Origin of the sequence: Usitatibacter rugosus (assembly GCF_013003965.1) — a bacterium.
GTDB lineage: Bacteria > Pseudomonadota > Gammaproteobacteria > Burkholderiales > Usitatibacteraceae > Usitatibacter > Usitatibacter rugosus.
The window spans coordinates 1,565,760-1,622,893 of sequence record NZ_CP053069.1 but is presented as its reverse complement, the minus strand read 5'-3'; the positions used below and the strand labels follow the sequence as shown (position 1 = coordinate 1,622,893).

Below are 57,134 nucleotides of genomic sequence, written 5' to 3'. Positions count from 1 at the left end.
GGGTAGCTCGCTAGCAGCAGCGTTTGCGACAGCGGGATCATCGGGCCCGCGACGGCGCCCTGGACGATGCGGAAGAAGATCAGCAGCTCGATCGAGGGTGCCAAGCCGCAGGCGATGGACGCCAGCACGAAGAGCAGCACCGATGCGGTGAAGAGCCGAACCTGCCCATAGCGCTGCGTGAGCCACCCGGTGAGCGGCAGCGAAATGGCGTTGGCGACGGCGAACGACGTGATGACCCACGTGCCCTGCTCCGGCGAAACGCCCAGGTCCCCCGCGATCGCGCTCAGGGACACGTTGGCGATCGACGTGTCCAGCACGTTCATGAACGTGGCGAGCGAGAGCGCGATCGTCCCGAGGACGAGCGACTTGCCCTTCAGCGGCGCGGGGGTGTCCATCGCTTGGTAGTGACGCTTGGCGTGAGTGGGGCTTGGCGGCTAGTGGGGCTTGGCGGCTAGTGGGGCTTGGCGTTAGCGCAGCTTGGCGGCCGCGACGCGGGTCGTGGTGACGGTTGCGACGCCCGGAGCAGCGACCGACGCGGTGGCCGGCGCCGAACGCCCGTCGTTCGCGATGATCGCCTTCACGAGATCGTCGGCGACGGTATCGGGAGCGGCGAAGCCGTGCGTCACGTTCGAATTCCGGGCGACGGCCGGAAGGCGCTCGCCACCCTGGTCATGCGTATCGACCTTCGCTTCCATGGACAGGCCGACTTGCAAGGGATGCTTCGCGAGCTCGTTGCGATCGAGCGCGATGCGAACCGGCACGCGCTGCACGATCTTGATCCAGTTGCCGCTCGCGTTCTGCGCGGGCAGCAGCGCGAAGGCGCCACCCGTGCCGGCACCGAAGCCCATCACCTTGCCGTGGTACTCGAGCTTGTTGCCGTAGAGGTCGGCGGAGAGCGTGACGGGCTGGCCCACGCGCATGCTCTTCAGCTGGCCTTCCTTGAAGTTCGCGTCGACCCACACATCATCCAGCGGGACCACGGCCATCAGCGGAGCGCCGGGAGCGACACGCTGGCCGAGCTGCACGCCGCGCTTGGCGACGTAGCCCGACACGGGCGCAGCAAGCGCCGTACGCGAATACGCTAGATACGCCTCACGCACCTTCGCAGCGGCATTGCGTACGTCCGGGTGATTCTCGATCGTGGTGTTGTCGACCAGCGCCCGGTGCGCGGCCAGTTGTTGCTTCGCTGCCGTAGCCGCGGCATCGGCCGCCTGCAGCGTGGTGCGCTCGTGCTGCAGCGCTTCCTTCGAGATGAAGCCGGAGGCAGCGAGATCTTCGCGGCGCTTGAGGTCGTCCTGGGCGCGCGAGAGCTCGGCCGTGCGCTGCGAGACGTTGGCGGAGAGCTGCCCCGACGTGGCGTAGAGGTTGCGCACCTGGCGCACCGTCATCGCGAGCTGGCTCTCGGCTTCGTCCAGCGCGACTTTCGAATCCGCCGTGTCGAGCTGCACGAGGGTGGTGCCGGCCTTCACGAAGTCCGTGTCGTCGGCCGCGATCGAGACCACGGTGCCGGGGACCTGCGACGTGATCTGCACCACGTTGCCGTTCACGTAGGCGTTGTCGGTGGTTTCGGTGTTCCGCAGGTGGGTGGACCAGTAGGCGCCATACGCGCCGGCCCCGATGACGAACGCACCGATCACTGCGAGGAGGAGTTTCTTGCGGTTCATGGTGACTTCCCTTCTACCGTTGCCGGCACTTCGGAGTTCTCGTGGATGCGCTTCAGCATGCTTTCGAGCGTCTTCACCTCGGCCTTGCTGAAGCCCCGCAGGAAATCGTTGGCGACGCCCACGCCGATGGCGAGCGCCTTGGGATAGAGCTTCTTGCCTTCGGACGTGAGCTCGAGCTTGATGGCGCGGCGGTCCTGGTCGCTGCGCACGCGGCGAACGAGACCGCGGCTTTCGAGGACGTCGATCTTCCGCGTCATGGCGCCCGGGTCGTGGGCGAGGAAGGAGCACACCGTCGAGGCCGTGGCCGAGCCGCCGTTGGCGAGGATCGCCAGCACGATGTAGTCGGCCGTCTTCAGGTCCAGCGGGGCCAGGCGTTCATCCAGCGCATCGAGCATGGCCGTGCGGACACGCCCCAACATCGGGGGGACGGCGGTGCTGAAGTCGTAAGTTGCGGGGTCGTAGATGGACATGGCGGCTCCTTGATTGCCTCAACAATACTTGCTTTGGCAATCATTGTCAAGGCTGATTTAGCCTTGGCAGGGAAGTCGCGAAGAATCAGGAACTTGGCGAGAATCGGGGCATGAGCTCCCGCCCCCTGCCCCCTCGCGACAAGCTGACCCTGTGCTTTGCCCACGCCGCTTATCGCATCGGGGAGCGCTTCGCCCTTCGCGAAACTGGCATCAACTGGTTCGAGGTGCGTTCGCTCGCCGAGCTCGAGGCGCGGATCGCGGAGGCGGATGTCCTCCTGGTTTCCGGCCTGTGGAGAAACGAGCTGATCGCCCGTGCGCCGCGGCTCGCGTTCATCCAGTCGGTCAGCGCCGGGACGGATCAGTACTCACGCGATGCACTCCGCGCGGCGGGCATTCGGGGTGCCAGCGCCCAAGGTGCCAACGAGCGGGCCGTCGCCGAGCACGCGATCGCCCTGATCCTGGCGTTGGCCCGGAAGATCCCGGAGGCGCGCGACAACCAGGCCGCGAAGAAATGGCGCGGGATGATCGGCGACTTCACCCAGCGCGAGGATGAGCTCGGTGGGAAGACGCTGGCGATCGTGGGACTCGGGCGCATTGGCGCTCGGCTGGCGACACTCGCGAAAGCCTTCGACCTGCGCGTGATCGGCGTGCGGCAGGATCCTTCGCGGGGCGCTGGCGCCGCCGATACCGTGGTGGGTATCGAGGGTTTGCATGAAGCGATGGCGCAGGCCGATTTCGTCGCCCTCACCTGCCCGCTCACGCCCGCGACGACGAACCTCATCGACGCGAAGGCGCTCGCGGCGATGAAGCCTTCTTCCTATCTCGTGAACGTCGCCCGCGGGAAGGTGGTGAATGAGCCGGCGCTTGTCGAGGCACTCGCGCAAGGACGCATTGCAGGCGCGGCACTCGATTGCACGTGGGAGGAGCCGCTTCCCGCGACATCACCGCTGTGGGCCATGCCCAACGTGCTGATCACGCCGCACACCGCCGGTGAGACGCGCCGCTACGAGGACAACGTGATCGACCTGCTGATGGAGAACCTGGAACGCATCGGGCGGGGTGAAGACGCGTTGAAGAACCAGTTCGTGTGACGGCTGGATTCCCGCCTTCGCGGGAATGACGTCCTATTCAGCCGGCATCAATAACCCCGCGGGCCGCAGCAACGCGGCCACACTCCACAACATCGGGGCCTGCCCGTGGAAATCACCGACGATGCGCGGACGATCCAGGTAGTGCTGGACGTCGTTCTTCGTAGCGGTGCCCGCGCAAACCTCCCGTACGTCGCCGTCCTCATTGATGTAGTCGACAAGCGCCAGCCACGCCTTGCGCGCGACGGGGCCGTAAGACTCATCCAGCCAGCCATTCTTGACGCCCGTGATCATCGCGAAGGTGAACATCGCGGTGGATGAGGTCTCCGCCCACGACTCCGGACGATCGATCAACTGCAGCCACATGCCGGAATCGCTCTGGTAGCGCTTCAGGCTCGCCATCATCGAGCGATAGCCCTGCAGGATCTTCGGCCGCTCGGGATGGTTCGCAGGCAACGCGCGTAGCAGCTCCGTCATGCCGGCCGCCATCCAGCCGTTACCGCGTCCCCAATAGAAGGGAACGTCCGGCGCGTGGAAGAACAGTCCATTGGGTTGTTGGAGCCGCGCGAGGTACTTCACCATCTGCTTCGCGGTTCGATCGAGGTATTTTCGATCACCCGTCGCGCGCCACGCCTGCACCTGCAGCGCCGTGATCATGTACATGTCGTCGATCCAGTAGCGCGCCTGGTTGCTCAGGCCCTCCGAATCGGGGCGATCCCACTGGCCGTCCGCGAAGGCCAGTCCCATCACCCGGTACTTCACCTGGCCAGTCTGCCGATAGAGCTCGAGGGGCACCACGCCGAACACCGAGTGATCGACGTGCGTCACCGGCGGAATGAACTTCTCCTCGGCGCCGAAGAAGGGCTCGAAGCGATCGACCAGCTGCTGCTTGAGCTTGGCGTCCTTGGTGAGAGCGGCGAAATTCAGCGCGCCGTACCAGGTGGCGACTTCGGCATAGTGCAGCGTGCCGAACTCGGTCCAGAACATGTGCGGTGAAGCGACGAACCTCGCCGACAGCTTTCGGCCGACGACCTCGGGGGACGCCTTCTCCGGCAGCGCCTCGAAGTGATCCTTGGCCGGGCAGAGCGGACTCAGGAAAAGAAGTGCGAGCGCGGTAGTCGCCATGATTCGTTGCATGCCGCGATTGTAGCGGCACCCCTTCCCTCACCAGATCCGCACGCGCTCCGCAGGCGGAAGGTAAAGGCGATCACCGGGCTGCACGTCGAAGGCTTCGTACCACGCGTCGATGTTGCGGACGGTGGCGATGCGCTGCGTCTCCGGTGCGTGGCCGTCACCCGCGAGGTACGCCCGCAATCCGGCCTCGGTCATCTTCGCGCGCCAGCTTCGAGCGAAGCCGATGAAGAACTCGCGGTCCTGCGCCTTCACGTACTCCTTGTCGGCGGCTTTGCCTCCGAGCGTGCTTCGGTATGCATCGAAAGCGGCCGCAAGCCCACCGAGATCCGCGACGTTCTCGGTCGACGTGCGCTTGCCATCGATCACCGCGTCCGGGAGCGGGCGGTACGCAGCGACCTGCTTCATCAGTGACGAGGCGGCCGCGTCGTATCCCGCCTGGTCCGCAGCCGTCCACCAGCGGCGGTTGCGGCCATCGGCTTCGTACTCGGCACCGAGCGTGTCGACCATGTGGCTCACCTCGTGGCCGACGATGGCGCCGATCGCGCCGTAGTTCATGGCGTCCGAAGCGTTCGCATCGAACTTGGGCGCCTGCAGCAGCGCAGCCGGGAAGTTGTACGCGTTCTGCTGGAACACGAGGATGGCTCCGACCGTCTGCGGCGCGATCGACCATTGGGTCCGGTCCACGGGCTGGCCGAGACGGGCCACGGCCTGGCGGTAGTTCCTCACCTCGATGCGGCGCACATTCCCCGCGGCATCTGTGGGATCAACATTCAGCGAGGAATAGTCCTGCCAGTTCTCCGGATAGCCAACGCCGAAGTACAGCGTCTTCAGCTTCGCCAGCGCCACCTGCTTGCTTTCGGGCGTCATCCACGCAACGGCCTCGACACGTTTGCTGAATGCGGCGACGACGTTGTCCACGATGCCGCGCACGCGAGCCTTGTACGCAGGCGGGAAATACCGCTCGGAGTAGATGCGTCCCAACCCCTCGCTCATCGCGCGTTGCGTTGCGTCGAGCGCACGCGCCGCACGATCGCGGGGCTGCGGTGAGCCGGCTATGTTGTCCTTGAGGAGCAGCGCCTGTTCGGCAAACGCGCGAGGCAGCACGTCCGCATTCCGGTGGAGCGCGTGGAAGCGGAGATAGTCCTGCCACGCCTCGAGCGGACGCGACGCGACCAGTGCCGCCGCACCCGTCACCGCGCCGGGTTGCCACGCGACGATCGTCTTCTGCTTGCCCAAGCCGGCAGCCGCGAAGAATGCGGTCCAGTCGATGCCCGGCGCCTTGTTCGCGAAGTCCGTCCGCGTCCAAAGGTTGTCGGCATTGCGGTCATTCCCCGAGATCTCGGGCGTGGCGTGGCTTTGCGCGATGGCGGTCTCGAGCTCCATCACCGCTTGGGCACGTTGGGCGGAGCGGTCGAAACCCGCAAGCGCCATCAGACGCGCGATGTACTCCTGGTATTGGACGCGTAGCGCCTGCATCTTCGGATCAGCGCTCACATAGTTCTCGCGATCGGGAAGACCCAGCCCGCCCTGCAGCAGGAAGGCGACGTTCGTCGTCTCGCCGTTGTTGCCCTCAGTGACGGACAAGCCGAGCAGGTGCGACGAGTCGTAGGTGCCGGCATTCAGGGGATCGACATCGGCGAGCAGCATGCTCCCGAGCAATCGAGTAAGCGCCGCCTTGTCGCGCAGGCGGTCAATGCGGGCCAGCAGCGGTTTGACCGGTGTGATGCCCTTCGCCTCGATCGCTGCCTCATTCAGGTACGCGGCGCGGAAATCGGACACCTTGCGCGCGGTCGTGCCCTTGGGCGCCGTGGCCGCGTCCTCGAGCACCTTCGACACCTGCTGACGGGTGATCGCATCGATCTCGTTGCGGGCGCCCCACCGTTGCCGGCCCACGGGGATCGCCGTGGCGGCGAGCCACTCACCGTTGGCGTACGCGAAGAAGTCGTCGCCGGGTTTGACGGTGGCATCCACGCCGCTCGCCATCGCCGGTGTGAGAAGCGCCGCCGCCCAAACAGCCAGCAGGGTGTTCATGAACATGGGAGTGCCTTGCGGATTGCGGGGATCGCCCACGTTAGGCATTCCGCCCTCGCGCGTCGCGCCGCGCATCGACAGGATTCGATCAATTCCAGACATCGGCGTAGGCTTTGTGTCACTGAACCTGCCATGTCCGAAAATGATCGCCCGCGTCCAGCCGATTGACCTGCTGTTCATCGTCGCGCCGAACTCGCTACTGCTCGACGTCGCGGGGCCGGCGGAGGCCTTCCGGCTCGCCAACGTCCACCGCGAGGCGCGCGGCCTGCCGCCCCGCTTTCGCCTGCGCTTCGCCGGGCCAACAGCGGGTGTCTCCACGTCCGTCGGTCTCTCGTTGTCCGGCCTCGAGGTGTTGCCATCGCGACTGAACACGCCGACCTGGGTGGTGGTTGCGGGTCAGCCCAGCACGCACTCCGGAAAGGTCACACCCGCAATCACTGCCATCACGCAATGGCTGGACCGGATGTTGGCGAAGCCCCTGGCCTCCGAAGACACGGCGCATCGACTACTCACGATCTGCTCCGGCGCACTGCTCGCCGCACGCGCGGGCCTCCTCACCGATCGCCGCTGCACCACCCATCACGAGCTGCTGCATGCCCTGCGCAAGTTGGCACCCGACGCACAGGTGATCGACAACCGCGTGTTCGTGGTCGACGGATCGGTGGCCTCCAGCGCCGGCATCACGGCGGGCATCGATTTGGCACTCCACCTGGTGGCCGAGGAATGCGGCGAGGCGCTGGCCGCGAGCGTCGCCCACGACATGGTGGTGTACCTGCGTCGCTCGCAACGCGACCCCGAGCTCTCGCCCTTCCTGGTGAACCGCGGCCACCTGCATGCCGCCGTGCACCGCGTGCAGGACGCCATCGGCGCCGAGCCGGACCGCGACTGGGACATGGCCGCCCTCGCTACGATCGCCCACGTGACGGAGCGCCACCTGCTGCGCCTCTTCGTCGAGCACGCGGGGGTTTCGCCGCTGCGCTACCTGCAGTCCTTCCGCCTGGAACGGGCGCGGCAGTCCCTCGAACGGGGTGCCAGTGTCACGCAGGCGGCAGAGGTGGCGGGGTTTCGATCGGGGTTGCAGCTGCGACGGGCGTGGAGTCGGCAGTGGGGTGGGTCGCCGAGGGACGCGGCGCGCGCCGTGTAATCAGCCCGCGGCCGTTTAGTCAGCCCGCGATGGTCCAGCGGCCATTCGCATCGCGCTGGAGGGTGGTCGTGACGAAGCCGAGCGGCTCGTTCAGGGCGTTCGGCACCCAGAGCTCGAGGCAGTCGACATCCACTTCGAGGAAGACGGCCTCGGCGCGCTTCTCGCCGGGGAAGAACGGATCGTATTCCTCACGCCAGCGCGCATCGACCTCGGCGGGATCGAAGATGAGGTTGGCGACGCCAGCCGCGGCCACGAACGCCCCGCCGCGCGGGTGGCAGAGGAGGCTCACGCGCTGGTCGCGCCAGATCTCGTCGACCTTGCGCGTGCGTGCGTCGGTGACAAGCCGTAGCAGCCACCCTTCGGATGGATCGGTCGGCAGCAGGCTCATGGGGCGGCTGCGCGGCACGCCCTTCTCCGACCGCGTGACCAGCCAGCACGCACGCGAGCGCGCGAGCGTTTCGGCAGCTTCGGACAGCAGTTGCGATAGCTGGGTCATCGCGGAATCCCGGTCGAAGCATCGATAGGCGCCGGTTCCTTGTCCCCCGGCCCGAGCTGCGTGAGCTTCGACCACGACCAGTACGCACCATCCGGCGCAGGGATGCTCCCCGCCGAGGTGTCGCCCCACGTGAAGATCGCGCCCCGGCGCCCGGTGGAGAGATTCTTGACCCCCACCGCGAGGGAGCCGTCCTCCAGCCGCGCGAGCTTGAAGCTGCGCATCGCGGTCTTGCTGCCGTACTCCTCCGGATTCGTCGCCGGCCGCGCGGCGAACTCGAGCATGTTCGCCTTGCAGCTCACTTCGTTCTTCTGAAAGATCCTGAACGACCATTCGCGCGTGAGGGTCGTGCGGTAGTTCGGATCGCGGTTGATCGAGCGCGAGCGGATCTCGACCTCGCCGCCCTTCTCGAGAACCCAGATCTGCATCTCGCCGCCATAGATGGGAACCGGGATGCCATCTTCCCCGGGGACCTTGTTGGTCGGCCCGCGGCCTGCCCACGTGCCCGCAACCGGCGGCCACGCGTAGACGCCCTGCATCTCCGGGCATCCAAAGGTCTTCGTGCTCACCTTGCCGAACGCGGGATCCGGCAGCGGCGATCCGGCTTCGACGACCTCTTTCTTGCCGCAGGAGGCTGCGAGCGTGAGGAGCGCTGCGAGCAGGAGTCGCAGCGCTGCCGAGGGAAGCGTCAAGTGCGGCGGACGTCCACGAAGTGACCGGCGATCGCGGCCGCGGCGGCCATCGCGGGGCTGACCAGGTGCGTACGACCGCCCGCCCCTTGCCGCCCTTCGAAGTTGCGGTTCGACGTGGACGCGCAGCGTTCACCGGCCTCCAGCTTGTCGTCGTTCATCGCGAGGCACATGGAGCAGCCCGGTTCGCGCCACTCGAAGCCGGAATCGCGGAAGATGCGGTCCAGCCCTTCCTTCTCGGCCTGTGCCTTCACGAGACCGGAGCCGGGAACGACCATCGCCAGCTTCACGTTGCCGGCCACGCGCTTGCCGCGAACCACCGAGGCGGCCGCGCGAAGGTCTTCGATCCGCGAGTTGGTGCACGAGCCGATGAAGACCTTGTCGATGGCGATGTCGGTCATCGCCTTGTTGGGTTCGAGGCCCATGTAGATGAGCGCGCGTTCCATCGCCTCGCGGCGAACCGGGTCCTTCTCCTTCTCCGGATCCGGCACGCGGTCCTCGATGGAGACGACCATCTCGGGCGATGTACCCCAGGTCACCTGCGGCTTCAACGACGCGACGTCGATATCCACCGTGCGGTCGAACACCGCACCTGGATCGGAGACGAGCGTGCGCCAGTAGACCGCGGCTTTCTCGAACGCCTCACCCTTCGGCGCGAACGGACGCCCGCGAAGGTAGTTGATGGTGGTGTCGTCCACGGCAACCATGCCGGCGCGCGCGCCGCCCTCGATGGCCATGTTGCAGACCGTCATGCGGCCTTCCATGGAGAGCGACCGGATGGCCGAGCCCGCGAACTCGATCGCGTAACCCGTGCCACCCGCGGTGCCGATCTTGCCGATGACGGCGAGCACGATGTCCTTGGCCGTGACGCCGCGCGGCAGGTCGCCTTCGCAGCGCACCAGCATGGCCTTGGACTTCTTCTGGACCAGGCACTGAGTGGCCATCACATGCTCCACCTCGGAGGTGCCGATGCCGTGGGCCAGCGCCGCGAAGGCGCCGTTGGTGCTGGTGTGCGAATCTCCGCAGACCACCGTCATGCCGGGCAGCACGCCACCCTGCTCGGGCGCGATCACGTGGACGATGCCCTGGCGATGGTCCTTCATGCCGAAGTACGTCTTGACCTTGAACTTCTCGATGTTCTGGTCGAGCGTTTCCACCTGAAGGCGGGAAATCGGATCGGCGATCGGACGGTCATTCCGCCCGACGGTGGTGGAGACGTTGTGGTCCGCGGTCGCGACGATCGAGCCCTCGCGCCAGAGCGGCCGGTGCGCCACCTCCAGGCCCTCGAAGGCCTGCGGGCTGGTCACCTCATGGACGACGTGGCGGTCGATGTAGAGGAGGCCCGTGCCGTCCGCATCTTCGCGGACGAGGTGGGAATCCCAGAGTTTTTGGTAGAGGGTGCGAGCGGTCATGGTGAAATTATACGACCGCCACGGGTCAGCTACCATTTACGCCATGTGCAAGACACTCAAACTCAAGGTCCGATTCAACGCCCCGCCCGCGACCATCTACGGCCTGCTCGCGGATTCGAAGAAACGCACGGCCTTCACCGGCCGCAAAGCCAATCTCAGCAGCAAGGTTGGCGGTGCGTTCTCGGCCGACGCCGGCAAGGTGAGCGGCATCAACGTGGAGCTCGTGCCCGGCAAGCGCATCGTCCAGGCGTGGCGGCGCGACGACTTCCCGGAGGGCGTCTACTCGATGGCCGCGTTCGTTCTCACGCCCACGCCCACTGGTGGCACGGAGCTGGTCCTCACGCATCGAGGAGTGCCCAAGGCCCTCCTCGACAGCACCGAGGCCAACTGGCGCAACGACTACTGGGCCGGCATCAAGGCGTACTTGTCGCGGCACCCAGACTGACGAGAAGGTCGTCCAGCTGGTCGAACTGCTCGGGCATGATTCCGCCGCCATTCGCTTCGAGGGCTTCCTTCGAGGGATAGAGCTCGGAGAGGACCACCCGCGTCTTGCCCGCCTTCTCCTCGAAGGTCACCGTGGTGACGGCGCCGTCGGGGCTCTCGTCGTTGGACCACACGAGGCGCGAGTTCGGTACCACTTCGAGGTACTTGCCGAAGAACGCCATGGGCTCCGAGGCCCCGTGGCGCAGCATCAACCGGTAGCCGCCCCCGACGCGGACGTCCATCTCGCAGGAGACGATGGTCACGCCCATCGACTTCGGGATCCACCAGCGCTGGAAGAGCTCCGGCTTCGTCCACGCCTCGAACACCATGCGTGCCGGGCCGTTGACTGTGCGAGTCACGACCACTTCGCGCTCGGACTTCCGCTGCACCTCAAATTCGTTTCTTGCGCCCACTCGCCTTCTCCTTTCGTTTCAATTCGTCGACAACCGTGTCCAGCTCGTCGAAGCGTGCGGCCCAGAGCTGGTGGTAGCGCTCGATCCACGCGGCCTCTTCCTCCAGCCGGCAGCTGCCGAGCTTGCAGGTCCGTACTCGCCCGACCTTCTCCGTGGTGACGAGCCCCGCCTCCTCCAGGATGCCGACGTGCTTCTTCATGCCCGTGAGGGTCATGCCGAACTTGTCGGCCAGGTCCGTGATCGAGGCATCCGCACGTGCGAGCTGCTCCAGCACGCCACGGCGGGTGACGTCCGAGAGCGCGGCGAACGAGGCACTGAAGTGGGCAGGTGAATACTGAACCATATGGTTCAGTATTCCACAAGGCTTGGCCGAAAAGCAAGGGGTCAGAGTCGTTTATTCGTAGCGGTCTGACCGGACTGCTGTCCGGGTACGCTACGAATAAACGACTCTGACCCCTCGATTTTCAATTCTCACTTCACCCTCTTGAACTCCATGACCCAGTTCGTCTCCCACGGCCCCGAATCCGTAGACAACGCCTGCTCCCAGCGCGCCGTAGTCGCCGTGATCTTCGACCAGATGAACCTCGTACGAACGCTCTTCCCGCCAACGATGCTCTCGGAATAGAACGTCCCCACCCCATCGACGAAGCGCCCCTTCACCGGCGGATCGAGCACGCCATGCGGATCGCGCCCATCCACCCACCAGATCGCCCACAGATCCGTCTTCGCATCGTAGGTGCGCATCGCCATGCCGCGGGCGATGCCGCCGGGCTTGTCGAAGACGTTCTCCTCGATGCACGCCATTCCGCCCATGGCCGGGCGCGTGACGGACGTGCCGCTGAACTCCAGCCAAGTACCGTCGGCGCGCAGGGTGCGGTGCTGCACCGTCCACTCGCCGAACTCGAAATCGAAATCACGCATGCTGGCTCCCACGGAAGACACGATGAAAAGGCAAAGGGCGCAGATCAGTCGGGCCGTCATTTCACGCGACGGTGTTCGTTGACCCAGTTGGTCTCCCAGGTCTTGCCGTCGTCATACGAGAACGCCTGCTCCCAGCGTGCGCCGTCGGGGCCGACCTTCGTCCACTTGTAGACCACCTTCACGGGCCGGCCGCCGTCGGTGTCGTCGCCGTAGAAGAGACCGACGTCGCCCTCGAAGCCACCGACCTGGCCGGGGACGTCCATCTTCCCGTCGCGGCTGTTCACCCAGTAGATCGACCACTGCTTCTTCTCGAGGTTGAAGTGGCGAAAGGTGACGCCGTTCCAGCCCTTGGTCGGGAAGAGCACCTCGTCCACGTTGGCCACGCAGTTCATCAGCACGTGCGCGGTGACGGTGGCGGGGAAGACGTCCCAGTCCTTCGGGTCGGTACTGCCCAGGCCGCGCTTCATGAGGCGGCGGTTCACCATCGTCCACTTGCCGTCGAGGAAGTCGAAGTCGTGCACGTCCCCCGTGCCCTCGAGCGTGTACTTGAACGGCGTGCCCCAGCGCTGCAGCGAGTACGCGGTGGGGATGAGCTCCATCGTCTGCGCGGGGGACGCGAGGTATTTCGCAAGCTCTGCTTCCGTATCACTCCATCCTCTCAACCCCGCAATCGTTTTCTTCTGCAGCTCGTATTCATCCCGGCTGCCATACGCCGCGAACCACACGAACGCATGCTCGCCCGCCTTCGTGACCGGGATGCGCGGGAAGTTGTCGGGCGCGTATTCGGTGGAGAGCTGCGCCACCGACGGCGCACCAGCCGCCGCCATCGTAGGCGCCAGCCGTTCCTTCCAGAAGGCGTTGAAGCCGTTCTCGGCCGGCGCGTTCAGCAGGTAGATCGTGGCGACCATGAAGGCCGTCATCTTCTTCGCGAGCGTGAAGCCGGCGCTGTCCACGGGCTTCAGCAGGCGCACGTCGCCGATGTCCACGAGCGTCGCGTTCACGGGCCCGGCGCTTTCCTTCCACACCGGGGCGTTGTAGAAGGCCGGCAGTGCCTTGCCGCGCGTCTCCATGCTGTCGTAGCCGCGCAGCCAGAGGAATTTGTTGGGGTCCTTCGCGTCCCGGAACTGGCCGAGGATGCGCTGGCCCCTGGACTCGAGCTCCGGGATCAGCTTCTCGAACAGGCCGTTGAACTCGTCGCGCTTGCCGGGCTGGGTGATGTAGGGCCGGAACTCGAGGACTCTCGTGTCTTGCTGGATATCTGCCATGGGGCCTCCCTGTGTTGTGCCCCCATGCTGCGGCCCGATACATGACAGCCCATGTCATGTATTTTCGATATCCTGTACGAATGCGTGCCGGCCGACTGCTCCAGGTGTTGATGCTCCTCCAGGGCGAGGGGCGGATGAGCGCCACCCGCCTGGCGGAGAAGATGGGCGTTTCGGTACGGACGATCCACCGCGACATCGAGGAGCTCTCCGCCTCCGGCGTGCCGGTGGTGGCCGACCGCGGCGCCACCGGCGGTTTCTCGCTCATGGAGGGCTGGCGTACGCGGCTCACGGGCCTCACGCCCGTGGAGGCCACCGTGATGTCGTCGCTGCCCGATTCCTGGCAGGCGGATTCGCGGCGCGTGGCTTCGCGGTTTCACCTGGATCCTGTCGGTTGGTATCGCGCTCCCGCTCGTGCGGATCACTTGGCGGCTGTCGCCGATGCCGTGTGGAAAGAGCGGCGGCTGAAGATCCGCTATGACAGCTGGAAGGGTGTTTCAGAGCGGACGATCGAGCCCCTGGGCCTCGTGCTCAAGGGCGGCGAGTGGTACGTGGTGGCGCAGACGGGAAAGGGCCACGCGACGTACAAGGTCGCGAACATCCAGGCGGTGGAACGATTGGGCGCGACGTTCAGGAGGCCCGCGAAGTTCGACCTTGGCAGCTATTGGACCGAGTCGCTCGAGCGGTTCTCGGCGGGGCTTTATCGCGGGACTGCGGTGGTTCGTGCTTCTGCGCTGGGGCTGAAGAGGTTGAAGCTACTGAGTGATGCCGTGGCGAAGGCGGTGGAGCGGGCGCCGGAGAAGGTGGATGCACGCGGATGGCTTGAAGTGGAGATACCGATCGAGTCGGTGGAGCATGCGGCGATGGAGTTGATCAAGGTGGGTGCGGAGTGCGAGGTGGTGGCGCCGCGGGAGCTGAGGGCGATGATGGCTAGCGTAGCGTCGGAGCTTGCCGGGTTGTACGGGCCGCAAAAGCCAGCGAGAAACACTGCTTAGTGTGCCTCCTACCCCTCACGAGGCGCTCAAGTCGCTATTCCACCCAATTGGATTGAGCCAACTCCTGTGCAACGCCTAAAATCAGGCGACTTTCGTTGACCAACGACACATTCGCCGATACGATTTTAGTCACGCACTCACGCACGCTCCCAGCGCAAATGTCCAAGAAAACATCCTCCCTAGAATGCGTTGAATTATTTGCTGGTGCTGGAGGACTTGCTCTGGGATTTTCAGCATCGCGCGTCAAGCATTGCGCGATTCTTGAATGGAATAAGTACGCCTGCGACACAATCCGGGCCAATCGTCGCGCCCATGTTGCCGCCTTGGCGGGCTGGCCCGAACCGCTAGAAATCGACGTGCGCGACGTCGACTTTTCGAAGTACTCGGACGCTTCGATTGTAAGCGGTGGGGTTCCGTGCCAACCATTTAGCATGGGGGGACTTCACAGAGCTAATCTTGATCCGCGCGACATGTTTCCCAGCGCGATCCGCGCTGTGAGGGAAGTATCCCCGAAGGCGTTCGTCTTCGAGAACGTTCGGGGGCTCACGAGACCGTCGTTCGCTAACTACTTTGAGTACATCCGCCTATGCCTTGAGTTTCCTAACCTCGTACCCAAGCGAAACGAGGAATGGGAGGAGCATCTGGCTAGACTCGAGCGACACAAAACGAAGGGGGGAATGCCGGAATACCGCGTCGTAGCCCGGGTACTAGATGCGGCGGACTACGGCGTACCTCAACGGCGCCATCGAGTGTTCATAGTCGGCGTAAAAGCGTCACTAGAGAAGGAATTTACGTTCCCTGATGCAACGCATTCCCAGACCAGCTTGCTATTTGATCAGTACGTATCCGGTGAGTATTGGGAGCGACACAAGATTGCGAAGAAGCGCCGTCGCGCGCCAGGGGCCACGCTTGAACAAAAGATCAATTCGATTAGGGACGTTCTTCACGAAACAATGTTGCTTCCGTGGAGGACGGTTCGGGATGCGATTTCGGATCTTCCCGACCCAACAAAAGGAGGGGACGGTGTCCAGGCGCACGTCTATCAACCGGGCGCCAGATCGTACGCAGGACACACCGGAAGCCCATTCGACGAGCCAGCAAAGGCGCTAAAGTCGGGGGTTCACGGCGTTCCCGGTGGCGAGAACGCCCTACGAGATCTTGACGGTAATGTTCGCTACTTCACAGTAAGGGAAAGCGCACGTCTTCAGTGTTTCCCTGACGAGTTTTCGTTTTCAGGCTCGTGGAGTGAAGCGATGCGCCAGCTTGGCAATGCCGTACCCGTACGTCTCGCATCCGCCGTCTCGAGCCGAGTGGTCGCTACGATTGGCTAGAGAGTTTTGCCGAATTTGTACCGGTGAGTTTCGTTGTACAGGATCATGTGGCTTGGGAATACCGTCGCCTGCCACTTGAGCTGATCAGCAACAAGCTTGAGCAAATCGCGTGCAGACATGGCATCGCCCGAGACTTCGACAAAGACGTCGCGGTACGCAGTGTGCCCCTTGCGATAGCTGCCCTTTTTCCCGTCTGCCTCTTCAACCTCATAGCGAAGAAGGTAAGGCAGACTCTGCTTAAGCAAGACTAAGAGATCCAGCGCCGAATACCTTCCAGCTTTGACTTCGGCGACCGCCCACTCATCGACAATCGGATATTGCATGTCGAAGCCATCTGGTCTCTTGTCTGTCAGCTCGCGATGTCTACCGGGATCATGCGGCCCGAAACCATTGCCGTTCCATTCGCAGAGACCCGCGCGTCGGAAGTGGCGGATCAAACTGGTTTCTGGGGCTAGTGCGGTCCAGTTCGCGGACACATACAGGGCAGAAAACGTCATCTCGTCGAGGTGAATGTTCTTGCGCCCGCTAATCTTGCATCGGTGGTCGTCCAAGCGCGTACGCAGATTGTCCGCCTTCCCCACGTACACGAGGCTACCCGACCGGTACAGGCCGTATACGCCCTGCTCCGTTCCAAGCTGCGGCACGAATGGCGAACGCAGAGGTGCTGGAGTCAGGTTCGAAAGCGCTTGCTCCAGTTGCTCCGCGAGTGCCTTTACAAGGTCAAGGTCAAACTGCCTGTGAAATTCCCCCACAGTCGCGCGTTTCGCAACTGCGGCATGATCGTGGGGTTTGGTTTCTCTCGCTGGCATCGTTTCAGCTCTGGTCAACTCCAGATTCGCACGCATGACTACCAAGCTACGAACAACTGCCGCACGGTCCGCACAGATGGCCAAGGTCCGCAGCAGAGGCAACGCGTCGACGGAGTTACGCCTTGCTCGTATCCTTCGCGCAGCGGACGTTACTGGATGGCGTCGGCATATGCAACTCGCCGGCCGGGGCCGACCAGACTTTGTTTTCCGAGAATCTCGCTTGGCTATATTTGTGGACGGTTGCTTTTGGCATGGTTGCCCAATTTGCGCCAGACCCCTTCCTAGAAGCAACCGCAAGTTTTGGCAAGAGAAGATCTCCGGCAACCGAGCCCGAGACCGTAGGCAGTCTAAGCAACTGCGCGATCAGGGTTGGAAGGTACTACGAATCTGGGAGCACTCTTTTCGACGCCCAGAAGCTGTGGTGCTGCGCATACGCAACCAGCTGAGGGTGCCCTAGAAAAAAAGGAGAGGTCGATGCGCCACAAAGACATTCGCGTGCGTACCGTAAGTGACATCCTCAGCGCACTAAAGAAACAATCGGCCAGAGGCGCCAACACATGGTTCCGCGGACACGCGGTTGAAAAGTGGCCACTTGTGCCCTCCCTGGCGCGAAAGAAAAGCCATTTGCTCGCAGAATCGGCGCTAATCAAGCGGTTCATGCAAAACGCTGTGCCCCACATAGATCGCCCCCCCACTCAGGAGTGGGAGTGGATGTTTCTGATGCAGCATCACCGCGCACCAACCCGGCTCTTAGATTGGAGTGAAAGTCCGCTCGCATCCCTATACTTCGTGGTGAGCGACCCGAGGCACAGTCGCCGGGACGGAGCGGTGTGGTGTCTTGACCCCACCGCACTGAACAGCGAAGCGCGAATAAGTGGATTCAAGTTCGAGAGCGAAATCCCAGCCTTTGGAATCGACGACGTTCTTGATAGTTACTTACCCAGTCGGGTGGACAAGACGACGTCAACGATGCTTCCGGTGGCAATCATGGGACCGAGGAACACCCCACGAATGGCAGCGCAACTGGGCGTGTTCACTATCAATCATCGAGATCACCGGCCGCTCGAAGGAATTGGCAAGGGCGATCATGTTTGGCGATGGATTGTCCCTGCCGCATCGAAATCCGCTTTGAGGAACGAGCTCGCCTTCCTAGGGTTCACAGCGCTGACGCTGTTCCCCGAGCTTGACCGAGTCGCGGACCTCGCGAAGGAGCTACTGCAATGAGTTTCGGAATCACTGATCTGCGAAATAGCACCGTCTGGCAACTCTATCGGATGCGCGAACAGATCCAAATCGACCCTGAGTACCAACGCCTTGGGGACATCTGGGCACCAGATAATCGACAACTGCTAGTTGACACTATATTGAATGGGTTCGACGTCCCAAAGATCTATCTTCACAAATTCCCAAAGCCGATCTTGAAAGGTGGAAAGACGTACGAGTTCGCAATTGTCGACGGGCGGCAGCGGCTCGAAACCATGTGGGCGTTCATAGAAGGGAGAATTACTCTCGACGATGAGTTCAAGTACTTCAAAGAACCGAAAGTGCTCGCCGGCGGAATGACTTATGAGGAGCTCGGGCAGTCATATCCAGATCTAAAGTCTGACTACGATGGATTTGTACTCTCTGTTGTGTTGATCGAGACTGACGACCTCGAAATGATCGAGGAGATGTTCTCCCGCTTGAACGAGGCGGCGCCTCTGACGGCCGCCGAAAAGAGAAACGCACTCGGCGGCCCGATGCCCATCGCAATTAAGAAACTCTCGAAGACCTCGCTCTTCACGAAGAAGCTTCCGTTTCCGAACAAGCGATATCGCCACTTTGATCTTGCAGCCAAGTTTCTGCTCACAGAAAGAGAGAGAAAAGTCGTCGACACGAAGAAGACACAACTTGATGAATTCGTAGAGGAGTACAAGGCAAAGCCTCGAAACAAGCTGCCCACCTTCGTAAAGACAGCCTCTGAAACCGCGGCCGGGATGTCGAAGGTGTTTGGAGACAACGATCCGCTATTGCGGCAGCTTGGAATGGTGATGGTCTACTACCACCTCTTCCGAGTAGCGCGAGACAACAAGTGGAGCGCATCCGTAACAAGGAAGAAGCTCGTAGATTTCAATCGAATGCGAGACGAAAACAGGGCTGCGGTGGAACAAGGCAATAAGAAGGTGGATCTTGATCTCGTCCAATTCGAGCGGTACGCGCAATCGCCAAACGACAGCGCAGCAATCAAGTTTAGATTGCAGTTGCTAGCCAAACGCGCATTCGGTCGCACGCTCAAGCTCGGTGAACTATAGACCCACGCGAATGGACACCTGAAACGTCGACGGCGCTAGGTCAAAGTTTTTTGAAAGAGGGCCTCGCACAACGAACAGGCGTGGCGAGATCCTGAATTGAAATAGGCGATAGAGGTAATAGCGATCCACGTTGCTCTCGGACACCTCGACTTCGTTATGAGAAGCGAAGAAGGGTGTTTCCTCGCCGTACTTGGTGGTCTTGACTTCAATCAGTCGCTCTCGCCCGTCATCTTCAAACGACAGAATGTCGAAACCAATTGAATCGCCACGAGACAATGAGCAGTGCTCAACCCTTTCCGCCAAATGCCCCCTGCCCATCCGGGCCAGTCGCGCCCTCTCGAACTCAATAACAAACTTTTCTCCCGCCAAACCTAGCGACCTATTTCGAGCTTCCAGCTCGAGATAGTTCACCGAGAGGCGTGGTCTACATATCGGCTTCTCGAGAACTTGCCTGGACTGGCGAGCTCTTGGAGCGTCAGTGAGAACAGCGAGAACGTCATTGATCTCCGGCGCGATCCCGGCGAGATTCGCGTCCTCGCGGGCCGTCGCACATAGGCGCGAACTACCGAAGAGCTTATCCGCGACTACTTCCGCAAGTAGCGTTTGGTAGTTCCCTCTTGGCTTGTAGCCCACAATGTATGGAAACCCAAGCTCAATAAGAATCGCGCTAATGTTCGCGTGCTTAAACTCAACCGAACCCTCCGAACGATTTCGGAGACGCTCCACGAGCTTGCGGCGATGTTCCGTCTTGCTGTACGGGAGGCCCGAAAGCTCTGTGCCGAGCATTTCGAAGTAGTCGGCGACAATGGCTTCCACCTCTTGCTGAGACCACGGTTCGATCTCAGGGGCGCTTCCATGAGCGGAAATGAGTGTCTCGTTGCCCACGGATCCTCACCGCACTGTCGCACCTGCGAGCGTAAGAGCCCGATGTCGCAAAGCGTGGTCCATCAGCACTAGGGATAAAAATGCCTCTCCAATAGGAGTTGCTCGGATACCGACGCAGGGGTCGTGTCGGCCATGCGTTTCAATTGTTGTCGCATTTCCTTCGACGTCGATCGTCTTCCTCGGCAATCTGATTGACGATGTCGGCTTAATCGCAATTGATACCAGGATATCCTGCCCCGTCGAAATCCCGCCCAGGATCCCGCCCGCGTTGTTCGACAGAAATCCCTCCGGAGTCATCTCATCGCCATGCTCCGTCCCCATCTGCTCTATGGAATGGAATCCGGCACCGATCTCCACGCCCTTCACTGCGTTGATGCCCATCATCACCTTCGCGATGTCGGCATCGAGCCGGTCGTAGAGCGGTTCACCCCAGCCAACAGGGACACCTGAAGCCACGACATTGATCCGCGCCCCGCACGAATCGCCGGACTTGCGCAGCTTGTCCATGTACGTCTCGAGCTCGGGCACGCGCGCGAGGTCGGGTGCGAAGAATGGGTTGCCCTCGGCCTCCACGTCCTCCCAATTCTTGAACTCGATCTTGTTCGGGCCGATCTGTGAGAGGTAGCCCCGCACGACCACACCGTACTTCTCCTTCAGCCACTTCTTCGCGACCGCACCGGCAGCAACCGCAGGAGCCGTCAGGCGCGCCGAAGACCGCCCTCCCCCGCGAGGATCGCGAATCCCGTATTTCTTCAGGTAGGTGTAGTCCGCGTGCCCAGGTCGGAAGGAGTTCGCGATCTTCGCGTAGTCCTTGCTCCTCTGGTCCTCGTTGCGAATTAGCAGCGCGATCGGCGTGCCAGTCGTCTTGCCCTCATACACGCCGGAAAGGATCTCGACCTTGTCTTCCTCGCGCCGCTGCGTGACGTGGCGGGAGGTACCTGGCTTGCGGCGGTCCAGGTCGGGCTGGATGTCCGCTTCGGAGAGAAGCATTCCCGGCGGGCAGCCGTCGATAACGCTGCCGATCGCCGGGCCGTGAGACTCGCCGAAGGTGGTGACGGTAAAGAGAGTACCGAGAGTGCTGCCGGACATATGCGCTAGCTCGAGTGAGTTGAGCTAGGAGTTTAGCAGCGGCGACTACAGGTCCGAATTCTTGCGCAAATCGTCGAGCTCGTACGCCTGGCTCGCAACCGCCGGGCGATAGGCGTGCAGGTAAGTCAGGATCCACACGTCAATGGCGATGAAAACCAGCTGGAGCACCACATTGCCGACGCTAAAGCGGTCTCCCGGAAGGATGGGAAACATGGCGAGGAAGCTCAAGATGATCCCAAGGGCGTATACCCACGTAGTCAGGGGTGCACCCCACGGCTGCATCGTCCAGAGACCATAGGTCGCCGTAGCCATGAAGACGGAGTTGCAGAGCAACACGATGCCGCCGATTCCCGCTATGACGCCCGCGATTGGCATGGCGATCATCATGATCACACTGGCCAACGCGCCCAAGAGCGCGTTTAGAACCGAATAGATGCAAATTGCCACAACACCTGGGGGACGGCTCATTGGCCCTCTCTGCAATCAGACTCCAACGTGCCCCGCCCGGTCATAGCGAAAGGGCGATACAAGGCCATCGTACCTTCGCGTGTAGGTCACACGAAACGATCTGCTCACTCAGTACCAAATCTCCATGGGCAGGTTTCTTGAATCCCGAGCGCCGCCACCCAGTGGGCTCGCGGCGCTCTTCGCAACCCTTCGTGCCGTCCATAGCGCGGCAATGGCGTCGTTTAGGTCATCGCGTGCGTACGGACCACCCCGCACGACCAGCCCCGAACGAAATCCGGGCCAGCTTGAGTCAACAATCGCCTCCCTCTCAGCAGCACCCGCAGACAAAGACTTGCGGAGCTGCATGGGTGTCCCGCCGTTCCACGCTGCGAAGCAGACCTCGGGGTGTACTTCCCGGACGACGTCTAAACAATCCGGATGCGCGCGCAGATAGACGTCGACTTCCCGCATCTTGGGAAGAATCGCCACGGACTGTTGACTCAAGCCCCTACCGTCTACGCGGCGGTGCTCCTCGCAAAGTGCTCGGTAGTCGTTCACATTCATTTCAACGACGGATCGAACTGCGGGGGAAAAGACGCTGCTTCCACGCGGCCGCCCCAACATTTGCCTCGCGGCTCGATCACAATCTCGTTGTCCCTCGTTAGAAAAGCCAATCGGGATGTCGACGCAGACGACTTTGCAGCCGCTCAGTTGTCGCATCAGGGCCTCGAGATCCCCCTCCACCCCAGCGCTGACACCCGACGGCCCTTCGAGAACGTAAATCCATCCACCTTTGCACCCGTCGACGCCAGCCAATTTCATGGACTCTCCCTTAGCGACTCTACGGTGCCCCGTGGCCCTCTACCTCGTAAAGATGCTCCGCAGCCACTCCACAGTAGGAATCTCGCGGACATGAACGCGCACCAACGGTACCCGGGCGCTCCGAAGGATGGAGTCCCTCTTGGCATCTTTGTCCACCCTATGCGTCCCGTCGTCCAGTTCGATCACCGCGACGATGGTGAAGTCCGGCAGGCATACCAAAAAGTCAGCGGACTTCTGCCCAATGCGATTGAAGAGCGCCCTCCGTGCCCCAGGGTTGGCTGCTTGCGGCTCGAGGAAACGCGAGAAACCGACCTGAGACAGGACGACGCACTCGGGCATTGCTTCACGCAGGCGCCAATACAGGGTTTGCTCGGGCTCGGAGAGTGGTTTGATCCCGCGATAGGCATCGGGGGCTCCGGATACGGGCGACTTGGTGTTGAGCCACGCCGCGAGGACCACGACGATCACCAGCACGACAACAAGAATCATCCAAAGCATCGCGGCCTCCCCAGCTCGCTAGATGCAAACCCCCAACCCCTCCACCAACCTCCCCATCCCCTCCGCCACCGTCTCCTTCTTCAGCGCCCCATACGCAATCCTGAGGTAGCACCCCTCCACTCCAAAGGTGGAACCAGGCAGCACGGCGACCTTGAACTCCCGGATCAACCTCTCCGCGATCTCCATCGGGTCCTTGCCTGAATCGATCTTCACGAAGCAGTAGAACGCGCCTTCAGCCGGAGGCACGTTCACCTTAGGCGCCAGCCGTCCCAACCTCTCCAGCACCAGCTCGCGTACCTCCGCCAGGTCCTTAACAAACGGCTCCGCATACCCCCGCCCCGCCTCCAAACAAGCAGCGGCAGCGATCTGCGTGACGACAGGAGGACATATCAGCATCGTGTCCTGGATCTTCAGCATCGCGCCCTCGAGATGCTCCGGGTAGGCCATGTAGCCCGTCCTCCACCCGGCGAATCCGAACGCCTTCGAGAGGGAAAAGATCGAGAGGGTGTGCTTCTCCGCACCCGCGATCGACCCGCCCGAGAAGTGCCGGGCGCCGCCGTAGGTGAAGTACTCGTAGGGCTCGTCGCACACGTGGTAAATGCCACGCTCGCCGCACAGGGCATTAATAGCCCGCAGCGTCGCCTCCGGATACACCGCCCCCGTCGGGTTGTTCGGCGTCACGGTCACGATGGCGCGAGTCCTGTCCGTGATCGCCGCGCGCAGCGCATCGACACGAGGCTGGTAGCGCTCGTCGGTCGGCACGCACACCGGCACGCAGCCGGCGATGCGGATCGCCATCTCGTGGTTGAAGTAGTACGGCGTGTTGACGATGATCTCGTCGCCCGGCTGCGTGATCGCGTCCAGCGCGTGGCAGAACGCCATGTTCCCGCCGGCCGTGACCATCACCCGCACGTCCCGGCCAACATGGATGCCGTTCTCCGCGGCGAGCTTGGCGGTGATGCGCTCCAGCAGCCTGGGGATCCCCGCCGCGGGCTGGTACTGGCTGGTCGTGGGCTCCGTGACCGCGGCCGCAGCGGCCTCGAGCGCGGCACGAGGCGGCGGATAGTGCACCACGCCCTGGCCCAGCGAGATGCAGCCGGGCGTTGCGCGCACCATCGCGCCGATCGTCGGGATGATCGGGGTTTGCACCGCGTCCATCCGGGTGCCGAGAGTCTTGCGGTCCATGCCTAGCCCACCTGTTTGTTCAGCTTCCAAGCCATGAAGCCTAGCAGCACGACGGCGCCGATCAACACCGCCCAGAGCAACACCTTTTTCCCGCCATCGGCCGTCACCAGCCGCGAGAAGGAGAAGCCCTTGGGGATGTCATGCATGCCGATGGCCCCCACCTTCGCCGCGGGCAGCTTGTACTCCGCATCCCGCTCGTAGCCCGGGATCAGCGTCGTGAGCGGCAGGTCCGCCCGCTTCGCCAGGTCGTTGCCGAACGCGAGCAGGTACGGCCCGTCCCCGCGCGAGGCGAACACCACCTCCCGCGCCTGGTAGCCGGCCTCGAAGCGCGGCGCGTCCTTCGGAGCACCCGCCTTGGGATCGATCCGCACGCGCCAGTAGCGGCCGGTCACGGGCGCGATGGCCACCGGCTGCGAGCGCACCTCCGCCCCGCCCTTCGAAAGGCGATAGAACGTGGCGCCGACAACTGGGCGCCAGTCCTTCGAGCCCTCGCCGCGCACCGAGATCTCCACCGGGGCGACGGCGTTGGTCTCCGACAGCAGCACGTTCACGCGCGTCACGGGCAGTGCCGCCTGCAGGTCGTACGTGTATTCGCCGGGGAGGTCGCCGCGCAGGCCGCCCACCACGACCGAGAGGAGTTGCTGCTGGCCCGGGACGACTTTCACATGCTCCACGCGCAGGCCCGTCAGGACGAAGCCCGACGTCGAAGAGCTCACGCGCAGGTACTTCACCTTTCGTCCCGCCAGCTCGATGCGCGGCTGCAAGAGCTTGCGGCCGTCCTGCTCGAGGGCCAGCACCGACCCCGTCGCGGCGAACTGCCAGGTCTTGAGGTCCTCGCTCACTTCGATGGTCACGCTCGCCAGGTCGGTGCCGGGTCCCGGTGTCCACTCGATGATCGCGGCCGACACGGGCTCCGTCGTGGCGCTCGCGTCAGCAACCCAAGCCGAGGGACGCTCCAGTTTCGGTGCGGGTCCCTTGGCCGTCGAGGCGCTCCGTACCGAGATCAGCGTTCCCCTGGAATCGGCGCGCACGTCGAGGCTCACGTCGTTCGTGCCGGTAGCCTTGGTCGGGGCACGGATGGGGAAAAGTGGCAGTGCGACCGACTCCTTCACGGGCGGGGTCGCCGGCGGCGCCCCGGAGAACGCGAACGGCAGTGCCTCGCCCTTGGCGTTGAACATTCGCACGTCGGCGAGATCGGGGCGTGCAGCGCGATGCACCTCGAAGGGGACCTCCACGCGGTGCAGGCCTTCGCCACTCGTGACGGTGATGGTGGCTGACGCAGGGAAGTCCGCGAGGGATTCGGCGAATGCAGAACCGGCGAGGGCGACGAGAACAACAGCAGCAACAACCTTCATGCGGATTCCTTGGCTGGATCCCCGCCTTCGCGGGGATGACGAGGTGCGGGCGCGGGAGCCGTGGGTGCCAGGTGCTTCGGCGGGACCGGCGAGAAGTAGCCCACGACGAGCATCAGGATCCCCACGCCGATGAACGACACGATCCGCGCGAGGCCACCCAAGCCGGCGAAGTCCACGAGGGCGAGCTTCGCGACCACCACGGCCATCAGCGCCGCGCCGATCATCCACACCTCGCGCTTGGCCTTGCGCGTCGCCCACACCATGAGCCCGAGCGCCAGCACCGACCAGAAGATGGAGAACGCCGCCTGCGTCACGAACGAGCGCATCCAGGCATCGAGCTGGTACGGCACGTCCGCCCAGTGGTGCAGCGAGCGAAGCAGCACGCCGTTGGCCCAGATGAATGCCGCGATGCCGACCAGCACCTTGCCGCCGGTGCCCTGCAACGACTCGAGTTGCTCCGGACCTTCGCGAGCAAGACCGCGCCACCACGTGACGACGGCGATCGCGATGAGGCCGTGCCCCAGGTCGATGGCGTTCAGCAGCGGCAGGTACGGCAGCGGATCGCTCGGCCCGGGGCGCGTGAAGTTCGCGGCGATGATCCAGGCCAGCAGGCCCGCGAGGATCGGCAGGCCTCCCTGGAGCCGATAGGCGTGCAGGTGATCAACCCCAGGCCAGCGCCGAGCGAAGCCCGCGGAGCTCACGAGCATCACCAGCACCGAAGGCACTACGATCACCGCCGCCGCCGACCAGGCAGTGTGCGACAGCGCGGATACACGCGTGAAGTAGCGCAGCTCGATCGCGCCGATCAAAGCGGCCAGCACGAGCACCACGGCGTGGTTGAGCTCGTAGTACGTGCGAGCCGGTGCTTCGGTCTCGACCAAACGGCGCGCCCAGAGATGCGCCGCGAGCGCGAACGGCCACGCCGCCCATCCCCACCCTGCGAACAAGTGGCTGCGGTCGAAGAGGGCCAGAGCGAACGCCAGCACCATCACGACCAGGAATGCATTGGAGGGCCACGCCGCCTCCCGCCACGTGCCGCGGCGATATCGCGACGCGAACGCCAGTGCAGTAGCCGCGAGGATCGCGAGCACGCCGTTCTCTGCCTGCGCATCCGACAGGAAGTGCGAGAGGTCGTCGATGAGCCCCACGGTCCACCACGCCAACGCCCAGACGAGGTACGTCGGCCGCAACAAACTCATCCCCTTCGGCGTCTCGGCCGCCGTGCGCAGCGCGTAGTGCGAGAAGAGTCCCGCCCCCGCGATGAGCACGAACCCGAGGAATACCCCGTTCACGAAGATCGTGCCTTGCGGGATGGTTCCCGCCAGTATCGCGAGCGCGAACGAGCCGCCCCCCGCGAGCTGCACGAGGGTCCCGAACGCTTGCGGTACCCATCGCCCCTGCCGCGCACCCATCCACAGCACCGCCGCACCTTCGACAGCCCACGCGGCCGACGTCCAGCGCGGATCGAGCGCGAGCGGAATCGCCACGGTGATGAAGACCACGCCCAGCGCCAGGAACGCCCGCACGAGCAGCTTGTACGGTTCGCCGCCGCGCTTGTTGAGCACGGTCGCGAGCAGGAGGTAGAACGCCGCCAGCACCACGGCGGAGATCGCGAGCCCGTACTGCGTGTCGGCCACCAGCGCCGATTGCATGCCGAAGCCCACGAGTGGCACGCCGAAGACGAGGCTGCCGTCGACTCTGCGGCCTGTGGGCGTGGCCTCGCGCCGCGCGAAGAGGATCGCCACCGCCACGTACATCAGGCAGAAGAGGATCAGGAACGGCTCGACCGTCGCGAAGTGCTCGGGCCGGTACGCACGAGCGCCCCACAGCAGGCCGATCACGAACGTGAACGCGAAGCCCAGCAGGTTCAGCGACCGCCAGCTCTTGAACCACGCCGTTGCCAGGATGGCCACGTTCAGCACCGCGAAGTAGCTGAAGAGCGCCACGTGGCTGCCGCTGCCCGTCGACGCCAGCACCGGCGCGATGAAGCCGCCCGCCGCCCCGAAGCCCGCGAGCACCTCGGAGTCCTGCCGCACCGCGAGCCACGTCGCCAGCGCCGCGATCACCACCAGCAGCGGGAACGCCAGCTCGGGCGGAATCAGGTGATAGAGCCGCAGCGCCCCGAACACGGTGAGGTACAGCACGCCCACGCCCGCGCCCTGCAGGCTCAGCGCGTAGCCGGGCTTCTTCGCCTTCAATCGCCAGCCGAGGCCCAGCAGCACGATGCCCACGAGCCCGATGCCTGCGATCCGCAGTTCGGGCGGCACGAGGCCCGCTTCCACCGCGTACCGCAGCAGGAACGCGATGCCGATGAACAGCACCACGATGCCCACGCGCGCGATCGCATTGCCGCCCGTGAACCACGCGACGATGGGATTCGGTTTCGGAGGTTCGCGGGGCGGGGGCGGAGGACGCTTGATGGAGGCCGGTGCTGCGGTGGCGGCGGCGGCGGTGGACACAACGGGGGCTTCGACTGAGGCCGACCCAACGGGCTCTCCGACGGAAACCGGCGACGGAACACCAACAGCCGGAATGGGTGGCGGCATCTCGAACGGCTGTCCGACCGGCGTAGCAACCGGGACATCGTCCAGCGTGAACGAAGGCACCGTCTCGCCCGCCATCTTCGCGATGCGTGCCTCGAGCACGGCGACGCGGTTCTCCAAGGCTGCAATGCGTGCGTCCGAAACGCGTGGCGAACCTGGCGTACCAGCCGCGCCGCCTGACGACCCAGCGCCCACGACCGGTTTGGCGTCAGCCGCCTTCGATCCGCTTTTCGCCACGGTCACGATCAGCCCGATGAGCCAGCCCACGAAGCCGAAGACGGTGCCCACGCCAAACCCCATCGCGATGCCGTCCCCCAGCGCTCCGAGCACGAAGCCCACGCCGAAGCCGATCGCCAGTCCCTTCCACATGGTCGCCGTTCTCCTCTTGTTGTCAGCCGGCGCGGTGGATCCGCGTTGTGCGTTGCATGAACAACGTCCGCACATATTGGCAGGACCTCCTCGAGGTCCGGCAGAAACTCAATCTCACGCAACGCCAGTTCGCCGCGTACTTCGGCTTCCCGGTGGCCACGCTCCGGCACTGGGAGCGGGGCAACCGGCGTCCCACGGGGACCGCGCTCGCCCTGCTGTTCGTGATCCGCGAGCATCCGCACGCCGTCATGAAAGCCGTGAAGAAAGCTCGTCTCAACTGGCCGGGCTGCCTGCCACCCATTGAGCCGCTGCGTTCGTACCGTGCGCCGCCTGGAACCGGCGCACGTCGTGAGCGCGGCCTTGCGGCCAAGTCGATTCGCGATCGCCGGGAACGCTCCCACATGCCCCCAAAGTGGCCAAGTGCACTCGATTGATCCACTGGATCGATAAAGTGATCCCGTGGATCAGGGATCCCGATCCGGTAGGCGCGGAGCTGACCCCATGGACCACACCGCTGCGCCACTGGACCACACCGCTGCGCCACTGGATCACTTTGTCGATCCAGGGGATCAGTCGAATGCACTTCGCAGGTTTTAGGTACCACGCGCGCGCTCCGTCAGCGCCAATCGCCACGCATGGCCAACACCTTCTCCTGCAGCCCCTCGGGCGTCACGGCCTCAGGCTGGATGATCGGCGCCACGACGAGCCCGATCTTCTTGAACGGCCACGCGCGCTGCGGCTTCGACATGGCAGGACCGTCCTTGCGGCTGAAGAAGCTCCCCCACAAGCCCTGCAGCGCCATCGGCACCACCGGCACCCGCGAGCGTTCGAGGATGCGCGTGATCCCGCCGCGGAAGGGATAGAGATCGCCCGTGTCGGTGATGCGCCCCTCGGGGAAGATGGCGACCAGCTCACCTTCGGCGAGCGCCTTGGCGATGCGCTCGTACGCCTCATCCAGCAACGCCTGGTTCTCCTTGGCCGGCGCGATCGGAATCGCCTTGCTGGTGCGGAAGACGAACGAGAGCACCGGCGTCTTGAAGATCCGGTGGTCCATCACGAAGGTGATCGGCCGCGGGCTCGCCGCCATCAGCACCAGCGGGTCGACGAAGCTCACATGGTTGCAGATGATCACGGCCGGCCCCTTGGCCGGAATGTTCTCGAGACCGGTGGTGCGCAACCGGTAGACCGTATGCACGAGGATCCAGCACAGGAACCGCATCAGGAATTCCGGCACCAGGAAGTAGATGTACGCCGCCACCGCCGCGTTCATCAGGCCGACCACGCCGAAGAGCTGCGGGATCGTGAGGCCCTTGGAGAGCAGCGCGCCGGCCATCAGCGACGCCACGATCATGAAGAGCGCATTGAGGATGTTGTTCGCCGCGATGATTCGCGCGCGGTGCGACGGCTCCGCATGGCTCTGGATCAGCGCGTACAGCGGCACGGAATAGAAACCGCTGAACATCGCGACCAGGAACAGGTCGACCATGATCCGCCACGAGCCCTGCTGCGCGAGGAACAGGTAAATACCCATAGGCACGCGCTCCACTGCCACCGTCACCGTCGCCGAGGCGCCCGGGGTATAGCCACGCGACGCGAGCCACAGGTCCACCGCGAACACCGTCATGCCGATCGATCCGAACGGCACGAGGCCGATCTCCACCTTGTGGCCCGACAGGCGCTCGCACAGCAGCGAACCGATACCGATACCCACGGAGAAGACGGCGAGCAGCAAGGTCACCACGTTCTCGTCGCCGCCCAGCACCGTGCGCGAGAACGGCGTGAACGACGTCAGGAAAATGGACCCCACGAACCACAGCCACGAGATCCCCATCAGCGACAGGAAGACCGTGCGGTGGCGGGCGGCCACGCGCAGGTTGTCCCACGTCTCGGTGAACGGGTTCCAGTTGATCTTGAGGGTCGGATCCGGCGCCGGCGAGATCGGGATGAAGCCCGCGGAGACTCGGCCGAGCGCCGCGATCGCGAGGCAGCCGAACGCCACGTACTTCGCGCCCTCGCTGCCGGTGGAGAGCAGCACGCCGCCGGAGATCGTCCCGAGCAGGATCGCCACGAAGGTGCCCATCTCGACCAAGCCGTTGCCGCCGGTGAGCTCCTCCTCGAGCAGGTGCTGCGGCAGGTACGCGTACTTCACGGGACCGAAGAGCGTGGAGTGCAGGCCCATCAGGAAGACGCACGCGTAGAGCGCCATCGCATGCCGCCCCATGAAGCCGTAGGCCGCGACCACCATGATCCCGATCTCGAGGTTCTTCACGAAGCGGATGAGGGCCCCGTGCTCGTAACGGTCCGCGAGCTGGCCCGCCGTGGCCGAGAAGAAGAGATACGGCGCGATGAAGATGGCGCCGATCACGAAGCCCGCCGTGCCCGGATCAACGCCGCCCCACTCCGCCGCGTGGTACGTGGCCAGCAGCGTGAAGGCGAACTTGAACAGGTTGTCGTTCGCCGCGCCGAGGAACTGCGTCCAGAAGAGCGGCGCGAAGCGGCGCTCGCGCAGGAGCTGGAACTGGCTATGCCCGGCCATGGTCCGCCTCGAAGAAGGGTCGCGTCTCGAAGACGCTTGCGGGGAATGCCGCGCCATCGTAGCGGAGGTTTCGCTTCAGCACGAAGTCGAAGAGGAGCGCATTCACGTCTCGCAGCGACCGGATGGTGGCCACCTTCGATTCGTCCAGCAGCCCCGCCTTCACGAAGCCCGACACGGAGAAGAGCGGCATGATCCCCGGCAGCGGATAGTCGGTGCCGTTCAGCAGGCGGCTGTGCCACTCCCGGGTGGCGAGAATCGTCGGCAGCACGTCGGCGCGATTGGCCTGCGTCACGGCGGAGATGTCACCGAACAGGAACCCCTCGTAGCGCTTGTCGGCCATCAGGCGCTGGAAGAGCGAGAAGTTCGTCACCTCGGGCGCCTTGCGCGCATTCCGGTCGACGTCGAGGTCGGGGCTGGTGCCGAGGGATGCACAATGCGCGGCAATCACGCGGACGCCACGGTCCAGGGCGTGCCGGATGTGCAGCGGGTTCGCGTATTCGTGGCGCTCGGCGCCAGGCACGGCCTGCTCTTCGCCGAGGTGCACGAGAAGCGGCATCCTGTTCTTGCGGAGCTCGTCGTAGAAGGCCCGGGTCTTCGCGTGCGAGAGGTCGATGCCCATGGAAGGCGGCAGCCACTTCACGGCGCGGGCTCCATTCGCCTTCGCCTGGGCCAGCGCTTCGGCTGCGTCGTCTCGATAGGGATGCACGGAAGCGATCCATTCGAAGCGCGACGGGTCCGACTTCGCCACGCGCTCCGCATAGATGTTGGAAATCGAGAAGGTCGTGAGGTCGCGGCGCTGCTTGCCGGACTCGTCGTACGTGAAGTCGAACGCCAGCAGCATCACCTTCACGCCCGGCGGCATCTGCGCCATGAGGCTCTTCAGGCGCTCGATCATCACGAGGTCCATGCGCGCCTCGTCGGTACCCGCGCAGCCGCCGTTCGCGAACATCATGCGTCGCAACCGCGCACCGGGCATCTTGGGCTCGTCGAACTCGGGGCTCACCCAGATTCCCGTCTTCGTTCGTCCGTTGCCGAAGAGATGCGCGTGGCTATCCCATACGCGATCGGTGCGGACGCCCTCCCACGCGGCCTTCACGATCGGATCGTCGAGGAGCGCCGGGTTGGCAGGGAGACAGGAGTTGAAGAGACCCTGCTCCGCCGTGAAAGGAACCTTGCAGCCGGCGAGCGGCGCGAGCGCCGCGGCCAACCCCGCCTGCAACAAGCGGCGCCGCTTCGGATCAGGCGCGTTCACGGATATACCCCAGCACGGCGGTGATCGACTCTTCGAGGAACGCCTTGTTGACCCAAAAGTGGACCTCCTTGCCGACCTTCTCGCTCTCCAGCACGCCCGCTTCACGAAGCAGCTTCAAGTGATGCGAGACGGCGGAGCGCGAAAGCGTGGATACCTCGACGATCTGCCCGACGTTCAAGCGCTCGCCCGGCTCGAACGTGAGCAGGATGCGCTGGCGGTGCTCGTCGCCCAGCGCCGTGAAGGCCCGGGAAATCGTGCGCCATTCACGCGGGATGGCCTTGAGGTAGTTGCGGTTCATAACCACATTCTTAGTTATTTAGTTATGAACTGTCAACCGTGATAAATTAATGCTCATGCACGAAGACATTCGCAAGGCAGCCCTGGAGTACCACCGCAGCCCGGTGGCGGGAAAAATCGAGGTCGCGCCGACCAAGCCGCTGGCAACGCAAAGAGACCTCGCGCTCGCGTACACGCCCGGCGTGGCCGCCGTCTGCGAGGCCATCGCCGCCGACCCGACCCTCGCCCGCAGCTACACCGCGCGCGGCAACCTGGTCGCCGTCATCACCAACGGCACCGCCGTACTGGGCCTCGGCAACATCGGTCCCCTCGCCGCCAAGCCCGTGATGGAGGGCAAGGGCGTGCTCTTCAAGAAATTCGCCGGCATCGATGTGTTCGACATCGAGGTGAACGAGCTCGACCCGGACAAGCTGGTCGACGTCGTCGCCGCGCTCGAGCCCACGTTCGGCGGCATCAACCTCGAGGACATCAAGGCGCCCGAGTGCTTCTACGTCGAGAAGAAGCTGCGCGAGCGCATGAAGATCCCCGTCTTCCACGACGACCAGCACGGCACGGCGATCATCGTCGGCGCCGCGGTCGTGAACGGCCTTCGCGTCGTCGGCAAGGATATCGGCAAGGTGAAGCTCGTGTGCTCCGGTGCGGGTGCCGCGGCCCTCGCCTGCCTGGACATGCTGGTGGCCCTGGGCCTGAGTCCCAAGAACATCTGGGTCGCGGACATCGAAGGCGTCGTCTACCACGGCCGCAAGGAGTTGATGGACGACAACAAGGTCCGCTACGCGCAGGACACGAAGCACCGGAAGCTGGGCGACGTCATCGACGGCGCGGACGTCTTCATCGGCCTTTCCGCCGGCGGAGTTCTCAAGCCTGAGATGGTGCAGAAGATGGCGGCCAAGCCGCTCATCCTCGCCCTCGCCAATCCGGAGCCGGAGATCCTCCCCGAGCAGGTGAAGGCCGTCCGCGATGACGCGGTCATGGCGACGGGAAGGTCCGACTACCCGAACCAGGTCAACAACGTCCTCTGCTTCCCGTTCATCTTCCGCGGCGCACTGGATGTCGGCGCTACGACGATCAACGAGCCGATGAAGCTCGCGGCCGTGCGCGCCATCGCCGACCTCGCGATGGCCGAGCAGTCGGACATCGTCGCCGCGGCGTACGGCATCGAGCAGATGCGCTTCGGCCCGGACTACCTCATTCCGAAGCCGTTCGATCCGCGCCTCATCGTGAAGATCGCGCCGGCCGTCGCCAAGGCCGCGATGGAAAGCGGTGTCGCGACCACGCCGATCAAGGATTTCACGGCGTACGTCCAGAAGCTGAACGAATTCGTCTACCACTCCGGCCTCATCATGAAGCCGGTGTTCTCCGCCGCGAAGGCCGCGCCCACCAAGCGCATCGTCTACGCCGAAGGCGAGGACGAGCGCGTGCTGCGTGCCGTGCAGGTCATCGTGGACGAAGCGATCGCCCGCCCGATCCTCGTGGGCCGCCCCGCCATCCTCGAGCGCCGCATCGAGCGCTTCGGCTTGCGACTCCAGGCCGGCCGCGACTTCGACATCGTGAACCCCGAGCACGACGATCGTTACCGCGACTACTGGCAGGGCTACCACCGCCTGACGGAGCGCCGCGGTGTGTCGATCGCGTACGCCAAGATCGAGATGCGCCGCCGCCACACGCTGATCGGCGCGATGATGATCGACAAGGGCCACGCCGACGGCATGCTCTGCGGCACGTTCGGCACGCACGAGCTGCACCTGCACTACGTGGACCAGGTGATCGGCAAGCGCCCCGGCGTCGGCAGCTACTACGCGATGAACCTGCTGATGCTTCCGCAGCGCACCGTGTTCATCTGCGACACGTACGTAAACCACGATCCGTCGCCCGAGCAACTCACCGAAATGATGGGCCTCGCGTGCGAGGAGATCCGCCGCTTCGGCCTCGTGCCCAAGGTCGCGCTGGTCTCGCACTCCAGCTTCGGGACGAGCGACTATCCCACCGCCAAGAAGATGCGCGAAGCGCTCCAGCTCATGTGGAAGCGCTTCCCCGACATCGAGGTGGATGGCGAGATGCATGGCGACGCGGCATTGAACGCGGAGATCCGCCACGGCTCGATCGGCAGCTCCAAGCTGAAGGGCGACGCGAACCTCCTCATCATGCCGACGCTGGATGCGGCCAACATCTCCTTCAACCTGCTGAAGACGGTCGCGGGCGACGGCATCACCATCGGCCCGATCCTCCTCGGTGCGTCGAAGGCGGTCCACATCCTCACGCCCACGGCCACCGTGCGTCGCATCGTCAACATGACGGCCCTCGCGGTCGTGGACGCGCTGGAACGCAAATGAGCGACCGGTCCCGTCCGAGCGTCGACCGCTTCGACCACCTCTTCATCGCGGCGACGGACTACGAGAAGTCCCTTGCGTTCTATCGCGACGTGCTGAGCTGGGGCGTGCTCACGACGTGGGGCGACGAGAAGACGGGCCGCGGTGCCGTGCTCTCCGGCGGCGGCATCAAGGTCGTGATCGCCGAGAAGCACCGCGTCGAGGGCGACGGCAAGCCGCATCCCAACCTGCACCTCGACATCCACAGCGTGGATCTCCGCTACAAGCTCATGCCCAAGGGCGACCACGTCGTCGTGGCGCCCGAGCCCACGCACTGGGGCACCAAGTGGTTCGTGGTGCGCGACCCCGATGGCAACCTCATCGCGTTCGAAGAGCACCCGCGGGGTGGCTGAGAGGGTCCTGCGGCTGCCGCGGCGTCTGCCCGAGCCCGCGACGATCGGCGTCTTTGCTCTCTCCGGGCGGGTCGATCCCGCGCAGCTCGCGCGCGGCGTGGCTCACATGCGCGACTTGGGCCACCGAGTCATCGTCGCCCCCGAGACCGGCCTGGAATGGCGCTACTTCGCGGGCACGGATGAAGAGCGCGTCGAGGGGTTCCATCGCCTGCTGGACGATCCCGGCATCGACCTCATGATCTGCGCCCGCGGCGGCTACGGCATCTCGCGCGTGCTGAACCGCATCGACTGGAACCGTGTGGCGGAAAGCGCCAAGGCCTTCATAGGCTTCAGCGACTTCACGGCCTTCAACATGGCCGCCTACGCCAACGCGAATCTCCTCACGTACCACGGGCCGATGATCGGCATCGACTTCGGCGACGGCGCGCCCGACTCGTTCATGGAGCAGCACTTCTGGCTCACCTTGTCGCGCGACACGCACCTCGTCGAAGACATGGCGAGCGATCACGGCTACGACCCGCGCAGGATCGAGGGCCGCATCTGGGGCGGCAACCTTTCGCTCATCGCGCACCTGGTGGGCACGCCGTACTTCCCGGTGATCGACGACGGCATCCTCTTCGTGGAAGAGATCGGCGAGGAGCCGTATGCCGTAGAGCGCATGTTCCTGCAGCTCCACCATGCCGGCGTGCTGCAGCGCCAGCGCGCCGTCATCCTCGCGGACTTCGCCGACTGCGAGCCCAAGAACACCGCGCGCTATCCCTACGCGATGGACGAGGTGGTGGAGACACTGCGGCGCCTCCTCCCCATCCCCGTGCTGACGGGCCTTCCCTTCGGCCACGTCGCCCGCAAGCTCACCATCCCCTTCGGTGCGCCCACCACGCTGCTCGTCAACGAAGGCAGCTACTCCCTCCGCTTCACCGGCTACTCAAATTAATCGGGGTCAATAAAGGGGTCAGACCACTTTATTCGCGAGAATAAAGTGGTCTGACCCCTTTATTGACCCCAACTAATTCTTACGTGACCTAGAACCCCAGCCGCGAAATCGCCTTCGTCTGCGTCAGGCCGTCGACCGTGTACGTCATCGTTCCGGCACCCGTCCCACTGAACGTGAGGACGAGGTTCCCGACCTCCGTGAGTCCGAACGCCGCCTGGTTGTAGTTGGCACCGAACACCTGCGAGCCGCGGGTCCGGTAGAGCTTGCCCGTGTACGTTGTCGGGCTCGTCCACACGCCATCCGACATGATGAACCAGGTGTTCTGGCCAGCGTTGTCGTACGTGTACCAGGCCGCGAAGATGTTGCGGTACTGCTGGCTCAGCACCAGCCCCCAGCCGTCCTCCTGCGTGCCGGCCCACCAGGCGTCCGAGTAGTCGGTGACCGGCGTGGCGTCCACGACACCGAACGGCAGGCGCTCGATGGCTTTGGTGCCGGAGACGCCGTTCAACGTGTACGTGATCGTCGCGCTGTTCAAGCTGTTGAAGCGGAACGCCGCGGTACCGGCCGGAGCGCCGACCACGAAGCGGGCCTTGTCGTACGCACCGAACCACGAGCCGGCCGGGATGTAGAGGGCACCCGTGTACGTGGTGTGCGCGCTATCCCAGGTGCCCGAAGTCAACACGACCCAGAGCGGCTTGCCGGTGGCATCGTAGACGAACATCGCGATGAACAGCGCCTCGCCGTGCTGCGTGATCGTGAGGCCCCAGCCGTTCTGGCCCGGCGACCACCAGAGGTCCTGGTAGTTGGCACCGGGGCCGCCGGTCGTCGTACCCGTGGTCCGCGCCGTGGCCGACGGCGACATCGGCGAGCAATTGCCGGACACGTCGCACGCCTGGACGTTGAAGGTGTACGTGGTCGAACCCGCGAGGCCCGTCACCGATGCGTTGGCCGTGATGCCCTGCGAGACGAACGCGCCGTCGCGATAGAGGCGGTACGTGACGTTGCCCGGACCGTTGTCGACGGACCCCAGCCACGTGAGGACCACCGTGCTGGAATTCACGGCCGTCGCGACGAGGTTGGTGGGCACCGTGGGCGGCTCCGTGTCGCCCGTGCCCCCGGTTGCCGCGAGGGTCGTCGCGGACGACGCGGTCGATTGCCCCGAGCAGTTACCCGCCGCATCGCACGCCTGGACCGTGAAGCTGTACAGCGACGACGGCAGGAGGCCCGAGGCCGTGGTGTTCGTTGCCGAAGAGCTTCCGATCAGCGAGCCGTTGCGCAAGACGCGATAGCTCGTGACGCCTACGTTATCCGACGAAGCGGACCACGACAGGTTGATCGACGACGAGCTCACCGCCATCGCGAAGAGGCCCGTGGGGATGGTGGGCGCCTGCGTGTCGGAAGACGCCGTGAATGTCGATGCGGAGGCTTGTGTCGATTGCGCCGAGCAGTTGCCCGCCGCGTCGCACGCCGACACCGTGAAGCTGTAGCCCGTGCCCGGCTGCAGGCCTGTCGCCGTCATCGAGGTCGACGCGGGCGTCCCGATCTGCGTGCCGCCCCGGAACACCTTGTAGCTCGTCACCCCGACGTTGTCGGAGGACGCGCCCCAGGAGAGGCTGATCTGGGTCGTGCCCGCCCCCGCCGCATTGAGGCCCGTGGGTACCGAGGGCGCCTGCGTGTCGGCAACCGCACCCTGCGTCGTTGCGGAGGCCACAGCCGTTTGCGCAGAGCAATTGCCCGCCGCATCGCACGCGGAGACGGTGAAGCCGTACGTCGTCCCCGGCGTGAGGTTGGTGACGTTCGCACCCGGGCTCGTGACGGTGCCCAGTTGCGAGCCATTGCTGGCGCGGAAGATCTTGTAGTTGGCGACACCGACGGCGTCCGACGAGGCGTTCCAGGTCAGGCTCATCGTGGTCTGGCCCGTGGCCGTCGCGGCGAGTCCCGTCGGCACCGTGGGCGCCGTCGTGTCGGGCCCGGGAGCGGGGCCACCTGGCGCGCCGTAGAGGAATACGCATCCGGCAACGTCGTCCGCACCCAGCGAGGACATGCCGTTGTACGACGTGAGCGGCGGGCCGGACATGACCGCGCCGTTCACATCGGAGTGTTGCAAGCCGAGCGCGTGGCCGACTTCGTGCACGAGCGTGGAGTCGAAGCCCGGCGTGTAGTTGGCGTTCAGGCGGATCTCGGAGTCGGTCATCAGACCCGTGCCGGGGTTCCAGGCAACGTAGGTGATGCCGGTCGTGGGCGCGACGATCGTCGTGTCCCAGCCGACGACGTTGTTGCCATCGCTCGTGTTGAAACCAACGGCGGTCTCGCCGTCGTAGACGAACGAGATCTTGCACACGGCCGTCCATTTCGCCATGGCCGCCTGGGTCTTGGTAATGGCGTCGTTCTTCGTAACCGAGACGGGACGGTTCGCGTCGTTGTAGCGCCAGTGCATTACGCCGCCAGGATGCTTGATGCCGGTCGGCGGACTGAAGAGCTGGTACTTCTCGTTCGAATCGGGGTGATAGTGATAGACACTGCCGCCATCGTTGAGCGGCGACACGACGGGCTCTCCCGCGGCCCGAGCATTGCCCGAGCTGAAGAGCGCGATCGCGGAGAAAACCACCGCGGTAGCGATGAAGGAAACGGGCTTGGCCAAGAGCTTGGTCATTGATTGCACCTGCAGGGTCGAAGACGGGGAAGGATTTGCAAGAACTATGCCCCGGAACCCCCGGATTTAATGTGGGTTCCCGCACATTCCTGAGGGTGGAAATTGCGGCTCTACGGGCCGTCACAAGGCCCGCCCAAGCTGCAAATGAAAGGGGAATCAAGGACCTCCGTCGCCCGAGGGCGACGGAGTTGACGCAATTGGGCGCTTAGGCCGCGACCTTGATGGGGATCGTCACCGGACGCTCCTTGAGCGCGCCCGGGTTGCGGAACTGGGCCAGGTATTCCGCTTCGCGCGCCTTGGCATCCTTCAGGTGGCGCTCCTTCACCGGCCCGTAGCCGCGGATGTGCTCGGGAATCGTGGCCAGGTGGACGCCCATTCCGAGGTTCGTGGCGTCGAGCTTCTCGATCACTTCCGACATCACGCTTTCGTAGTCGGCGATGAGCTGCCGCTCCGTTTTGCGCTCGTGCGTGTAGCCGAAGATATCGAGCGCCGTGCCACGCAGGCCCTTCAGCTTCGCCAGCACGCGGAAGGCGCTCATCATCCACGGCCCGAACGTGCGCTTGGCAGGCTCGCCTGTGGCGGGGTCGATCTTCGAGAGCATCGGCGGGGCCAGGTGCACGTTCACCTTGAAGTCGCCTTCGAACGTCTCCGACACGCGCTTCAGGAAATCCGTGTCGGTGTAGAGGCGCGCCACTTCGTATTCGTCCTTGTACGCCATCAGCTTGAAGAGATAGCGCGCCACGGCCTCGCCCAGCGCCGTGGAGCCCGGGACCTTCTCGTTCTCCAGCGTGCGGATGCGCTCGACGAAATCCACGTAGCGCTTGGCGTACGCCTCGTTCTGGTAGCCCACGAGGAACGTGCGGCGGCGCTGGATCATCTCGTCCAGGGACTCCGACAGGCGCTGCGATTCCGGCGTCGCTTCCGGCGGCGTGGCGATCAGCTTCACCGATGCGAGGTCGTGCGCGGCGCGGCGTCCCCAATCGAAGGCCTTCAGGTTGGATTCGACCGCGGCGCCGTTCAGCTCCACGGCCTGGCGAATCGCCGTGCTGGTGAGCGGAATGAGGCCCTTCTGGAACGCGTAGCCCACCATGAACAGGTTGGTGGCGATGGAGTCACCGAGCAGTGCCGTGGCGATGGTGCTGGCATCGACGAAATCGGCCGCGCCCTCACCCGTTGCTTCACGAATGGATTCCGCCATCTCGCGCGCTGGCACCTGCAGGTCCGGGTTCGTGGTGAACCCTCCCGTGGGCGCCACGTCGCCGTTGATCACGGCGCGCGTGTGGCCGCGCTGCATCTTGGCGATGGCTTCGTCCGAGGCCGACACGATCATGTCCGCGCCGATCACGAGGTTCGCTTCGCCCGCGGCGATGCGCACGGCGTGGATGTCTTCCGGCTTCGCGGCGAGGCGGATGTGCGTGTAGACCGATCCGCCCTTCTGTGCGAGGCCGGCCATGTCGAGCACCGCGGCGCCCTTGCCTTCGATGTGCGCGGCCATGCCGAGCAGCGCTCCGATAGTCACGACGCCCGTGCCGCCGACGCCGGTGACGAGGATGCCGTACGGGCTCTCGAGCGACGGCTGCGTGGGCTCCGGCAGCATCTGCTCCACGGATTGCGCCACGCCCTTCTTCTTGCGCAGCGTCCCGCCTTCGATGGTCACGAAGCTCGGGCAGAAGCCCTTCACGCACGAGTAGTCCTTGTTGCAGGACGACTGGTCGATGGCGCGCTTGCGGCCGAACTCGGTTTCCACCGGCACGACCGAGAGGCAGTTGGATTTCTTGGAGCAATCGCCGCAGCCTTCGCAGACGAGCTCGTTGATCATCACGCGCTTCTGCGGATCCGGGAACGTGCCGCGTTTACGACGACGGCGCTTCTCGGCCGCACACGTCTGGTCGTACACGATGACGGTGGTGCCCTTCACCTCGCGCATCTCGCGCTGCACGGCGTCGAGATCGTCGCGGTGGTGGATGGTGACGCCGGGCGAGAACTCCGCATTGGCCGGGTACTTCTCGGGCTCGTCGGAAACGACGATGACCTTCTTCACTCCCTCGGCATGAACCTGCTCGGTGATCATCGGCACGGTGAGCGGGCCGTCGTGCGTCTGGCCGCCGGTCATCGCGACCGCGTCGTTGTAGAGGATCTTGTAGGTGATGTTCGAGTTGGCCGCGACCGACTGGCGGATCGCGAGCAGGCCCGAGTGGTAGTACGTGCCATCGCCCAGGTTCGCGAACACGTGCTTGGTCTCGGTGAACGGCTGGATGCCGACCCACGGCACCCCTTCGCCGCCCATCTGGGTGAAGGTCATGGTCTGCTCGGGGCGGATCCAGATCGCCATGTAGTGGCAGCCGATGCCCGCGAGCGCCTTGCTGCCCTCGGGGACCTTCGTCGACGTGTTGTGCGGGCAGCCCGAGCAGAAGTACGGGATGCGCGCGATCTTGTTCCTCGGGCGCGCGAGCTCCGCTTCCTTCGACTCGATGAACTTGAGGCGCGCCTCGACGATCTTCGACGTATAGAACTTGCCGATGCGCTGCGCGATCACGCGCGCGATCATCGCCGGGGTCAGCTCACCCGCGGCCGGCAGCAGCCATTCGGAACGATGCACTTCCCACTCGCCGTGCTCGTCGTACTTGCCGACGACGCGCGGACGGACATCGTCGCGCCAGTTGTAGAGCTGTTCCTTCATCTGGTACTCGATGACCTGGCGCTTTTCTTCCACCACCAGCACTTCATCCAGGCCTTCGGCGAACTCGCGCACGCCGTTGGATTCGAGCGGCCAGGGCATGCCGACCTTGTAGAGGCGGATGCCGATCTCGGCGGCGTGCTTCTCGTCGATGCCCAGGTCCTCGAGGGCCTGCAGGACATCCAGGTAGCTCTTGCCCGACGCGATGATGCCCAGGCGTGGGTTCGGCGAATCGATGGTGATGCGGTTCAGCTTGTTCGCGCGCGCATAGGCGAGAGCCGCGTAGATCTTGTCGTGCTGGAGGCGAAGCTCCTGGTCCATCGGAGCGTCGGGCCAGCGGATGTTGAGGCCGCCGGCGGGGAGATCCGTGAGCTCGGGCAGGATGATCCTCGGGTTCTCGGGATCGAGCGTGATGGACGCCGAGGAATCCACGGTCTCCGAGATCACCTTGAACGCCACGTAGCAGCCCGAGTAGCGCGACATCGCGATGCCGTGCAGGCCCATCTCGATGATCTCCTGCACGCCCGTCGGATAGAGCACCGGAATCATCGCTGCGTCGAACGCGTGCTCGCTCTGGTGCGGGAGTGTCGAGGACTTGCACGCGTGGTCGTCGCCCGCGAGGAGCAGCACGCCGCCGTGCTTGGAGGAGCCGGCCGCGTTGGCGTGCTTGAACACGTCCCCGCTACGGTCCACGCCGGGACCCTTGCCGTACCAGATCGCGAAGACGCCGTCGTATTTGGGACCGGGGAAGAGGCCGACCTGCTGCGAGCCCCACACGGCCGTGGCCGCGAGCTCCTCGTTCACGCCGGGCGTGAAGTGGATGTGGTGGTCCTTGAGGTGCTTCTTCGCCTTCCAGAGCGCCTGGTCGAAGCCGCCGAGGGGGGAGCCGCGATAGCCCGAGATGAAGCCACCGGTGTTGAGGCCGGCCAGCACATCGCGCTCGCGCTGGATCATCGCGAGGCGGACGAGGGCCTGGGTTCCGGTGAGGTAAATGCGTCCCGAGGGCTGGGTGTACTTGTCCTCGAGCGTGACGGTCAGGGCTTGCGGCATATCGGTCCTCAAAAGTTGTGCTTTGGGGTCGTACGCTTCGCGGCTGAAGGATTGTGTCCCGCGCCGGAAAAAGCATCAAATTATACTGGGGTTGGACCCCGCGAAGCCAGCCTCGTTGCACCCCAAAACCGGGGTCAGAGTCGATTTTCCGGTAACGTGCCGCGATGCCAACGACCCGTACCGCAAGCCTCGAAGCCGCCGTTGACGCGATCCTCGCCGTGACCGGCGGGCAGGTCGCCTGCGGGACGCCCCTGGGCCTCGGCAAGCCCGTGACGCTCCTGAACGCCCTCTACGGACGCGTGAAGGCCAACGGCATTCTGCGGCTCGACATCCTCACCGCCCTCTCGCTCGACATCCCGAGATCGAAGGGCGGGCTCGAGGGGCGTTTCCTCGATCCTTTCGTGCGCCGCGTCTTCGAAGGCGTGCCGCGGCTCGACTACATCCGTGATCTCGCCGCCGGCCGGATGCCGCCCAACGTCGGCCTCTACGAGTTCTATTTCCGGCCCGGCTCGATGCTCGCGTTTCCGGCCGCCCAGCAGAACTACCTCTCGAGCAACTACACCCACGCGGGGCGCGACATGGTGGCCCGCGGCGCCAACGTGGTCGCGGCGATGATCGCCGAGCGCGACGGCCGCTTCAGCCTTTCGTGCAATCCCGATCTCACCGCGGATGTCGCGCAGGGAATGCGCGCCTCGGGCCGGCCCTGCATCGTGGTGGGCGTGGTGAACCGCAAGCTTCCCTTCATGCTGGGCGACGCCGAGGTGCCCGAGTCGTTCTTCGACGTGATCGTGGATTCGCCCGAGCACGAGCACGCGCTCTTCGGCGTGCCCAATCCTTCCCTCGACACGGCGGACCATGCCATCGGCCTCTACGCCTCGTCGCTGGTGAAGGACGGCGGCACGCTCCAACTCGGCATCGGCTCCATCGGCGACGGCGTGGCGCACTGGCTGCGCGAGCGCCACGTGCAACCCGATACGTATCGCGAGATGGCCTTGGCGCTGGGCATAGACCGCTATGAGGCCCTCGTGGCGGCGGAAGGCGGGTTCGGGCCGTTCGCCGAGGGCCTGTTTGCGTCCAGCGAGATGTTCACGTGGGGAATGATGTGCCTCATGCAGGCGGGCGTGATCCGCCGCCGCGCCGAAGGGGATTCGGGCCCCGCGCTGCAGGCCGGGTTCTTCATGGGGCCGCGGGAGTTCTACCGCGTGCTGCGCGAGCTCCCTGAAGCCGAGCGCGAGAAGATCCTCATGACGTCGGTCACGCGCGTGAACGACCTCTTCGGCGAGGAGGCGACGGCCCGGCGCCAGCGCCACGACGCGCGCTTCATCAACGTGTGCATGATGATGACGCTCTTCGGCGCGGCGGTTTCCGATGCCCTCGCCGACGGACGCGTGGTGAGCGGCGTGGGTGGCCAGTACAACTTCGTCGCAATGGCGCACGCACTCGAGCGCGCTCGCTCGGTGCTGCTGCTCCGTTCCACTCGCGAGGCTGCTGGGCGCGTCGAGTCGAACATCGTCTTCAACTACGGGCACACGACGATCCCGCGGCACCTGCGCGACATCGCCGTCACCGAGTACGGCATCGCGGATTTGCGCGGGCGTACCGATGGAGAAGTTGCTGCGGCCCTGATCGGGATTGCCGACGCTCGCTTCCAGGATGGGCTCGCGAATGCTGCGAAGGCCGCGGGCAAGCTTCCGGCCGACTGGAAGGTACCTTTCGCCACACGGTCGAATACACCGGAGCAGCTTGCGGCGAAGCTGGCCCCGCTGGTGGCACGTGGTGCGCTCCCGTCCTTCCCGCTCGGTACCGACTTCGACGAGGTCGAGCAGCGGCTGCTTCCTGCGCTCGCCTGGCTCAAGGCCAACGCGCATCGCAAGGTGGCGCTCGCGATGCAGGCGCTGTCGGCAACCGCGACGGCCGGCGACGCCCCGGCACTGGAACGAATGGCGCTCGTTCATCCGGAAAGCTTCGGCGAGCACTTCCAGCGAAAGCTGCTTCTCCTGGCATTGCGCCGGACCGCGCCTGCCGCACCGTAGAATTCAGGTCATGACAACGAAACCGCTTCCCTTCGAATCCATCGCGTACACCGGCCTCGAGCCCGGCGTGCGCCTCATCGTCACCGGCGCCGTCCACGGCAATGAGACTTGCGGCACACAGGGCATTCGCCGCGTCGTCTCGGAGATCCAGTCCGGCGCGCTGCCCATCGTGCGCGGCCACGTGACGTTCGTGCCCGTCTGCAATCCGCTCGCCTACGCGAAGCGCGACCGCATGGGCGACCGGAACCTGAACCGCAACCTGTCGCCCACGAAGACGCCGAAAGACTTCGAGGACCACGTCGCCAACTGGCTCTGCCCACTCATGGCGAGCCACGAGGCGCTGCTGGACCTGCACTCCACCCGCGGCCAGACCGAGGCGTTCTGCCTGGTCGGCCCGAACGACAACGACGGCATCATCGAGCCCTTCAAGCACTCGAAGGCCGAGCGCGATCTCGCACGACGCCTCGGCGTGCGGCGCTTCGTGGAAGGCTGGCTCGATACCTATGCGCGCGGCGTCGCCCGCCGGCGTGCGAACGTGGCTGCCAATCCGCTGGCTGCCGATGCGATCTACGGCGTGGGCACCACGGAGTACATGCGCTCGCAGGGTGGCTACTCGATGACGCTCGAGTGCGGGCAGCACGACGATCCCACGTCGCCCGAGGTGGCCTATCGCGCCATCCGCAATACGCTCGCCTTCCTCGGCCACACGGGGGAACCTGCACCGCCGCCTGTCGAGAAATACGAGTCGCTCCGCCTGCACGAAGTGGTGGACAAGGATCACGCCGACGACAAGTTCAGCCGCGCGTGGGCGAGCTTCGATCCGCTCGAGCCCGGCGACGTGATCGCCACGCGCCACGACGGCACGGTGATCAAGGCCACGAAGCGCGGCCGCATCGTCTTCCCCGACGTCAGCGCCCAGCCCGGCCACGAGTGGTTCTACCTCGCGGAAACCACCGACTCGATTTAAGAATCAAGGCAAAAGGCGCCCTCCGCAGATAAACACAGATAAACGCCGATGAAGTCAAAACCTTGCCGGGCTAAAGCTCGAAGGTTTTATCTGCGTTTATCTGTGTTTATCTGCGGAGGACGCCTTTCGCCTTAGTGAAAGAACAAATAGGCCACGCCAATGGCAGCGGCGACAGCCGCAAAGTCCGCCAGGAGGCCATACGTCACCGCATATCGGGTCTTCGTGATCCCCACCGACCCGAAGTACAGCGCGATGATGTAGAACGTGGTGTCCGATGAGCCCTGCAGGATGCACACCAGGCGCCCGACGAAAGAATCCGGCCCGTAGACCTTCATCGCCTCGATCATCATCGCGCGCGCCCCGCTGCCGGAGACCGATTTCATCAGCGCCGTGGGCAGCGCAGGGATGAAGTCCGTGTTGAAGCCCATCGCCGAGATGCACCACGCGATCAGGCCGACCACGAAGTCCAGCACGCCGGAATTGCGCAGCACGCCGATCGCCACGAGCATCCCGACCAGGAACGGGATGATCATGATCGAGGTCTGGATCCCCTCCTTCGCGCCCTCGATGAAGACGTCGTAGACGTTTACCTTCCGCCGCATCGCGCCCAGCAGGAAGCCCACGATCACGACCAGGATCACGAGGTTGCCCGCGATCTTCGAGACCAGCTGCACCTGCTCGCGCGTGAGCTGCGTGCTGAAGAACCAGACGATGCCGCCGACGAACGAGGTAAGGCCGATGAGCCACGACAGCACGACCGGATCGAGCAGCCGGATGCGCTGCTTGAGCGCCACCGCGAGGAAAGCGACGAGCGTCCCGGCGTAGGTCGCGATCAGGGTGGGAATGAAGATGTCCGTCGGATCCTTCGCGCCGAGGATCGCGCGCTGCGCCATCACCGTGACCGGAATCAGCGTCAGCCCCGCCGTCAGCAGCACGAGGTACATGAGCTGCGCGTCCGAGGCCTCGTCCTTCCTGGGGTTCAACGTGTGAAGGCTCGCCATGGCCTTGAGCCCGATCGGCGTGGCGGCGTTGTCCAGCCCGAGGAAGTTGGCCGAGAAGTTCATCACGATGAGGCCGTTGGCCGGATGATCCTTCGGCACGCCCGGAAAGATTCGCGAGAAGAACGGGCCGATGATCCGCGACACCGCCTCGATCGCGCCCGCCTTCTCACCGACCGCGAGAATGCCCAGCCACAGCGTCATCACTCCGGCCAAGGGCAACGCGATCTCCATCACGCCCACGCGCGCGGACTCGAACGTGCCGTCCACGATGCGCTTGAACACCTCCGTGTCGCCCAGGAACAGCCATTGCCCGAGCGCGGCGAGGAAGCCGACGATGAAGAAGCCGGCCCAGAGGTAACTCAAAGCCATTTTGTCGTCCCCGCGCAGGCGGGGACCCAGGCTGGATTCCCGCCTACGCGGGAATGACGGTTGCTCAAGCGAAGGCGCTCAATCGACCTTCACCCAGAGCGGCGCAAATTTGTTGTCCGAACGGTGGACAAGCGTCACGTTGGAGCGCGACACCCAGGGAATGACCTGGCGATGCAGCGGGATCACGAGCACCTCTCGCTGCAGGACCTCGATCGCCTTGTTCAGCTGCTCCTGGCGCTTGGCGGGATCCATCTCCACGTCCGCGGCGTCGATCAGCGCGTCCAGCTCGGCGTTGCTGAAGTTGCCGTAGTTGGTGTCGCCCGCGCCCTTGTCGTTCAGCGTGTGGTACAGCGGCTTCAGCGTGAACATGGCGTCGCGGTTGTTGTCGCCCCAGCCCTGCATGCACGCGCTGAATTCCTTCTTCGGCGTGCGCTGGAAGTATTGGGCCTTGGGCATCGCTTCCACCTTCACGTTGAGGCCGATGCGCGCCCACATGCCCGCCAGCGCCGTGCAGATGCGCTCGTCGTTCACGTAGCGGTCGTTGGGGCAGTGCAGCGTGAAGCCGAAGCCGTTGGGATAGCCCGCGTCGGCCAGCAGTTTCTTGGCACCGGCGACGTCATAGGGCAAACGCTTGTCGTACGAGACCGGGATGCCCTCGCCTTTCGGGTTCGGCGTGCCGATCGCGGTCGGCGTCGACAGACCGCGCATCACCTGCGTGCGGATCGCCATGATGTCGATGCCCTGGTAGAGGGCTTGGCGCACGCGCTTGTCCTTGAACGGGTTCTTGCCCTTCACGTCCGAGAAAAGCAGCTCGTCCCTCGCTTGGTCGAGCGTGATGGTGATGACGCGCGTCTCGTCGCCTTCCCACACCTTGAATGCCGGATCTTCCTTCAGGCGCGGCACGTCTTGCACGGGAGGATCAAGCACGAAATCGAGCTCGCCGGACTTGAGCGCGGCAAGGCGCGTGGCGGCCGCCGCGATCGGGCGGTATTCGATCACCTCGAGGTTGGTCTCGGCGCCGCGGCCGTCTTTCAAGCCCCACCACGCCGCGTTCTTCTCGAGAACCGTCTTGATGCCGGGCTCGTAGGCGACGAGCTTGAACGGCCCCGTGCCCATGGCGTTGCGCGATGCGTAGGTGATGTCCTTGCTGGAGAAGTCCTGCGGATCGACCGCCTTGTTCTTCTCGCACCAGGCCTTGCTCATGATCGGGATCTCGCCGATGGAGACGAGCCCGATCGGATTCGGCTTCTCGGTGGTGAACTCGACCGTGTAGTCGTCGATCTTGCGCGCGGTGCCGGCGGGGATGGAATACGTGCGGAACTGCTTCGACTTCGCCGCGCGTTGGAAGGAGAACACGACGTCGTCGGCCGTCATCGGCGTGCCGTCGTGGAACTTCACGTCCTTGCGGAGGTAGAGCACGCGTTGCGTCGGCGAGACCACTTTCCACGACGTCGCCAGCCACGGCGTGGGCGACATGTCCTTGCCCGGCATGATCAGGCGCTCGTAGATCATGGCGTTGATGGACTTGGTGAAGGTCTCGTCCTGCCCGTGGGGGTCCTGCGTCGTGATGTCGCCCGACGAAGACCACTTGAACACCTTCGCGGCAAGGGACACGTTCGCGACGCCCAGGGCGACGCAGAAAACAAGGAACCGAACCAGCATGCTTTTCATCTCCCGGATCAATGATCGAACGGCGTTCGTGTCGTATTGTATAGCCATGAAACGATCGCTCTTCGCGGTCGCGGCCCTGGTCCTCGCGGGCTGCGCCGCCGGCCCGCCGCGCCTCGATACCACCTACACCTCCGCCAACCAGGACAGCCGGGCCCAGTACCTGGTGATCCACTTCACCTCGGAGGGCTTCGAGTCGTCGCTCGAAACACTCACGCGAGGCGACGGCAAGGTGAGCAGCCATTACCTCGTGCGCGACAACCCGCCCACGGTCTACCAGCTCGTGGACGAGAACCGCCGCGCCTGGCACGCGGGCGCGAGCTCGTGGCTCGGCCAGACGCAGCTCAACGCCGCCTCCATCGGCATCGAGATCGTGAACCTGGGCCTCAAGGGGCCGCCGGGCGCGCAGACGTGGGCCGAGTATCCCGAGGCGCAAATGGAAGTCGTGATGGCCCTGGTGCGAGACATCATCAAACGCCACCAGATCCGCCCCGACCGCGTCGTGGGCCACAGCGACATCGCGCCGCAGCGCAAGGTCGACCCGGGCCCGCGCTTTCCGTGGAAGCGCCTCGCGGACGAAGGGCTCATCGTGTGGCCGGATGCGGCGGACGTCGCACGCAGGCTGCCGGCGTTCGAAGTCGCGATGCCCGACATCGTGTGGTTCCAGGACCGCCTCCAGAAGCACGGCTTTTCCGTCCCGCAAAACGGCGCGCTCGACGAGGCCACGGTCCGCGTCCTCGCCGCCTTCCAGATGAAGTACCGTCCCTCGCGCTACGACGGCATGCCCGACGCCGAGACCGCCGCGATGCTCGACGTGCTCACCGGCCCATGAGCCGCCGGCGTGCGCTCACCACCCTCTCCGCGCTCGGCCTCCTTGCCATGACCCTTCCCGGAACGGCCAACGCCGCGCGGCGCCGCGAGCCCTTTGCCGACGCGCTCGACGCCGAGCTGGGCGCCATCGTCCGTGACGCGGGGCAGCCGCTGGCGAGCCTTGCAACACTGGCCGTGCGCGACGGGAACGTCGTCTACGAGGGCCATTTCGGCCGCCGCTTCATCGATCCCACCAGCCGCGTGCGCGACCGCCCCGCGCAGCCGACGACGCTCTACCGCATCGCCTCGATCTCCAAGCTCGTGACCACGCTCGGCGTGTTGCGCCTCGTCGAGCAGGGCCGCCTCGACCTCGATGCCGATGCGGGCTCCTATCTCGGCTACGCGCTGCGCAACCCTCACTTCCCGGGCGCGCCCGTCACGCTGCGCATGATGCTGTGCCACACCTCCTCGCTGCGCGACGACGGCGGCTACTACTGGGACGAGCGCGTGGATCTTCGCGATGTGCTCCTGCCCGGCGGCACCAAGCATGGGCAGGGCGCCATGTGGTCGAGCAAGGCCGCGCCCGGTGCCTATTTCGAGTACACCAACCTGAGCTGGGGCGTGATCGGCACGGTGCTCGAGAAGGTCACCGGCGAGCGCTTCGACCGATTGATGCAGCGCCTCGTCCTCGAGCCGCTCGGCATGCAGGGCGGCTTCAGCCCGGCGGACCTTCCCAAGGAGCGCCAGGGCCGCATCGCGACGCTCTACCGCAAGCGCTCGAACGCCGACGACAACGCGCCCTGGTATTTCGACGGCCCGTGGATCCCGCAGGTAGACGACTACAGCACGAGCGATCCGGTGCCGCGCGCGAGTCCGGGCTACGTCCCCGGCAGCAACGGCACGCTCTTCGGGCCGCAGGGCAACCTGCGCGCCACCGCCGCGGATCTCGGCCGCGTGATGCGCATGCTGATGGCCGGCGGCGAGCTGGACGGAAAGCGCTTCCTGTCGGCCGCGCGCGTGGACGAAATGGTCTCCGTGCAATGGCGCTACGCCGGGCCGGAGAACGGCCTCGCGGACTACGGGAGCGCCGCTCGCCGCTTCAACGCGTGGGGATTGGGCTGCCAGCACTTCATGGACGTGCAAGGCGGGGACAGGCTCGTGGACGGCGGCGGCTTCACGGCGGTGGGCCACCTGGGCGATGCGTGGGGGCTCATCGGCACCTTCGCCTTCAATCGCGAAACGAAGAACGGCCTGCTCTTCCTCTGCGGCGGCACGGGGTTCGATCCGCGCACCAATCCCGGCATCTACTCGTCGTATTTCCGCTTCGAGGAGCGCATCCTCACCGCGCTGTACCAGCGGGCGCTGGGCGGCAAGCCCGCCTGATCAGGCGACGGCGGGCTCGAGCAGCGTGAGCGTGCGCTCGGCCGCATCCATCCGCGCGCGAATCCCCAGCGGCAGCGTCATCTGGTGCGCGATGTGGCCGAAGGAAAATCCGTAGGCCGCGGGCACCTTCGAATCGCGGAACTGCGCTTCCAGTACCTCGGCCAATGTCAGCGACGGGTCCGAATCCGGCGGATCGCATTTCTGGAACACGCCGAGCGCTACGCCGGAGGCCGCCGTCAGCACGCCCGACTGGCGGAGCTGCTCGAGCAGGCGATCCACGCGATACGGCGCCTCGCTGATCTCCTCGAGGAAGAGCACGCATCCTTTCGTACGCGGCGCGAACGGCGTGCCGATGAGCGACGAGAGCACGGCCAGGTTGCCGCCCACGAGCGGCCCCTCGGCGGTGCCCGTGCGAAACGTGAGCGGCGCGAACTGCTTCTGCTGGAGCGCCTTCTCCGCGTTCTCCTTCGCGCCCTCGAAGGCCCGCGTCGCGCGCGGCTCCATCAACACGGCGCGCAGGTTGCCCGCGGAGTACTCGGAGAACGTGGACGACGCCACGGGGCCATGGAACGTCACCAGCCCCGCGCCGCGAAGCAAGCCCAAGTGCAGCGACGTCGTGTCCGAGTAGCCGACGAAGGCCTTGGGATGGCTGCGAATCAGCTCGTAATCGAGATGCGGCAAAAGGTGCCCGCCCCCCGAGCCGCCCCTGAGCACCCAGAGGCCTTCCACCTCGCGGTCGAGGAACATGCCGTGCAGGTCGGCCAGGCGCTGGTTGACCGTGCCCGCGTAGCCGCCGAGCACGGCACGAATATTGGGAGCGAGCTTCACGCGCAGGCCGAAGCTCTCGAGGTTGCGCACGCCCTTCTCGATCAGGGCGTCATCGACGATGCCGCTGGGTTCCACCAAGCCGACGAGGCTGCCGGGCTTGAGGCGCGGAGGCTTGATGAGTCCGGATTGCGGCGCAGAACGGACAACGCCCGCGGCCGAAGCCGCGAGCGTCGCAAGTGCTACTGCAAATTGCCGTCGGTTCAGAACTTGAACGTCACCCGCGCGTAGTACGCACGGCCCCTCGGGTCTGCCACGCGCGGATCCCAGCCTGCGCCCGCGGCGAAGTCCAGGTTATGCGCGGTGAAGGGCGGATCCTCGTCGAACAGGTTGCGGACACCCGCGGTCAGCACCCAGTTCTTGAAGCCCGAGTACGTGCCGCTCACGCCGTAGATGAGGTACGAGTCGACGGACGGGAACCCGGCGGCCGCAATGCCCGGCGGGTTCTGGTCGCCGTAGCTGGACGTGTACTGCTGGTACAGCGTGCCGCTCCACGGGCCCTGCGTGTACGTGAACTGCGCGAAGTGCTTCCAGCGCGGGTAGAGATCACGATTGCTCCACGCTCCGGCCAGCGAGTCGTAGTCCAGGTTGATGTACACGCGCGACTTGTAGAGCTCGATGTACGTGCCGTCGATCGAGGCGTTCCAGCTGCCGGCGAACATCTTGCCCTGGAAGCGCAGGCTGAGATCCACGCCGCGCGTGATGTCATCCGCGGCGTTCACGAAGCCCGCCTGGATGTAGCCGCCGGGACCGTCGAGGCGGCCGTTGGTGCCGCGCACGAGCGCTTCGGGGAACGTGTTGTACTGCGCCAGCACCTGCTGGGCGTTGAGCTCGTAGATCCGGTCATCGCGGCGGACTTGCCAGAGGTCGACGCTGCCGTTCATCCAGGGCGTGGGCGCGGCGACGAAGCCGACCGACCACTGCTTCGACGTTTCCGGCTTGAGGTCGGGGTTGCCGCCCTGGCGCGAGTCCGGACGAATGGCGCACACCGAGAGGTCGTTCGGGCTCAGCGGGCACAGCACCGGATCGGCCACGTTGCCCGGGACCGGCGATACCGTCGTCGTCGTGTAGAGCTGGAAGAAGCTCGGAGCCCGGAAGCCCTCGCCATACGAGCCGCGGAACACGAGCGGCTCGATCGGGTTCCAGCGGAACGACACTTTCGGGTTCGTGGTGCCGCCGAAGTCGCTGTAGTCGTCGTGGCGGATGGCGCCCGTGATCTCGAAGCCCTTCAGGACCGGCACCGCGACTTCCGCGTAGAAGGCCTTTACCGTGCGCTCGGCCTTGGCGAACTGCGGATCGAACGGCGCCTGGTACACCGGCTGCGTGGTGCGCGAGCCGTCGTCGAACTTGTACGTCTCCTTGCGGTAGTCGAAGCCCGCGGCGCCGTACATCGGGCCGGCGGGAAGCTGCCAGAGCTCGCCCGAGATCGCGCCGTCGAACTGGATCAACGAGGATTCGCCCGCGAAGAGCTTGGTGCCGTTGGCGCGCGCTGCTTCCAGCAGCGCATTGCCGGCGGCGGTCTGCGTCTGGCCAGGCATCAGCCAGGGGTTCACCAGGCCGCTCGCCAGTGCCGCGGTGAGCGGCGCCGTGAACATGTAGCCGTTGCCGAGGACCGATTCGGCTTCGCTGCCCGCGGTGGAGACGCCGAACTTGTAGTCCCACTTGTTGAACAGCGTGCCGTCCACGCCCGCGAGGAAGCGGTACGTATCCGTCGTCGTCTCGATGGTGCGCAGGCCGCACTCCATGCAACGCCAGCGATAGGCGATGGGCAGCTGGTTGTTGAAGAGCGGGATGTACGCCGAGAGGTCCTGGTAGAACGGGCCGCCGACCGGGTAGCGCATGCCGAGGAAATCACCGGTCGTGGTGATCTGGTACTCCTCGAACATCTTCGTGGCCTCGGTGCGCGAGGCGACGAATTCGGCGAACGCCGTGAGCTCGTTGCTCACCTTGAAGGTGCCGCGCGCGACGACCTGCGTGCGGTCGACCGGCTGGATGAGGACTTCCCGCCCGCCGTAGTCGTACGAGCATGCGTAACGGAAGCCCGGGGCGTTCCAGATGCCCGTCTCGTACTGGCTCTGCCCGTCGACCGCTCCGCAGTTGCCCTGGAACGACAGCAGGTTGGCGCGGTTGAAGGTCTGCGTCGCGCCGCCCGCGGGCGTGCGGAACGAGGCGCCGATGGCGGTGCCGGCGAGGCCCGTCTGTGTGGCGAACGGCGTGCCCGCCGTATCCGGCGAGAGGCCACGGCTCGGCTGGTAGCCGTTGGAGAACGCGCGGTCGACCCCGTTCAGGATCTCCTGGCGGTCCCACGTGAGGACGCCCATCACGTTCCAGCGGTCCTTGTCGAGGTTGCCCCACCCCGCCGTGATGCTGGCGTTGTAGCGGTCCCCGCCGCCTTGCTCCGTGACGTCGCCGTAGCCGGTGATCTCGACGCCGGTGAAGTCCTTGCGCAGGATGAAGTTGATCACGCCCGCGATCGCGTCCGTGCCGTAGATGGCCGAGGCGCCGTCCTTGAGGATCTCGACGCGCTCGATGGCGGACATCGGGATCGAGTTCAAATCGACCGCGTTGCCCTTGGCGCCGTGCGTGGCCAGGCGGCGGCCGTTCAGCAGCACGAGGGTGTTCGAGGCGCCCAGGCCGCGCAGGTTGGCGCTGGAGTTGCCGTTGTTGTTGCGGTCGGTGGTGCCGAGCTGGATGCCGACGTTGGAGGAGAGGTTGTCCGCGCCCGTGCCGTTGGCCGAGATCTGCATCAGCAGCTGTTCGGCGTTGGTGATGCCGCGGCGCTGGATGTCCTCGCGCGTGATGACCTGGACCGGGAGCGAGCCTTCTTCCTGGATGCGTTTGATGCTGGAGCCCGTGATCTCGAGCCGCTCGACCTTCTGCGCGTCCTGCGCGTGCGCGGCCCCTGCCACGAACGTCAACGCCACTGCGTGTGCCAGCAGTCGGAATTTCACCGGTGATCCCCCTTGGAAAATGAATGGAAATGGCTGCGGCCTTGGTGGCCGTCGTAATCGCTTGTTTCCCTCGCCGATCGATTCTGCTGAAAGTCCGGCAATATTACAAATGCCTAATGAATCGAGAGTTCATACCGCCGTGTCCTTGCGCGCCTTCCTGCTCTGCCTCTTCCTCTGCGCCCCCTTCGAAAAGTGCCTCGCCCAGTCCAGCTTGCCGGACACCTTGCGCGCGCAGGTCGAGGCCGCGGGCCTGCCCCCCGATGCCCTCTCCTACACGGTGCAGCGGCTCCCGGATGGCGCCACCTGGGCCGCGGCGGGGGCCGATCGCAGCGTCCAGCCCGCCTCCACGCTGAAGCTCCTCACGTCCCTGGTCGCCCTCGATACGCTGGGCCCAATCTATCGCGGACGCTCCGAGCTGCTCCTGTCCGGGGTCAAGACCGCGGGCGTGTTCGAGGGCGACGTGATCCTGCGCGGGCTCGGGGACGTGGACCTGGACGCCGTGGCCTTCGAGCGGCTGCTGGGGGCGCTTCGCCTCGAGGGCATCCAGGAGATCCGCGGCGACCTCGTGCTCGACCGCACCTTCTTCGACCCGGCCCGCACCGACGTGGGCGTGCCGCCCTTCGACGAGGCCCCGGAGTTCCGCTACAACCTCATCCCCGACGCGCTGATGGCGGGCTCGAACCTGATGCATCTCGACCTCGCCTCGGACCAGGACACCGTGCGGGTGCTCGTGGCCACGCCGCTCTCCGGCGTGACCGTCGAGACGAAGATGGAGCTCGTCGATCGTTCCTGCGAGGACTGGGAGGACGGCTGGAAGTATCCGGCCGTGCGAACCGGGCGTGACGGCTTCGTGGTCGTGACGCTGCTCGGGGAATATCCGCGCGATTGCCGCGCCTCGACGGCGATCAACGTCATCGATCGCGTCGCCTACACGGAGCGGCTCTTCCGGGCCACGTGGCAGCGGCTGGGCGGGAAATTCCGCGGCAGGGTTCGTGATGGCGTGGCGCCCTCCACCGCGCGGCTCGTTGCATCGCACGGATCGCGACCGCTCTCGCAGGTGCTGATCGACATCAACAAGCGCTCGGACAATCCCGTGACCCGCGTGATGTTCCTCACGCTGGGCGTGGCCTCGGGCGCGGGCCGGCCGACGGCGCAGTCCGCGGATGCCGTGATTCGCGCGTGGATGGAGACACACGGCATCGATAGTGCGGGGCTCGTCCTCGAGAACGGATCGGGATTGTCGCGGACGGAGCGCGTCACGCCGAACCAATTGGCGGCGGTGCTACGCCTCGCGGCGGCCGGCCCGTGGGCGCCCGAGTACATGGCCAGCCTGCCGGTGGTGGCGGTGGATGGCGGGATGCGCAATCGCCTGCGCACGAGCCCGGCGGCGGCGACGGCTCGCATCAAGACCGGGACGCTGCGTGACGTCACCGCGATTGCCGGCTACGTGCGCGATTCGGGTGGTGGAACCAACGTCGTGGTGGCGATGCTCAATCACGAGCGGGCGACGCGCTACGTGGCGCGGCCGATCCTCGACGCGATCATCGACTGGGTAGCTCGATCGACGGGCCCTGCGCTCTAGCGCGGTAGCGCGCTTAGAGAACGCGGGCGAACTCGGCGCGGATCCGCTCGCGGTCCCCGCCGTCGAAGTGCCACCACTCGGTGGAGATGCCCTGCCATCCGGCACGGCTCATCACATCGCGAAGAAGCATGCGGTTGTCGAGCTGCGCCCGTGTGAGTGCGCCGCTGGCGAGCCACGCCGCTTCGCGCTGCGGGTGCGAGAGCTCGGTGAGGTCGTCGAAGGGCGTGCCCATGTCGAGCTCGGTGTTGCTCCGGTCCGCGAGCGTGATGTCCACCGCCATGCCGAACGAATGGATGGAGCCGCGCGCGGGGTCGGCGAAGTACATGCGCAGGTCCGTCCCCTCCAGCCGATCCCACAGGCGCTGCTGTACGCGCTGCGGCCTCACGGCATCGAGGACCACGAGCTTGAGATCGGGACGCTGGTTCGCGAGGTGGGCGACGGCCTGCTCGAGGCGCTCCGCGCCCTCGCGATGCAGCCACGAGCAATCGAAGGGCGCATAGAGATCGGAGCCGACCAGGTTGTTGGCGCTCGCGTAACGCAGGTCGATGCCAATGCCGCCGATCGACGAGAGCGCGCGGAAGTCCGGATGGCCGGGGACGTGTTCGATGGAAAGCGTCTTCACGCCTCAAATGTAGCAGGCGAGCGCACGGCTAGAAAAGCGAGGCCTGGCCGTTGCGCGAGGGAGGGACGAACTTCGTGGTATCGAGCGGCTCGTACGCCGTGTCCTCGAAACCGAGGCGCGCGTACGCCTTGTCGAAGCGCTGCTTCAGGAGCTCCGCGAACAGGCCCTCGCCCTTCATGCGCGAGCCGAAGCGCGGGTCGTTGTCCTTGCCGTTCCGCATCTGATGCACGCGGGACATCACGTGATCGGCCTTCAATGGGAAATGCACCTGCAGCCACTCGCGGAAGATGTCCTTCACCTCCCAGGGAAGCCGCATGAGGATGTAGCCGGCGCTCTTGGCTCCCGCGTTCTTCGCGGCCTCCAGAATGGATTCGAGTTCCGAGTCGGTGAGGAAGGGAATGACGGGGGCGACATTGACACCGACGGGGATCCCGGCTTTCGAGAGGCGCTCGATGGCGAGGATCCTGCGAGCTGGCGCGCTTGCTCGAGGTTCCATGTAACGCGCGATTCCGTGATCGAGTGTCGTAACCGAAAGCGTGGCGTGGACGAGATTATTCCTGGCCATCGGCGCAAGCAGATCGAGGTCCCGCTCGATCATCGCGCACTTCGTGATGAGGGAGACGGGGTGATTCGTTTCATAGCAGACCTCGAGGACTGAGCGCGTGATGCGGTACTCGCGCTCGATCGTCTGGTACGCGTCGGTGTTGACGCCGATTGCGAGCGGCTCACAGCGATATCCCGGCTTCGAGATCTCCTCGCGGAAAATCTCGGCTGCATTCGTCTTGGCGAAGAGGCGCGTCTCGAAATCGAGCCCCGGAGACAATCCGAGATACGCGTGGCTCGGACGAGCGAAGCAATAAGGGCACCCGTTGCTGCATCCACGGTAAGGGTTCAAAGATTGGGTCAGGCCAACGTCGGGTGAATCGTTGCGCGAGATCACACTCTTCGCACGCTCGATCGTGACGATCGTCTTCGGCTT

The 57,134-nt window shown here is 65.0% G+C and carries 49 protein-coding genes (2 of these 49 cut by a window edge); 17 read left to right on the top strand and 32 right to left on the bottom strand.

Annotated features, from left to right (window positions below):
- The 3 genes from DSM104443_RS07980 to DSM104443_RS07970 all read right to left on the bottom strand — a co-directional run.
- Positions 1–395, bottom strand: partial view of a DHA2 family efflux MFS transporter permease subunit gene (locus tag DSM104443_RS07980; RefSeq protein WP_171091079.1) — the 5' end (the start) only. 1,147 nt of this gene lie to the left of the window's left edge; 395 of the gene's 1,542 nt are visible here — the first part of the coding sequence; it begins with the start codon at positions 393–395; its stop codon lies off the left edge, out of view.
- A 72-nt stretch (positions 396–467) separates the two neighbouring features.
- The gene (locus tag DSM104443_RS07975; protein ID WP_171091077.1) at positions 468–1,664 is read right to left on the bottom strand and encodes an HlyD/EmrA/EmrK family protein; all 1,197 of its coding nucleotides are present in this window, start codon (positions 1,662–1,664) and stop codon (positions 468–470) included.
- Positions 1,661–2,134 (bottom strand): MarR family winged helix-turn-helix transcriptional regulator, encoded by a 474-nt coding sequence (locus DSM104443_RS07970; protein ID WP_171091074.1) that lies wholly within the window; start codon positions 2,132–2,134, stop codon positions 1,661–1,663. Before DSM104443_RS07970 ends, DSM104443_RS07975 begins: the two co-directional genes overlap by 4 nt.
- A gap of 110 nt (positions 2,135–2,244) precedes the next feature.
- Here DSM104443_RS07970 and DSM104443_RS07965 point away from each other — a divergent pair, with 110 nt between their 5' ends.
- The gene (locus DSM104443_RS07965; protein ID WP_171091073.1) at positions 2,245–3,225 is read left to right on the top strand and encodes a D-2-hydroxyacid dehydrogenase; all 981 of its coding nucleotides are present in this window, start codon (positions 2,245–2,247) and stop codon (positions 3,223–3,225) included.
- 33 nt (positions 3,226–3,258) lie between these two features.
- On the opposite strand, the gene DSM104443_RS07960 is transcribed toward DSM104443_RS07965, so the two are convergent.
- Positions 3,259–4,359 carry a glycoside hydrolase family 88/105 protein gene (locus tag DSM104443_RS07960; protein WP_171091071.1) on the bottom strand — a complete coding sequence of 367 codons (1,101 nt, stop codon included), beginning with the start codon at positions 4,357–4,359 and terminating at the stop codon, positions 3,259–3,261.
- A gap of 27 nt (positions 4,360–4,386) precedes the next feature.
- Complete coding sequence (locus DSM104443_RS07955; RefSeq protein ID WP_171091069.1) at positions 4,387–6,387, bottom strand: M13 family metallopeptidase; 2,001 nt, start codon at positions 6,385–6,387, stop codon at positions 4,387–4,389.
- Positions 6,388–6,529: 142 nt separating this feature from the next.
- Here DSM104443_RS07955 and DSM104443_RS07950 point away from each other — a divergent pair, with 142 nt between their 5' ends.
- Entirely contained in the window at positions 6,530–7,531 is a 1,002-nt protein-coding gene (locus DSM104443_RS07950) for a GlxA family transcriptional regulator (RefSeq protein ID WP_171091067.1), read from the top strand.
- A 19-nt stretch (positions 7,532–7,550) separates the two neighbouring features.
- Here the strand turns inward: DSM104443_RS07950 and DSM104443_RS07945 are convergent, their stop codons facing one another.
- The 3 genes from DSM104443_RS07945 to leuC are packed head-to-tail and all read right to left on the bottom strand — an operon-like array spanning position 7,551 to position 10,125.
- Positions 7,551–8,027, bottom strand: coding sequence for a pyridoxamine 5'-phosphate oxidase family protein (locus tag DSM104443_RS07945; RefSeq protein ID WP_171091066.1), 477 nt, complete (start codon positions 8,025–8,027; stop codon positions 7,551–7,553).
- Positions 8,024–8,716, bottom strand: coding sequence for a hypothetical protein (locus DSM104443_RS07940; RefSeq protein ID WP_171091063.1), 693 nt, complete (start codon positions 8,714–8,716; stop codon positions 8,024–8,026). The genes DSM104443_RS07945 and DSM104443_RS07940 overlap by 4 nt, the downstream gene beginning before the upstream one ends.
- Positions 8,713–10,125, bottom strand: coding sequence for a 3-isopropylmalate dehydratase large subunit (gene leuC, locus DSM104443_RS07935; RefSeq protein ID WP_171091062.1), 1,413 nt, complete (start codon positions 10,123–10,125; stop codon positions 8,713–8,715). The genes DSM104443_RS07940 and leuC overlap by 4 nt, the downstream gene beginning before the upstream one ends.
- A gap of 43 nt (positions 10,126–10,168) precedes the next feature.
- Between leuC and DSM104443_RS07930 the strand changes: the two genes are divergently transcribed.
- The gene (locus tag DSM104443_RS07930) at positions 10,169–10,570 is read left to right on the top strand and encodes an SRPBCC domain-containing protein (RefSeq protein WP_171091060.1); all 402 of its coding nucleotides are present in this window, start codon (positions 10,169–10,171) and stop codon (positions 10,568–10,570) included.
- On the opposite strand, the gene DSM104443_RS07925 is transcribed toward DSM104443_RS07930, so the two are convergent.
- From DSM104443_RS07925 to DSM104443_RS07910, 4 genes are all read right to left on the bottom strand, one after another.
- Complete coding sequence (locus DSM104443_RS07925) at positions 10,539–10,967, bottom strand: SRPBCC domain-containing protein (protein ID WP_212757037.1); 429 nt, start codon at positions 10,965–10,967, stop codon at positions 10,539–10,541. The two genes, DSM104443_RS07930 and DSM104443_RS07925, sit on opposite strands and share 32 nt — an antisense overlap.
- Positions 10,968–10,998: 31 nt before the next feature.
- The gene (locus DSM104443_RS07920) at positions 10,999–11,364 is read right to left on the bottom strand and encodes an ArsR/SmtB family transcription factor (protein ID WP_171091058.1); all 366 of its coding nucleotides are present in this window, start codon (positions 11,362–11,364) and stop codon (positions 10,999–11,001) included.
- Positions 11,365–11,492: 128 nt separating this feature from the next.
- Positions 11,493–11,942, bottom strand: a complete 450-nt coding sequence (locus DSM104443_RS07915) for a DUF1579 domain-containing protein (RefSeq protein ID WP_171091056.1) — start codon at positions 11,940–11,942, stop codon at positions 11,493–11,495.
- A 56-nt stretch (positions 11,943–11,998) separates the two neighbouring features.
- Entirely contained in the window at positions 11,999–13,207 is a 1,209-nt protein-coding gene (locus tag DSM104443_RS07910; RefSeq protein WP_171091054.1) for an NIPSNAP family protein, read from the bottom strand.
- Between the two features lie 134 nt (positions 13,208–13,341).
- Here DSM104443_RS07910 and DSM104443_RS07905 point away from each other — a divergent pair, with 134 nt between their 5' ends.
- Together DSM104443_RS07905 and DSM104443_RS07900 are read left to right on the top strand one after the other, a co-directional pair.
- Positions 13,342–14,199 (top strand): helix-turn-helix transcriptional regulator, encoded by an 858-nt coding sequence (locus tag DSM104443_RS07905; protein WP_246232613.1) that lies wholly within the window; start codon positions 13,342–13,344, stop codon positions 14,197–14,199.
- Between the two features lie 95 nt (positions 14,200–14,294).
- Positions 14,295–15,530 (top strand): DNA cytosine methyltransferase, encoded by a 1,236-nt coding sequence (locus DSM104443_RS07900; protein ID WP_212757035.1) that lies wholly within the window; start codon positions 14,295–14,297, stop codon positions 15,528–15,530.
- Here DSM104443_RS07900 and DSM104443_RS07895 read toward each other — a convergent pair.
- On the bottom strand, positions 15,527–16,375 hold the full coding sequence (locus tag DSM104443_RS07895) for a GIY-YIG nuclease family protein (protein ID WP_171091049.1): 849 nt from the start codon (positions 16,373–16,375) through the stop codon (positions 15,527–15,529). The genes DSM104443_RS07900 and DSM104443_RS07895 overlap by 4 nt on opposite strands.
- Here DSM104443_RS07895 and DSM104443_RS22160 point away from each other — a divergent pair.
- Genes DSM104443_RS22160 through DSM104443_RS07880 form a run of 3 tightly spaced genes read left to right on the top strand, consistent with a single transcriptional unit; the run spans position 16,374 to position 18,630 of the window.
- Positions 16,374–16,796, top strand: a complete 423-nt coding sequence (locus DSM104443_RS22160) for a very short patch repair endonuclease (RefSeq protein WP_171091047.1) — start codon at positions 16,374–16,376, stop codon at positions 16,794–16,796. The genes DSM104443_RS07895 and DSM104443_RS22160 overlap by 2 nt on opposite strands.
- Before the next feature lie 17 nt (positions 16,797–16,813).
- The gene (locus DSM104443_RS07885) at positions 16,814–17,563 is read left to right on the top strand and encodes an FRG domain-containing protein (protein WP_171091045.1); all 750 of its coding nucleotides are present in this window, start codon (positions 16,814–16,816) and stop codon (positions 17,561–17,563) included.
- Positions 17,560–18,630 (top strand): DUF262 domain-containing protein, encoded by a 1,071-nt coding sequence (locus DSM104443_RS07880; protein ID WP_171091043.1) that lies wholly within the window; start codon positions 17,560–17,562, stop codon positions 18,628–18,630. Before DSM104443_RS07885 ends, DSM104443_RS07880 begins: the two co-directional genes overlap by 4 nt.
- Here DSM104443_RS07880 and DSM104443_RS07875 read toward each other — a convergent pair.
- The 8 genes from DSM104443_RS07875 to DSM104443_RS07840 form a co-directional block, all read right to left on the bottom strand.
- Positions 18,625–19,515, bottom strand: a complete 891-nt coding sequence (locus DSM104443_RS07875) for a protein NO VEIN domain-containing protein (protein ID WP_212757033.1) — start codon at positions 19,513–19,515, stop codon at positions 18,625–18,627. The genes DSM104443_RS07880 and DSM104443_RS07875 overlap by 6 nt on opposite strands.
- A 6-nt stretch (positions 19,516–19,521) precedes the next feature.
- Complete coding sequence (aroC, locus tag DSM104443_RS07870; protein WP_171091041.1) at positions 19,522–20,604, bottom strand: chorismate synthase; 1,083 nt, start codon at positions 20,602–20,604, stop codon at positions 19,522–19,524.
- A 45-nt stretch (positions 20,605–20,649) separates the two neighbouring features.
- Positions 20,650–20,991 carry a hypothetical protein gene (locus tag DSM104443_RS07865; RefSeq protein WP_171091039.1) on the bottom strand — a complete coding sequence of 114 codons (342 nt, stop codon included), beginning with the start codon at positions 20,989–20,991 and terminating at the stop codon, positions 20,650–20,652.
- A 189-nt stretch (positions 20,992–21,180) separates the two neighbouring features.
- Positions 21,181–21,873, bottom strand: a complete 693-nt coding sequence (locus DSM104443_RS22155; protein ID WP_171091037.1) for a DUF429 domain-containing protein — start codon at positions 21,871–21,873, stop codon at positions 21,181–21,183.
- Between the two features lie 39 nt (positions 21,874–21,912).
- Entirely contained in the window at positions 21,913–22,371 is a 459-nt protein-coding gene (locus DSM104443_RS07855) for a DUF2726 domain-containing protein (RefSeq protein WP_171091034.1), read from the bottom strand.
- Positions 22,372–22,389: 18 nt separating this feature from the next.
- Positions 22,390–23,556 (bottom strand): pyridoxal phosphate-dependent aminotransferase, encoded by a 1,167-nt coding sequence (locus DSM104443_RS07850; RefSeq protein ID WP_212757031.1) that lies wholly within the window; start codon positions 23,554–23,556, stop codon positions 22,390–22,392.
- Positions 23,557–23,558: 2 nt separating this feature from the next.
- Complete coding sequence (locus DSM104443_RS07845) at positions 23,559–24,911, bottom strand: DUF3999 domain-containing protein (protein ID WP_171091032.1); 1,353 nt, start codon at positions 24,909–24,911, stop codon at positions 23,559–23,561.
- Positions 24,908–27,823, bottom strand: coding sequence for a DUF2339 domain-containing protein (locus DSM104443_RS07840; protein ID WP_171091030.1), 2,916 nt, complete (start codon positions 27,821–27,823; stop codon positions 24,908–24,910). Before DSM104443_RS07840 ends, DSM104443_RS07845 begins: the two co-directional genes overlap by 4 nt.
- A 56-nt stretch (positions 27,824–27,879) precedes the next feature.
- On the opposite strand from DSM104443_RS07840, the gene DSM104443_RS07835 reads away from it, so the two are divergent.
- Entirely contained in the window at positions 27,880–28,257 is a 378-nt protein-coding gene (locus DSM104443_RS07835) for a helix-turn-helix domain-containing protein (RefSeq protein WP_171091028.1), read from the top strand.
- Between the two features lie 182 nt (positions 28,258–28,439).
- On the opposite strand, the gene DSM104443_RS07830 is transcribed toward DSM104443_RS07835, so the two are convergent.
- Genes DSM104443_RS07830 through DSM104443_RS07820 form a run of 3 tightly spaced genes read right to left on the bottom strand, consistent with a single transcriptional unit; the run spans position 28,440 to position 31,909 of the window.
- Complete coding sequence (locus DSM104443_RS07830; protein ID WP_171091027.1) at positions 28,440–30,359, bottom strand: MFS transporter; 1,920 nt, start codon at positions 30,357–30,359, stop codon at positions 28,440–28,442.
- Positions 30,346–31,611, bottom strand: coding sequence for an amidohydrolase family protein (locus tag DSM104443_RS07825; RefSeq protein WP_171091025.1), 1,266 nt, complete (start codon positions 31,609–31,611; stop codon positions 30,346–30,348). Before DSM104443_RS07825 ends, DSM104443_RS07830 begins: the two co-directional genes overlap by 14 nt.
- Entirely contained in the window at positions 31,598–31,909 is a 312-nt protein-coding gene (locus tag DSM104443_RS07820) for an ArsR/SmtB family transcription factor (protein ID WP_171091023.1), read from the bottom strand. The genes DSM104443_RS07825 and DSM104443_RS07820 overlap by 14 nt, the downstream gene beginning before the upstream one ends.
- Before the next feature lie 55 nt (positions 31,910–31,964).
- Between DSM104443_RS07820 and DSM104443_RS07815 the strand changes: the two genes are divergently transcribed.
- From DSM104443_RS07815 to DSM104443_RS07805, 3 genes are read left to right on the top strand one after another with little or no spacing between them, the layout of a single operon-like run.
- Complete coding sequence (locus DSM104443_RS07815; protein ID WP_171091022.1) at positions 31,965–34,241, top strand: NADP-dependent malic enzyme; 2,277 nt, start codon at positions 31,965–31,967, stop codon at positions 34,239–34,241.
- Positions 34,238–34,630: a VOC family protein gene (locus DSM104443_RS07810; RefSeq protein WP_171091020.1), complete on the top strand. Its 393-nt coding sequence runs from the start codon at positions 34,238–34,240 to the stop codon at positions 34,628–34,630. The genes DSM104443_RS07815 and DSM104443_RS07810 overlap by 4 nt, the downstream gene beginning before the upstream one ends.
- Positions 34,623–35,564 carry a S66 peptidase family protein gene (locus DSM104443_RS07805; protein ID WP_171091018.1) on the top strand — a complete coding sequence of 314 codons (942 nt, stop codon included), beginning with the start codon at positions 34,623–34,625 and terminating at the stop codon, positions 35,562–35,564. The genes DSM104443_RS07810 and DSM104443_RS07805 overlap by 8 nt, the downstream gene beginning before the upstream one ends.
- 88 nt (positions 35,565–35,652) lie before the next feature.
- On the opposite strand, the gene DSM104443_RS07800 is transcribed toward DSM104443_RS07805, so the two are convergent.
- Entirely contained in the window at positions 35,653–38,217 is a 2,565-nt protein-coding gene (locus DSM104443_RS07800) for a fibronectin type III domain-containing protein (RefSeq protein ID WP_171091016.1), read from the bottom strand.
- A gap of 205 nt (positions 38,218–38,422) precedes the next feature.
- On the bottom strand, positions 38,423–41,944 hold the full coding sequence (locus tag DSM104443_RS07795) for an indolepyruvate ferredoxin oxidoreductase family protein (protein ID WP_171091014.1): 3,522 nt from the start codon (positions 41,942–41,944) through the stop codon (positions 38,423–38,425).
- Positions 41,945–42,108: 164 nt separating this feature from the next.
- Between DSM104443_RS07795 and DSM104443_RS07790 the strand changes: the two genes are divergently transcribed.
- Entirely contained in the window at positions 42,109–43,977 is a 1,869-nt protein-coding gene (locus tag DSM104443_RS07790) for an acetyl-CoA hydrolase/transferase C-terminal domain-containing protein (RefSeq protein ID WP_171091012.1), read from the top strand.
- Positions 43,978–43,987: 10 nt separating this feature from the next.
- Positions 43,988–44,944 (top strand): M14 family metallopeptidase, encoded by a 957-nt coding sequence (locus DSM104443_RS07785; RefSeq protein WP_171091010.1) that lies wholly within the window; start codon positions 43,988–43,990, stop codon positions 44,942–44,944.
- Between the two features lie 131 nt (positions 44,945–45,075).
- Here the strand turns inward: DSM104443_RS07785 and DSM104443_RS07780 are convergent, their stop codons facing one another.
- Complete coding sequence (locus DSM104443_RS07780) at positions 45,076–46,314, bottom strand: nucleoside recognition domain-containing protein (protein WP_171091008.1); 1,239 nt, start codon at positions 46,312–46,314, stop codon at positions 45,076–45,078.
- A gap of 78 nt (positions 46,315–46,392) precedes the next feature.
- Positions 46,393–47,976, bottom strand: a complete 1,584-nt coding sequence (locus DSM104443_RS07775) for an ABC transporter substrate-binding protein (protein ID WP_171091006.1) — start codon at positions 47,974–47,976, stop codon at positions 46,393–46,395.
- 55 nt (positions 47,977–48,031) lie between these two features.
- On the opposite strand from DSM104443_RS07775, the gene DSM104443_RS07770 reads away from it, so the two are divergent.
- Both DSM104443_RS07770 and DSM104443_RS07765 read left to right on the top strand, forming a co-directional pair.
- Positions 48,032–48,814, top strand: a complete 783-nt coding sequence (locus DSM104443_RS07770) for an N-acetylmuramoyl-L-alanine amidase (RefSeq protein ID WP_171091004.1) — start codon at positions 48,032–48,034, stop codon at positions 48,812–48,814.
- A complete protein-coding gene (locus DSM104443_RS07765; RefSeq protein ID WP_212757029.1) occupies positions 48,811–50,175 on the top strand; it encodes a serine hydrolase domain-containing protein in 1,365 nt (454 codons plus the stop codon). The genes DSM104443_RS07770 and DSM104443_RS07765 overlap by 4 nt, the downstream gene beginning before the upstream one ends.
- On the opposite strand, the gene DSM104443_RS07760 is transcribed toward DSM104443_RS07765, so the two are convergent.
- Entirely contained in the window at positions 50,176–51,078 is a 903-nt protein-coding gene (locus tag DSM104443_RS07760) for a S66 peptidase family protein (RefSeq protein ID WP_246232906.1), read from the bottom strand.
- A gap of 125 nt (positions 51,079–51,203) precedes the next feature.
- The gene (locus tag DSM104443_RS07755; protein WP_171091000.1) at positions 51,204–53,951 is read right to left on the bottom strand and encodes a TonB-dependent receptor plug domain-containing protein; all 2,748 of its coding nucleotides are present in this window, start codon (positions 53,949–53,951) and stop codon (positions 51,204–51,206) included.
- A 139-nt stretch (positions 53,952–54,090) separates the two neighbouring features.
- Here DSM104443_RS07755 and dacB point away from each other — a divergent pair, with 139 nt between their 5' ends.
- A complete protein-coding gene (gene dacB, locus DSM104443_RS07750; RefSeq protein WP_171090998.1) occupies positions 54,091–55,533 on the top strand; it encodes a D-alanyl-D-alanine carboxypeptidase/D-alanyl-D-alanine endopeptidase in 1,443 nt (480 codons plus the stop codon).
- Positions 55,534–55,546: 13 nt separating this feature from the next.
- Here dacB and DSM104443_RS07745 read toward each other — a convergent pair whose 3' ends face one another.
- Both DSM104443_RS07745 and DSM104443_RS07740 read right to left on the bottom strand, forming a co-directional pair.
- Positions 55,547–56,155 (bottom strand): M15 family metallopeptidase, encoded by a 609-nt coding sequence (locus DSM104443_RS07745; protein WP_171090996.1) that lies wholly within the window; start codon positions 56,153–56,155, stop codon positions 55,547–55,549.
- 28 nt (positions 56,156–56,183) lie between these two features.
- Positions 56,184–57,134, bottom strand: partial view of a PA0069 family radical SAM protein gene (locus DSM104443_RS07740; RefSeq protein WP_171090995.1) — the 3' portion only. 144 nt of this gene lie beyond the right edge of the window; 951 of the gene's 1,095 nt are visible here — the last part of the coding sequence; the start codon falls outside the window, past its right edge; it ends in the stop codon at positions 56,184–56,186.

Excerpts from the sequence above, each read along its gene's own strand:
- DSM104443_RS07975 (WP_171091077.1), bottom strand. The coding sequence starts at position 1,664 with ATGAACCGCAAGAAACTCCTCCTCGCAGTGATCGGTGCGTTCGTCATC.
- DSM104443_RS07970 (WP_171091074.1), bottom strand. The coding sequence starts at position 2,134 with ATGTCCATCTACGACCCCGCAACTTACGACTTCAGCACCGCCGTCCCC.
- DSM104443_RS07965 (WP_171091073.1), top strand. The coding sequence starts at position 2,245 with ATGAGCTCCCGCCCCCTGCCCCCTCGCGACAAGCTGACCCTGTGCTTT.
- DSM104443_RS07960 (WP_171091071.1), bottom strand. The coding sequence starts at position 4,359 with ATGCAACGAATCATGGCGACTACCGCGCTCGCACTTCTTTTCCTGAGT.
- DSM104443_RS07955 (WP_171091069.1), bottom strand. The coding sequence starts at position 6,387 with ATGAACACCCTGCTGGCTGTTTGGGCGGCGGCGCTTCTCACACCGGCG.
- DSM104443_RS07950 (WP_171091067.1), top strand. The coding sequence starts at position 6,530 with ATGATCGCCCGCGTCCAGCCGATTGACCTGCTGTTCATCGTCGCGCCG.
- DSM104443_RS07945 (WP_171091066.1), bottom strand. The coding sequence starts at position 8,027 with ATGACCCAGCTATCGCAACTGCTGTCCGAAGCTGCCGAAACGCTCGCG.
- leuC (WP_171091062.1), bottom strand. The coding sequence starts at position 10,125 with ATGACCGCTCGCACCCTCTACCAAAAACTCTGGGATTCCCACCTCGTC.
- DSM104443_RS07930 (WP_171091060.1), top strand. The coding sequence starts at position 10,169 with ATGTGCAAGACACTCAAACTCAAGGTCCGATTCAACGCCCCGCCCGCG.
- DSM104443_RS07920 (WP_171091058.1), bottom strand. The coding sequence starts at position 11,364 with ATGGTTCAGTATTCACCTGCCCACTTCAGTGCCTCGTTCGCCGCGCTC.
- DSM104443_RS07915 (WP_171091056.1), bottom strand. The coding sequence starts at position 11,942 with ATGCGTGATTTCGATTTCGAGTTCGGCGAGTGGACGGTGCAGCACCGC.
- DSM104443_RS07910 (WP_171091054.1), bottom strand. The coding sequence starts at position 13,207 with ATGGCAGATATCCAGCAAGACACGAGAGTCCTCGAGTTCCGGCCCTAC.
- DSM104443_RS07905 (WP_246232613.1), top strand. The coding sequence starts at position 13,342 with ATGAGCGCCACCCGCCTGGCGGAGAAGATGGGCGTTTCGGTACGGACG.
- DSM104443_RS22160 (WP_171091047.1), top strand. The coding sequence starts at position 16,374 with ATGACTACCAAGCTACGAACAACTGCCGCACGGTCCGCACAGATGGCC.
- DSM104443_RS07895 (WP_171091049.1), bottom strand. The coding sequence starts at position 16,375 with ATGCGTGCGAATCTGGAGTTGACCAGAGCTGAAACGATGCCAGCGAGA.
- DSM104443_RS07885 (WP_171091045.1), top strand. The coding sequence starts at position 16,814 with ATGCGCCACAAAGACATTCGCGTGCGTACCGTAAGTGACATCCTCAGC.
- DSM104443_RS07880 (WP_171091043.1), top strand. The coding sequence starts at position 17,560 with ATGAGTTTCGGAATCACTGATCTGCGAAATAGCACCGTCTGGCAACTC.
- aroC (WP_171091041.1), bottom strand. The coding sequence starts at position 20,604 with ATGTCCGGCAGCACTCTCGGTACTCTCTTTACCGTCACCACCTTCGGC.
- DSM104443_RS07865 (WP_171091039.1), bottom strand. The coding sequence starts at position 20,991 with ATGATGATCGCCATGCCAATCGCGGGCGTCATAGCGGGAATCGGCGGC.
- DSM104443_RS22155 (WP_171091037.1), bottom strand. The coding sequence starts at position 21,873 with ATGAAATTGGCTGGCGTCGACGGGTGCAAAGGTGGATGGATTTACGTT.
- DSM104443_RS07855 (WP_171091034.1), bottom strand. The coding sequence starts at position 22,371 with ATGCTTTGGATGATTCTTGTTGTCGTGCTGGTGATCGTCGTGGTCCTC.
- DSM104443_RS07850 (WP_212757031.1), bottom strand. The coding sequence starts at position 23,556 with ATGGACCGCAAGACTCTCGGCACCCGGATGGACGCGGTGCAAACCCCG.
- DSM104443_RS07845 (WP_171091032.1), bottom strand. The coding sequence starts at position 24,911 with ATGAAGGTTGTTGCTGCTGTTGTTCTCGTCGCCCTCGCCGGTTCTGCA.
- DSM104443_RS07840 (WP_171091030.1), bottom strand. The coding sequence starts at position 27,823 with ATGTGGAAGGGACTGGCGATCGGCTTCGGCGTGGGCTTCGTGCTCGGA.
- DSM104443_RS07835 (WP_171091028.1), top strand. The coding sequence starts at position 27,880 with ATGAACAACGTCCGCACATATTGGCAGGACCTCCTCGAGGTCCGGCAG.
- DSM104443_RS07830 (WP_171091027.1), bottom strand. The coding sequence starts at position 30,359 with ATGGCCGGGCATAGCCAGTTCCAGCTCCTGCGCGAGCGCCGCTTCGCG.
- DSM104443_RS07820 (WP_171091023.1), bottom strand. The coding sequence starts at position 31,909 with ATGAACCGCAACTACCTCAAGGCCATCCCGCGTGAATGGCGCACGATT.
- DSM104443_RS07815 (WP_171091022.1), top strand. The coding sequence starts at position 31,965 with ATGCACGAAGACATTCGCAAGGCAGCCCTGGAGTACCACCGCAGCCCG.
- DSM104443_RS07810 (WP_171091020.1), top strand. The coding sequence starts at position 34,238 with ATGAGCGACCGGTCCCGTCCGAGCGTCGACCGCTTCGACCACCTCTTC.
- DSM104443_RS07800 (WP_171091016.1), bottom strand. The coding sequence starts at position 38,217 with ATGACCAAGCTCTTGGCCAAGCCCGTTTCCTTCATCGCTACCGCGGTG.
- DSM104443_RS07795 (WP_171091014.1), bottom strand. The coding sequence starts at position 41,944 with ATGCCGCAAGCCCTGACCGTCACGCTCGAGGACAAGTACACCCAGCCC.
- DSM104443_RS07790 (WP_171091012.1), top strand. The coding sequence starts at position 42,109 with ATGCCAACGACCCGTACCGCAAGCCTCGAAGCCGCCGTTGACGCGATC.
- DSM104443_RS07785 (WP_171091010.1), top strand. The coding sequence starts at position 43,988 with ATGACAACGAAACCGCTTCCCTTCGAATCCATCGCGTACACCGGCCTC.
- DSM104443_RS07780 (WP_171091008.1), bottom strand. The coding sequence starts at position 46,314 with ATGGCTTTGAGTTACCTCTGGGCCGGCTTCTTCATCGTCGGCTTCCTC.
- DSM104443_RS07775 (WP_171091006.1), bottom strand. The coding sequence starts at position 47,976 with ATGCTGGTTCGGTTCCTTGTTTTCTGCGTCGCCCTGGGCGTCGCGAAC.
- DSM104443_RS07770 (WP_171091004.1), top strand. The coding sequence starts at position 48,032 with ATGAAACGATCGCTCTTCGCGGTCGCGGCCCTGGTCCTCGCGGGCTGC.
- DSM104443_RS07765 (WP_212757029.1), top strand. The coding sequence starts at position 48,811 with ATGAGCCGCCGGCGTGCGCTCACCACCCTCTCCGCGCTCGGCCTCCTT.